General features: G+C 63.2%; 56 protein-coding genes and 1 tRNA gene (1 of these 57 running past the window's edge). 37 read left to right on the top strand and 20 right to left on the bottom strand.

All coding sequences use genetic code 11. From position 1 onward, the window contains the following. Window positions 1-125 carry the end of a GatB/YqeY domain-containing protein gene (locus V3587_RS24555; RefSeq protein ID WP_003943491.1) on the top strand. It extends 352 nt beyond the left edge of the window, so 125 of the gene's 477 nt are visible here — the last part of the coding sequence; its start codon lies beyond the left edge, outside the window; it ends in the stop codon at window positions 123-125. A gap of 95 nt (window positions 126-220) precedes the next feature. Here the strand turns inward: V3587_RS24555 and V3587_RS24550 are convergent, their stop codons facing one another. Next, on the bottom strand, window positions 221-2,581 hold the full coding sequence (locus V3587_RS24550; RefSeq protein WP_047270021.1) for a penicillin-binding protein: 2,361 nt from the start codon (window positions 2,579-2,581) through the stop codon (window positions 221-223). A 291-nt stretch (window positions 2,582-2,872) separates the two neighbouring features. Between V3587_RS24550 and V3587_RS24545 the strand changes: the two genes are divergently transcribed. Next, on the top strand, window positions 2,873-3,196 hold the full coding sequence (locus V3587_RS24545; RefSeq protein ID WP_007732375.1) for a WhiB family transcriptional regulator: 324 nt from the start codon (window positions 2,873-2,875) through the stop codon (window positions 3,194-3,196). Window positions 3,197-3,214: 18 nt separating this feature from the next. Here the strand turns inward: V3587_RS24545 and V3587_RS24540 are convergent, their stop codons facing one another. Then, window positions 3,215-4,393 (bottom strand): ArsA family ATPase, encoded by a 1,179-nt coding sequence (locus V3587_RS24540; RefSeq protein WP_007732380.1) that lies wholly within the window; start codon window positions 4,391-4,393, stop codon window positions 3,215-3,217. Continuing rightward, window positions 4,393-5,406 (bottom strand): ArsA family ATPase, encoded by a 1,014-nt coding sequence (locus tag V3587_RS24535; protein WP_037130910.1) that lies wholly within the window; start codon window positions 5,404-5,406, stop codon window positions 4,393-4,395. The genes V3587_RS24540 and V3587_RS24535 overlap by 1 nt, the downstream gene beginning before the upstream one ends. Before the next feature lie 53 nt (window positions 5,407-5,459). Between V3587_RS24535 and V3587_RS24530 the strand changes: the two genes are divergently transcribed. The 9 genes from V3587_RS24530 (at window position 5,460) to V3587_RS24490 (ending at window position 12,812) form a co-directional block, all read left to right on the top strand. After that, the gene (locus V3587_RS24530) at window positions 5,460-5,624 is read left to right on the top strand and encodes a hypothetical protein (protein WP_003943454.1); all 165 of its coding nucleotides are present in this window, start codon (window positions 5,460-5,462) and stop codon (window positions 5,622-5,624) included. 5 nt (window positions 5,625-5,629) lie between these two features. Beyond that, complete coding sequence (locus V3587_RS24525) at window positions 5,630-6,100, top strand: RidA family protein (protein WP_003943508.1); 471 nt, start codon at window positions 5,630-5,632, stop codon at window positions 6,098-6,100. After that, window positions 6,100-6,885: an MBL fold metallo-hydrolase gene (locus V3587_RS24520; protein ID WP_007732381.1), complete on the top strand. Its 786-nt coding sequence runs from the start codon at window positions 6,100-6,102 to the stop codon at window positions 6,883-6,885. Before V3587_RS24525 ends, V3587_RS24520 begins: the two co-directional genes overlap by 1 nt. A 126-nt stretch (window positions 6,886-7,011) precedes the next feature. Continuing rightward, a complete protein-coding gene (locus tag V3587_RS24515) occupies window positions 7,012-8,487 on the top strand; it encodes a 2-hydroxymuconic semialdehyde dehydrogenase (RefSeq protein WP_042446666.1) in 1,476 nt (491 codons plus the stop codon). Between the two features lie 42 nt (window positions 8,488-8,529). Further along, complete coding sequence (locus V3587_RS24510; RefSeq protein ID WP_003943526.1) at window positions 8,530-9,303, top strand: 2-keto-4-pentenoate hydratase; 774 nt, start codon at window positions 8,530-8,532, stop codon at window positions 9,301-9,303. Beyond that, a complete protein-coding gene (locus V3587_RS24505; RefSeq protein ID WP_007732394.1) occupies window positions 9,300-9,752 on the top strand; it encodes a RidA family protein in 453 nt (150 codons plus the stop codon). Before V3587_RS24510 ends, V3587_RS24505 begins: the two co-directional genes overlap by 4 nt. Further along, window positions 9,749-10,270 (top strand): 3-hydroxyanthranilate 3,4-dioxygenase, encoded by a 522-nt coding sequence (locus tag V3587_RS24500; RefSeq protein WP_003943511.1) that lies wholly within the window; start codon window positions 9,749-9,751, stop codon window positions 10,268-10,270. Before V3587_RS24505 ends, V3587_RS24500 begins: the two co-directional genes overlap by 4 nt. Before the next feature lie 3 nt (window positions 10,271-10,273). Continuing rightward, a complete protein-coding gene (locus V3587_RS24495) occupies window positions 10,274-11,269 on the top strand; it encodes an amidohydrolase family protein (protein WP_042922846.1) in 996 nt (331 codons plus the stop codon). Between the two features lie 184 nt (window positions 11,270-11,453). Continuing rightward, window positions 11,454-12,812 (top strand): MFS transporter, encoded by a 1,359-nt coding sequence (locus V3587_RS24490; protein WP_058227134.1) that lies wholly within the window; start codon window positions 11,454-11,456, stop codon window positions 12,810-12,812. A gap of 58 nt (window positions 12,813-12,870) precedes the next feature. Here V3587_RS24490 and V3587_RS24485 read toward each other — a convergent pair whose 3' ends face one another. From V3587_RS24485 to V3587_RS24460, 6 genes are all read right to left on the bottom strand, one after another. Next, window positions 12,871-13,797 carry a LysR substrate-binding domain-containing protein gene (locus V3587_RS24485; RefSeq protein WP_003943516.1) on the bottom strand — a complete coding sequence of 309 codons (927 nt, stop codon included), beginning with the start codon at window positions 13,795-13,797 and terminating at the stop codon, window positions 12,871-12,873. Between the two features lie 50 nt (window positions 13,798-13,847). Beyond that, window positions 13,848-15,140 carry a carboxylesterase family protein gene (locus V3587_RS24480; RefSeq protein ID WP_283377288.1) on the bottom strand — a complete coding sequence of 431 codons (1,293 nt, stop codon included), beginning with the start codon at window positions 15,138-15,140 and terminating at the stop codon, window positions 13,848-13,850. A gap of 85 nt (window positions 15,141-15,225) precedes the next feature. After that, window positions 15,226-15,786, bottom strand: coding sequence for a TetR/AcrR family transcriptional regulator (locus V3587_RS24475; protein ID WP_042446684.1), 561 nt, complete (start codon window positions 15,784-15,786; stop codon window positions 15,226-15,228). A 15-nt stretch (window positions 15,787-15,801) separates the two neighbouring features. Then, complete coding sequence (locus V3587_RS24470; RefSeq protein ID WP_007732407.1) at window positions 15,802-16,272, bottom strand: nuclear transport factor 2 family protein; 471 nt, start codon at window positions 16,270-16,272, stop codon at window positions 15,802-15,804. Between the two features lie 130 nt (window positions 16,273-16,402). Then, a complete protein-coding gene (locus V3587_RS24465) occupies window positions 16,403-17,077 on the bottom strand; it encodes a Crp/Fnr family transcriptional regulator (RefSeq protein ID WP_003943506.1) in 675 nt (224 codons plus the stop codon). A 255-nt stretch (window positions 17,078-17,332) separates the two neighbouring features. Further along, window positions 17,333-17,605 (bottom strand): hypothetical protein, encoded by a 273-nt coding sequence (locus tag V3587_RS24460; RefSeq protein ID WP_064112040.1) that lies wholly within the window; start codon window positions 17,603-17,605, stop codon window positions 17,333-17,335. Window positions 17,606-17,685: 80 nt separating this feature from the next. Here V3587_RS24460 and nth point away from each other — a divergent pair, with 80 nt between their 5' ends. The 4 genes from nth to V3587_RS24440 are packed head-to-tail and all read left to right on the top strand — an operon-like array spanning window position 17,686 to window position 21,034. Continuing rightward, complete coding sequence (gene nth, locus V3587_RS24455; RefSeq protein ID WP_003943471.1) at window positions 17,686-18,471, top strand: endonuclease III; 786 nt, start codon at window positions 17,686-17,688, stop codon at window positions 18,469-18,471. A gap of 6 nt (window positions 18,472-18,477) precedes the next feature. Then, entirely contained in the window at window positions 18,478-19,131 is a 654-nt protein-coding gene (locus V3587_RS24450) for a TlpA family protein disulfide reductase (RefSeq protein ID WP_116057385.1), read from the top strand. Beyond that, window positions 19,128-19,847 carry an NUDIX hydrolase gene (locus V3587_RS24445; protein ID WP_007732411.1) on the top strand — a complete coding sequence of 240 codons (720 nt, stop codon included), beginning with the start codon at window positions 19,128-19,130 and terminating at the stop codon, window positions 19,845-19,847. Before V3587_RS24450 ends, V3587_RS24445 begins: the two co-directional genes overlap by 4 nt. After that, a complete protein-coding gene (locus V3587_RS24440) occupies window positions 19,844-21,034 on the top strand; it encodes a MarP family serine protease (protein ID WP_003946095.1) in 1,191 nt (396 codons plus the stop codon). The genes V3587_RS24445 and V3587_RS24440 overlap by 4 nt, the downstream gene beginning before the upstream one ends. A gap of 3 nt (window positions 21,035-21,037) precedes the next feature. Here V3587_RS24440 and V3587_RS24435 read toward each other — a convergent pair whose 3' ends face one another. Genes V3587_RS24435 through nhaA form a run of 3 tightly spaced genes read right to left on the bottom strand, consistent with a single transcriptional unit; the run spans window position 21,038 to window position 23,826 of the window. Beyond that, a complete protein-coding gene (locus tag V3587_RS24435) occupies window positions 21,038-21,973 on the bottom strand; it encodes an alpha/beta fold hydrolase (protein ID WP_116057384.1) in 936 nt (311 codons plus the stop codon). 15 nt (window positions 21,974-21,988) lie between these two features. Beyond that, window positions 21,989-22,498 (bottom strand): phage holin family protein, encoded by a 510-nt coding sequence (locus V3587_RS24430; protein WP_007732413.1) that lies wholly within the window; start codon window positions 22,496-22,498, stop codon window positions 21,989-21,991. Then, window positions 22,495-23,826 (bottom strand): Na+/H+ antiporter NhaA, encoded by a 1,332-nt coding sequence (gene nhaA, locus V3587_RS24425; protein ID WP_371683642.1) that lies wholly within the window; start codon window positions 23,824-23,826, stop codon window positions 22,495-22,497. Before nhaA ends, V3587_RS24430 begins: the two co-directional genes overlap by 4 nt. A gap of 173 nt (window positions 23,827-23,999) precedes the next feature. On the opposite strand from nhaA, the gene V3587_RS24420 reads away from it, so the two are divergent. Continuing rightward, complete coding sequence (locus tag V3587_RS24420; protein ID WP_020968263.1) at window positions 24,000-25,391, top strand: MFS transporter; 1,392 nt, start codon at window positions 24,000-24,002, stop codon at window positions 25,389-25,391. Between the two features lie 55 nt (window positions 25,392-25,446). Here V3587_RS24420 and V3587_RS24415 read toward each other — a convergent pair whose 3' ends face one another. From V3587_RS24415 to V3587_RS24395, 5 genes are all read right to left on the bottom strand, one after another. Further along, window positions 25,447-27,132 (bottom strand): purine-cytosine permease family protein, encoded by a 1,686-nt coding sequence (locus tag V3587_RS24415; RefSeq protein ID WP_116057383.1) that lies wholly within the window; start codon window positions 27,130-27,132, stop codon window positions 25,447-25,449. A 135-nt stretch (window positions 27,133-27,267) separates the two neighbouring features. Continuing rightward, complete coding sequence (locus V3587_RS24410) at window positions 27,268-28,326, bottom strand: AAA family ATPase (protein WP_007732419.1); 1,059 nt, start codon at window positions 28,324-28,326, stop codon at window positions 27,268-27,270. A gap of 10 nt (window positions 28,327-28,336) precedes the next feature. Then, window positions 28,337-29,374: an aliphatic amidase gene (locus tag V3587_RS24405; protein ID WP_003946093.1), complete on the bottom strand. Its 1,038-nt coding sequence runs from the start codon at window positions 29,372-29,374 to the stop codon at window positions 28,337-28,339. Window positions 29,375-29,400: 26 nt separating this feature from the next. Further along, complete coding sequence (locus V3587_RS24400) at window positions 29,401-30,021, bottom strand: AmiS/UreI family transporter (protein ID WP_003946099.1); 621 nt, start codon at window positions 30,019-30,021, stop codon at window positions 29,401-29,403. Between the two features lie 109 nt (window positions 30,022-30,130). After that, on the bottom strand, window positions 30,131-31,210 hold the full coding sequence (locus V3587_RS24395) for a substrate-binding domain-containing protein (RefSeq protein WP_283377287.1): 1,080 nt from the start codon (window positions 31,208-31,210) through the stop codon (window positions 30,131-30,133). Between the two features lie 107 nt (window positions 31,211-31,317). On the opposite strand from V3587_RS24395, the gene V3587_RS24390 reads away from it, so the two are divergent. Continuing rightward, window positions 31,318-31,743 carry a MarR family transcriptional regulator gene (locus V3587_RS24390; protein WP_042446697.1) on the top strand — a complete coding sequence of 142 codons (426 nt, stop codon included), beginning with the start codon at window positions 31,318-31,320 and terminating at the stop codon, window positions 31,741-31,743. Between the two features lie 37 nt (window positions 31,744-31,780). Here V3587_RS24390 and acs read toward each other — a convergent pair whose 3' ends face one another. Next, window positions 31,781-33,712: an acetate--CoA ligase gene (acs, locus tag V3587_RS24385; RefSeq protein ID WP_065351837.1), complete on the bottom strand. Its 1,932-nt coding sequence runs from the start codon at window positions 33,710-33,712 to the stop codon at window positions 31,781-31,783. Between the two features lie 364 nt (window positions 33,713-34,076). On the opposite strand from acs, the gene V3587_RS24380 reads away from it, so the two are divergent. The 5 genes from V3587_RS24380 to V3587_RS24360 all read left to right on the top strand — a co-directional run bounded on the left by V3587_RS24380 (window position 34,077) and on the right by V3587_RS24360 (window position 40,230). After that, entirely contained in the window at window positions 34,077-35,693 is a 1,617-nt protein-coding gene (locus tag V3587_RS24380) for a peptide ABC transporter substrate-binding protein (RefSeq protein WP_007732431.1), read from the top strand. Between the two features lie 125 nt (window positions 35,694-35,818). Then, window positions 35,819-36,745 carry an ABC transporter permease gene (locus tag V3587_RS24375; RefSeq protein ID WP_019746637.1) on the top strand — a complete coding sequence of 309 codons (927 nt, stop codon included), beginning with the start codon at window positions 35,819-35,821 and terminating at the stop codon, window positions 36,743-36,745. Beyond that, window positions 36,738-37,694: an ABC transporter permease gene (locus V3587_RS24370; protein WP_019746638.1), complete on the top strand. Its 957-nt coding sequence runs from the start codon at window positions 36,738-36,740 to the stop codon at window positions 37,692-37,694. The genes V3587_RS24375 and V3587_RS24370 overlap by 8 nt, the downstream gene beginning before the upstream one ends. Before the next feature lie 5 nt (window positions 37,695-37,699). Further along, the gene (locus tag V3587_RS24365) at window positions 37,700-39,424 is read left to right on the top strand and encodes a dipeptide ABC transporter ATP-binding protein (RefSeq protein WP_283377286.1); all 1,725 of its coding nucleotides are present in this window, start codon (window positions 37,700-37,702) and stop codon (window positions 39,422-39,424) included. A gap of 56 nt (window positions 39,425-39,480) precedes the next feature. After that, on the top strand, window positions 39,481-40,230 hold the full coding sequence (locus tag V3587_RS24360; RefSeq protein ID WP_020905979.1) for a hypothetical protein: 750 nt from the start codon (window positions 39,481-39,483) through the stop codon (window positions 40,228-40,230). A gap of 391 nt (window positions 40,231-40,621) precedes the next feature. On the opposite strand, the gene V3587_RS24355 is transcribed toward V3587_RS24360, so the two are convergent. After that, window positions 40,622-41,440, bottom strand: a complete 819-nt coding sequence (locus V3587_RS24355) for an HAD-IB family hydrolase (RefSeq protein WP_003946123.1) — start codon at window positions 41,438-41,440, stop codon at window positions 40,622-40,624. A 312-nt stretch (window positions 41,441-41,752) separates the two neighbouring features. Here V3587_RS24355 and ssd point away from each other — a divergent pair, with 312 nt between their 5' ends. From ssd to V3587_RS24320, 7 genes are all read left to right on the top strand, one after another. After that, window positions 41,753-42,847 carry a septum site-determining protein Ssd gene (gene ssd, locus V3587_RS24350; protein ID WP_283377285.1) on the top strand — a complete coding sequence of 365 codons (1,095 nt, stop codon included), beginning with the start codon at window positions 41,753-41,755 and terminating at the stop codon, window positions 42,845-42,847. Beyond that, window positions 42,844-44,025, top strand: a complete 1,182-nt coding sequence (locus V3587_RS24345) for a TadA family conjugal transfer-associated ATPase (protein ID WP_003946116.1) — start codon at window positions 42,844-42,846, stop codon at window positions 44,023-44,025. Before ssd ends, V3587_RS24345 begins: the two co-directional genes overlap by 4 nt. After that, window positions 44,022-44,810: a type II secretion system F family protein gene (locus V3587_RS24340; RefSeq protein ID WP_230359455.1), complete on the top strand. Its 789-nt coding sequence runs from the start codon at window positions 44,022-44,024 to the stop codon at window positions 44,808-44,810. Before V3587_RS24345 ends, V3587_RS24340 begins: the two co-directional genes overlap by 4 nt. Further along, window positions 44,807-45,391, top strand: coding sequence for a type II secretion system F family protein (locus tag V3587_RS24335; RefSeq protein WP_230359456.1), 585 nt, complete (start codon window positions 44,807-44,809; stop codon window positions 45,389-45,391). Before V3587_RS24340 ends, V3587_RS24335 begins: the two co-directional genes overlap by 4 nt. A 65-nt stretch (window positions 45,392-45,456) precedes the next feature. Further along, a complete protein-coding gene (locus V3587_RS24330; RefSeq protein WP_007732448.1) occupies window positions 45,457-45,660 on the top strand; it encodes a DUF4244 domain-containing protein in 204 nt (67 codons plus the stop codon). Next, window positions 45,660-46,019, top strand: coding sequence for a TadE family type IV pilus minor pilin (locus tag V3587_RS24325; protein ID WP_047270007.1), 360 nt, complete (start codon window positions 45,660-45,662; stop codon window positions 46,017-46,019). Before V3587_RS24330 ends, V3587_RS24325 begins: the two co-directional genes overlap by 1 nt. Further along, window positions 46,016-46,366, top strand: coding sequence for an Rv3654c family TadE-like protein (locus V3587_RS24320; protein ID WP_283377284.1), 351 nt, complete (start codon window positions 46,016-46,018; stop codon window positions 46,364-46,366). Before V3587_RS24325 ends, V3587_RS24320 begins: the two co-directional genes overlap by 4 nt. On the opposite strand, the gene V3587_RS24315 is transcribed toward V3587_RS24320, so the two are convergent. Continuing rightward, window positions 46,359-48,647, bottom strand: coding sequence for a DEAD/DEAH box helicase (locus V3587_RS24315; protein WP_095973512.1), 2,289 nt, complete (start codon window positions 48,645-48,647; stop codon window positions 46,359-46,361). The genes V3587_RS24320 and V3587_RS24315 overlap by 8 nt on opposite strands. A 456-nt stretch (window positions 48,648-49,103) precedes the next feature. Between V3587_RS24315 and cspE the strand changes: the two genes are divergently transcribed. The 8 genes from cspE to V3587_RS24275 all read left to right on the top strand — a co-directional run bounded on the left by cspE (window position 49,104) and on the right by V3587_RS24275 (window position 56,076). After that, the gene (gene cspE / locus V3587_RS24310; RefSeq protein WP_003946117.1) at window positions 49,104-49,307 is read left to right on the top strand and encodes a transcription antiterminator/RNA stability regulator CspE; all 204 of its coding nucleotides are present in this window, start codon (window positions 49,104-49,106) and stop codon (window positions 49,305-49,307) included. A 195-nt stretch (window positions 49,308-49,502) separates the two neighbouring features. After that, window positions 49,503-50,087, top strand: a complete 585-nt coding sequence (locus tag V3587_RS24305) for a hypothetical protein (protein ID WP_003946106.1) — start codon at window positions 49,503-49,505, stop codon at window positions 50,085-50,087. Window positions 50,088-50,279: 192 nt separating this feature from the next. Further along, on the top strand, window positions 50,280-53,216 hold the full coding sequence (topA, locus tag V3587_RS24300) for a type I DNA topoisomerase (RefSeq protein ID WP_019746651.1): 2,937 nt from the start codon (window positions 50,280-50,282) through the stop codon (window positions 53,214-53,216). A gap of 33 nt (window positions 53,217-53,249) precedes the next feature. Then, entirely contained in the window at window positions 53,250-54,479 is a 1,230-nt protein-coding gene (locus V3587_RS24295) for a DNA polymerase III subunit delta' (protein ID WP_095973514.1), read from the top strand. A gap of 30 nt (window positions 54,480-54,509) precedes the next feature. Beyond that, window positions 54,510-54,582: transfer RNA gene (locus V3587_RS24290), tRNA-Thr, on the top strand. A 121-nt stretch (window positions 54,583-54,703) separates the two neighbouring features. Further along, window positions 54,704-55,273 (top strand): RDD family protein, encoded by a 570-nt coding sequence (locus V3587_RS24285; RefSeq protein ID WP_166813982.1) that lies wholly within the window; start codon window positions 54,704-54,706, stop codon window positions 55,271-55,273. A gap of 30 nt (window positions 55,274-55,303) precedes the next feature. Continuing rightward, window positions 55,304-55,726 carry a DUF2752 domain-containing protein gene (locus V3587_RS24280; protein WP_124566771.1) on the top strand — a complete coding sequence of 141 codons (423 nt, stop codon included), beginning with the start codon at window positions 55,304-55,306 and terminating at the stop codon, window positions 55,724-55,726. Between the two features lie 152 nt (window positions 55,727-55,878). Beyond that, window positions 55,879-56,076 (top strand): hypothetical protein, encoded by a 198-nt coding sequence (locus tag V3587_RS24275; protein WP_003946112.1) that lies wholly within the window; start codon window positions 55,879-55,881, stop codon window positions 56,074-56,076. Window positions 56,077-56,459: the final 383 nt, after the last annotated feature.

Below are 56,459 nucleotides of genomic sequence, written 5' to 3'. Positions count from 1 at the left end.
CCGAGGAGCTCGGTGAGCGTCCGGGTATGCGTCAGATGGGCCAGGTCATCAAGGCCGCCAGCGCGCTGGCCAAGGGCAAGGCCGATGGCGCACGTATCTCTGCAGCAGTGAAGTCCCGCCTGTAGAAGCGCGCCACCGGAAACCGAAAACGGCCGCGAACTCCGAGTCACTCGGAGATCGCGGCCGTTCTTGTTTTCAGAGCCGTCAGTTTTCAGGGCCGTCAGTTCGGTGGGGTCCCCGCAGGCGGTGCGGGTTCGCCTCCCGGCGGAGTCGCATCCGGGGGAGTCGCGCCCGGTGCCGGAGCCGCGGGGGATGCGGGTGCTGCCGGAGCCCTCACGGAGCCGTCACTGATGTAGATCGTGACGGTCGAACCCGGGATCGCGGACCCGGACGGCGAAACTCCGGTGACCGTTCCCGCCCGTGCTCCGGACGCCGTGGTCACGGAATTGACCGTGAAGCCGGACGCCTGCAACCTCGACGTCGCCGCCGACTGGCTCAGGCCGACAACCTCGGGAACCTGGCCGTTCTGCGATCCCCGTGCGTACTTCTCGTCGATCGGGGGCAGCGAAGTGGGCCCGAAGTTGTTGGCGACCGGGTTCATTGCCGCGAACCAGGATCTCGCCGGTTCGGTACCGCCGTACAGGTTGCCGCTGTAGCAGGGGCGTAGCGGGCTCGAGCAGATCTCGCCGGGCGTCGGGGAGTCGCCGAAGATGTAGACGGCCGCAGCGAGGTTGTTGGTGAAGCCGAGGAACGCCGAGGACTTGTGGGTCTCGGTGGTACCCGTCTTGCCCGACATCGGCAGGCTCCATCCGGCGCTGCTCGCGGCACCGGCAGACGTACCGGCGCCGACGTCGTCACGGCTCATGGCGTTGGCCAGTGTGTCTGCCAAGCCGGGCTCGACGACCTGCTCACAGCCCTGCTCGGTGACGGCCACCGGCTTGCCGTAGCGGTCGAAGACCGAATCGATGGGACTCGGCGGGCACCACTTGCCGTGCGAGGCGAGAGTGGCCGCGACGTTGGAGAGTTCGAGCGGGTTGATCCAGGTGGGGCCGAGGGTGAACGAACCGAGGTTTTGTTCCTTCTGGAAGTCGGCCATGCTGCGCTCGTCGAAGCCCGAGGTGTTGGGATCGGCGTACGAGCGCATGCCGAGACGGACAGCCATGTCGACGGTCGGCGTGACGCCGGTCGCCTCGATGAGCTTGACGAAAGCGGTGTTTGGGGACTGTGCCAGGGCGTCGGTCACGGACAGCGTCGGCGGATAGTTACCGGCGTTCTCCACGCAGTACGTCGAGACCGGGCAGCCTGCCGCACCACCGCTACCCATGCCCTTGGCTTCGAAGCGCTTGGGCACGTCGAGGGTCGCGTTGATGCCGAGGCCCTTCTCCATCGCCGCAGCGGTCGTGAAGATCTTGAAGACGGAACCCGCACCGTCACCGGCAAGGGAGTACGGCTGCGCCTGGACGGTTTCGTCGGCGTCGGCATTGAGTCCGTACGTGCGACTGCTGGCCATCGCGATGACCTTGTGTGAATCCTGGCCCGGCCTGATCACGTTCATCACGTTCGCGATGCCGTCGAGGTTGGCGCTCGCGTTCGCGTTCAGTCCGGCCTTGGTGGACGCCTGGACCTGCGGATCGAGAGTGGTCTTGATGAGGTAACCACCCTCGTTGATCTGGTCGCGGGTGATTCCGGCATCCGAGAGGTACTTCAGTGCGTAATCACAGAAGAATCCGCGATCGCCTGCAGCGATGCAGCCGCGCGGCAAGTTGTTGGGGGTTTCGAGGACGCCGAGGGGCTCTTCCTTGGCTGCACGGAACTCGTCGGCACGATCCGGAATGTTCGTGATCATGGTGTCGAGCACGGTGTTACGACGCTCGGTCACGCCCTCGACGTTCGTGTACGGGTTCAGCGCGGAGCTGGACTGAACCATGCCGGCCAGCATCGCGGACTGCGGAACGGTCAGATCTGCGGCGTCGACGCCAAAGTAGGTCTGAGCCGCGTCCTGAATGCCGAAGGATCCGTTGCCGAAAGGTACGAGGTTGAGGTACCGGGTGAGGATCTCGTCTTTCGTGAGTTCCTTGTCCAGCGTCAGCGCCATCCGGATCTCGCGGATCTTTCGGGCCGGGGTGGTCTCGATGGCAGCGCGGCGCTCGGCATCCGTCTTGGCCACGACCAACAGTTGGTAGTTCTTCACATACTGCTGATCGAGTGTCGACGCGCCCTGCTGCACTTCACCGGTCGTCGTGTTGGTGAGGAAGGCGCGCAGCGTTCCCTGCCAGTCGACGCCCTTGTGGTCGGGGAACCGGCGGTCCTCGATGGAGACGATCGCCAACTTCATGTTGTTGGAGATCTTCTCGCTCGGGACTTCGAAGCGTCGTTGGTCGTACAGCCAGGCAATGGGATTGCCTGCCGCATCGACCATGGTGGACACCGCGGGGACCGTGCCTTCGACCAGTTCGGCCGAGACGTTGTCGACGGTATCGGCAGCGCGATTGGACGCGAATCCGAATCCGCCGGCCACCGGGAACATCACCCCTGCGACCAGGACACCCGCCAATGCGGAGCTTCCGGCGAGCTTCGCCACTGTTTTTGCAATCGACACGATCTACAGAGTACGTGTGCCCACCCATTGGAACCGGTTTCAGTGTTTTGCGGGTGTTCAAAACCTCCTGAACACGCGCTTTGTACTGCCGTACCAAAAAATGCTCCCGACCGTCTTGCGTTAGGGGCGTTCTTTACCTAAATTGTGATCAGTGTGATCGACGTAACACTCGATCACGAATGTGTCTCAGCTTTCACGTGCTACCGCGAGACGGCTGAGATGGTGCGCTGCTCGCCTCATGGCGACGGTCAGACTTTGTAGAGGGGACCCAGAATGTACACAGCCACCCCGAGTAGCCGTTTGGACATCGAGCAGGCCGAGGCACGAATTGCCTGGGTAACTCAGGCGCGATGCCGCGAGGTCGATCCCGACCAACTTTTTGTTCGTGGCGCCGCACAGCGCAAGGCAGCCACCATCTGCCGTCACTGCCCGGTCCTCATGCAGTGCGGAGCAGATGCTCTCGACAACCGTGTCGAGTTCGGTGTGTGGGGCGGAATGACCGAACGTCAGCGCCGTGCACTGCTCAAGCAGCACCCCGACGTCGACTCCTGGTCCGAGTTCTTCGAAGACCAGCGCCAGCATCACTCAGCAGTCTGATCCAGGTCGATCGGGGGATCAGCCCTTACGAGTGAGCTGATCTCCCACCGCGCGCAGCGCCTCGAGGTCCGAGACCTCGAACGGTAGCGACGGAACACCGATCAGCGGCACCCTCGGGTGAGCTGCGGTGAATCGACTCAGCAAGGCGATTTCTCGCTTCGCGATCACTGCCCGATGGGCATGGATGCGGAGAACGGCTGCGGTGAGGGCCTCGGCCTCGGTCGCATTTTCCTTCGCTTCCAGTTTGTCGGCGGCGGTCACCGCATGATCGGCAGGCAGAGCCGTCAACGTCGGGTGAGTGCGGTTGAGAACCAGACCGGCCAACGGCATCGAGTCACCCGCAAGGCGATCGACGAAGAACGCCGCCTCACGGAGAGCGTCGGGCTCGGCCGCTGCGATCACCAGGAAATGAGTCCCCGGCTGACGCAGCAACTCGTAGGTCTTCGTGGCGCGTTCACGGAAACCGCCGAACATCGAGTCGAGCGACTGCACGAATGCCGATGCATCCGAAAGCATTTGGCTTCCCACGATGGTCGAGACACCCTTCAGGGCCAATCCCATCGCGCCGGCCACGAGCCTGGTCAGGCCACGGCCGGGTGCCGAGAGCAGCCGGATCATCCGTCCGTCGAGGAATGTTCCGAGCCTCTGTGGAGCGTCGAGGAAGTCGAGCGCATTGCGCGACGGCGGGGTATCGACGATCACCAGATCCCACGCGTCGTTCGACGCCAGCTGCCCCAACTTCTCCATCGCCATGTACTCCTGCGTTCCGGAGAACGATGTGGCAACGGTTTGGTAAAAGGGATTCGCCAGGATCTGCTCGGCCTTCTCAGGGCTCGAATGCTCGATGACCATCTCGTCGAAAGTCCGACGCATGTTCAGCATCATCGCGTGGAGTTCGCCCGTGGCCTCGGGACCCAGCTTCACCGGCTGCGGAGTGTTGTCGAGTTCGGCCACACCCAAGGCCTGTGCGAGGCGACGGGCCGGATCGATGGTGAGGACGACTACGCGTCGGCCCTCTTCGGCTGCCCGCAACGCCAGCGACGCAGCCGTCGTGGTCTTGCCGACGCCACCTGCGCCGCAACACACCACGATCCGGGCCGTCGGGTCCTTGATGATCGCCGAAATATCGAGGGCAGGAGCTGCGCGTCGGCCGGTCCTGGAACTGCCGACCGTCACGTTCTCGGTGGTCTCGGTCATCACACGCCCTGTTCCGTGAGGTATTCGGCCAGCTCGTAGAGCCCACCGAGATCGACGCCGTCGGCGAGTGCGGGAAGTTGCACCCGCGCGCCGTCGATCTCGCGGAGCTTCTCCGCACTGGATTCTTGAGCTTCGAGCACCGACGCGTGCTCGATCGTCTCGGTGAGCAGGCCGGCGAAGTCGTCGTCGGACAGATCGATGCCGACATCGGAGAGCGTCGACCGGATCGAAGCTGCATCGATGTTGCCGGCTGCAGCACCGGAGAGTTGGTCTTCGGGCAAGAACCTCGGGCTGGCGCGGTTGACGATGATGGCACCGAGGTTGAGGTCGTCACGCGCCAGTTCTGCGGCGGCGTCGGCGGTTTCCTGAACGGGCAGCGCTTCGAGAAGCGCAACAAGATGTACGACGGTCTCCGGCGAGTGCAGCAGCCGAACGACGCCTTCACTCTGCGAATGCACCGGGCCGCCCTTGGCGAGGTCGGCCATCGCCTTGGTGACGTCGAGGAAGCTGCCGATCCGCCCGGTCGGGGGAGCATCGACGACAACGGCGTCGTACACGCGTTTGCCGGTTCGATCGGTGCGGATGACGCACTCCTTGATCTTGCCGGTGAGCAGAACGTCGCGAAGGCCTGGAGCGATTGTGGTGGCGAATTCGATGGCGCCGAACTTACGCATCGCCCGGCCGGCGAAGCCGAGGTTGTAGAACATTTCGAGGTATTCGAGGAACGCGGTCTCGATGTCGACGGCCAGAGCCATCACTTCACCGCCACCTTCGGCGGCCGCGACCTTGGTCTCCTGCGGTGGAAGCGGTGGTACGTCGAAGAGCTGCGCGATTCCCTGGCGGCCCTCGACCTCCACGAGGAGAACGCGCTTGCCGCCTTCGGCCAACGCGAGCGCCAACGCGGCGGCAACCGTGGACTTACCGGTTCCGCCTTTACCTGACACAAAGTGCAGGCGGGCCTTCGTCGCAGACTCGGGCCAGGTCCTGCTCAGCTCATCTTGGGATGCAACCACACCGCGAGCCTATAAGTCTGGGGCCGAAGATGTACGCGGGATAGGCTCACCGCATGAGCGAAATAACTTCCTGGGAATACACCGTGACTCCGTTGCTGGTCCACAATCCGAAGGCAATTCTCGACAACTGGGGTGTCGACGGCTGGGAACTCGTCGCCGTCCTGCCGAGCGCGTCGGGCGAGCAGCACGTCGCGTACATGAAGCGTCCGAAGGGCTGAATCACATGGCAGAGGCAACACAGACCTGGTCGGAGCGTCTCGCCGAACTGGGCATTGCACTTCCCGCCGTCGCGGCACCCGTCGCTGCGTACGTTCCCGCGGTTCGCAGCGGCAACCACGTGTACACGTCGGGTCAGCTCCCGTTCGTCGACGGAAAACTGGCGCTGACCGGCAAGCTCGGCGCGGGCGTGTCGGATGAGGACGCCAAGGCCGCGGCTCGCACCTGCGCGCTCAACGCTCTCGCTGCCATCGACGCCCTGGTCGGCATCGACAACGTCGTTCGTGTCGTCAAGGTTGTCGGCTTCGTGGCATCCGCCGAAGGATTCACCGGTCAGCCCGGCGTGATCAACGGCGCATCCGAGTTCCTCGGTGAGGTGCTCGGCGACGCCGGTATCCACGCCCGTTCGGCAGTCGGCGTGGCAGAACTTCCCCTCGGCTCTCCGGTCGAGGTGGAACTGATCGTCGAAGTTCGCTGATGTCGACTGTCCATCCCGCCTACGCGCAGCTTCGCCGCGTCACCGACATCGCTTCGGTCTTGCTCGAGAACAACCCGGGCATGATGACGCTGGACGGTACGAACACTTGGATTCTGCATGCTCCGGGCAGCGTCGAGTGTGTTGTCGTCGATCCAGGCGACAACGACGAGGAACACCTGCAACGTGTCGCTGGTATCGGTCCGGTAGCGCTGACCTTGATCACGCACCGGCACTACGACCACACCGGCGGGGTGGACCGTTTCCACGAATTGACTTCGGCTCCAGTGCGTTCCGTCGACCCTACTTTTCTTCGCGGGGGCGCTTCGGCGCTTGTCGACGGTGAAGTGATCGAGGTAGCGGGCCTGAAGTTGCGGATCCTCGCGACGCCGGGCCATACCGCGGATTCGGTGTCGATAGTCATCGAGAACGATGCGAGCGTGCTGACGGGCGACACCATTCTCGGCCGCGGCACGGCAGTTCTCGACGACTCTGACGGCGATCTGGGGGACTACCTCACCTCGCTGCGATCGCTGGCCGCACTCGGCGAAGGACTGACGGTTCTTCCCGGGCACGGTCCGGACCTACCCGATCTGCAGGCGATTTCGCAGCAGTACCTCGCCCACCGCGAGGAGCGTCTGGATCAGGTGCGGGCCGCTCTGTCGACGTTGGGGGAGTCGGCCTCGGTGCGCGACGTAGTCGAACACGTCTACTCAGACGTGGACCCGAAGTTGTGGCCGGTCGCGGAGAAATCCGTCAACGTGCAGTTGGCGTATCTGCGACGCTGAGGCGCTCGGCGCCGACATGCAGAGCTGAGTTGTGTGGCCGAACTGCCGCCATCTATGCCGATCGAGGTATAGCTGGCGGCAGTTTTTGCATTTGTTTGATATGGGTCACGGGCCAATAGTTAGTCCATGACCTCACAATGCGACGGATGGATCCGCAATTACGTGGACGGCTCCTATGTCGAACCCGACGAGTCGTCGAGCTTCGATCAGGTCGACCCAGCAACGGGCCGTGTTCTCGCCCGGGTCCACGAGGCCGACAAGGCCCTGGTCGATCGGGCCGTGACCTCTGCCAGACGTGCTCTGGACAACGGTTGGGCCGATACGCCGGTTCGAGAGCGGACGGCTCTGCTGCGACGCGCCGCCGACCGGATCGAGGAGCGATTCGAAGAGTTCGTCGCCGCAGAGATGGCGGACACCGGCAAGCCGATCACGCAGGCACGCGAACTCGACGTCGCGCGCGCCCTGACGAACTTCCGCACCTTCGCCGACATCGTCGCCGCGGCGGGACAGGAATCGTTTGTCACGGATCTCGCGGGCGGCAAGCAGGCGCTGAACTACGCGATCCGCAAGCCGCTCGGCGTCGTCGCCGTGATCGTTCCGTGGAACCTGCCGCTGCTTCTCCTGACCTGGAAGGTCGCGCCCGCGCTCGCGTGCGGAAACTCCGTGGTGGTCAAACCTTCCGAGGAGACCCCGGCGACTGCGTCGTTGCTGGCCGAGGTGCTCGAAGAGGTCGGCCTGCCTGCCGGCGTCTACAACGTCGTCCATGGATTCGGTGCGAACTCGGCCGGCGAGTTCCTCACCACGCACCCCGGTATCGACGGGGTCACCTTCACCGGATCTTCGGCAACGGGTTCGCATGTCATGAAAACCGTTGCGCCGCGAGTCCGTCCGGTCTCGTTCGAGCTCGGCGGCAAGAACGCCGCGATCGTCTTCGACGACGTCGACATCGACGAAGCCCTGACGGGCCTGACCAAATCGGTGTTCACCAATACCGGCCAGGTCTGCCTGTGCACCGAGCGGGTGTACGTGCACCGCAGCATTTTCGACGACATCGCCGGTGGACTCGTCGAGCGGGCAGCAGGACTGCGTCTGGGCGACCCGACGCTCGATGCAACGACGACCGGACCGCTCATTTCGCAGGCACACCGGAAGAAGGTACTCGACTACTTCGAGATCGCCGAGCAGGAAGGCGCGAAAGTGCTGACCGGCGGCGGTATTCCGGACCTCGGACAGGAACTGTCGGGCGGATCCTGGATCGAACCCACCCTGTGGACAGGCTTGACCAACAAGGATCGCGCCGTGCGCGAGGAGATCTTCGGACCCGTCGCAGCACTCATTCCGTTCGAGACCGAAGCCGAGGCGATCGCCCTGGCAAACGACACCGAGTACGGCCTTGCTGCCTCCGTGTGGACCAACGACCTGCGCCGCGGGCACCGCGTCGCGCAGAAGATGAACGTCGGAATCTCCTGGGTCAACACGTGGTTCACCCGCGAACTGCGATCTCCCTTCGGCGGCATGGGCCTGTCCGGCATCGGACGTGAGGGCGGCGAGTCCTCGCTGCACTTCTACACCGAACCGACGAATGTATGTGTGCAACTGTGAACATCGAAACCGCAAAAGATTTCCAGAAATGAGCGAGGCGTGATGACAGCCCCCGAAGACACCGTATCCGCGCTCGCGCGTCGCCTCGACGACGCTGCGCAGACGCGCACCGACACGCCGAGCCTCGCCGACGAACACACCATCGACATCGACCAGGCCTACCGGATCCAGAACGAACTCCTCGAACGGCGCACCAGCCGTGGTGAATCGATTGTGGGCATCAAGCTCGGCTTCACGAGCAAAGCGAAGATGGCGCAGATGGGTGTCTCCGAAGTGATCGTCGGTCAGTTGACCGACGCGATGTGCGTGAGCAACGGCGGCGAAGTCGACCTGAGGACGTTCATTCATCCCAAGATCGAACCCGAAGTGGCATACCGCTTGTCGAAGGACGTCGATCTCGACGATCCGAACGTCGACATCGAAACCTGCGTCGACGCACTGGCTCCCGCAATGGAGATCATCGACTCGCGGTACCGCGACTTCCGCTTCACCTACACCGACGTCGTCGCTGACAACACCAGCGCTGCCGGGTACGTGATCGGGAGGTGGCTGCCGCTACAGAACGTCGAAGACCGTTCCGTACGTATGGAAGTCGGCGGCGAGACGGTAGTCGGTTCCACGTCGGCCATTCTCGGCGATCCGGTGCGAGCTCTGCATGCACTGCTCGACATCGCTCGTCGACGCCGAATCCCGTTGCGCGCCGGGCAGGTAATTCTGGCCGGTGCCGCCACAGCAGCTGTGCGACTCGACGAGGGCGTCGCACAGTGCACGATCGACGGACTCGGAACCGTCACGGTGAAAGGTGTGAAGCGATGAGTGGGGCGCAGGTCATCGAGAAGCTGGCGAAGCCGCGCGGAAAGTTCCCCCACGTCAAGGTGGTCGGCGATTTCGTCTATGTCTCCGGGACCAGTTCGCGTCGACCCGACAACACGTTTGTCGGCGTCGAGGTCGACGAGATGGGGACCACGGCGCTCGACATTCGGGCGCAGACGCGTGCCGTCATCGAGAACATCACGGCGATTCTCGCCGAAGTGGGCGGAGAACTGAGTGATCTGGTTCAGGTCACCTCCTACCTGGTGTCGATGAACGACTTCGGCGGATACAACGAGGTGTACGCCGAACTGTTCGACGAAAACGGTCCGACGAGAACGACTGTGGCTGTTCACCAGCTGCCCCACCCTCACCTGCTCATCGAAATTTCCGGCGTGGCGTACGTGCCCGCCTCCCGACGCTCGGCGTCCGAAGATACGGAGAATGCATCATGACCACGATTCCTCCCGTCATCGACTTCAAGAAGTGGATCGACGACAACCGCCACCTCCTGCAGCCGCCAGTCAACAATCAGACGATGGCGCTCGGAGACGATTTCATCGTGCAGGTCGTCGGCGGCCCCAACCAGCGGACCGACTACCACCTCGATCCGTACGAGGAGTGGTTCTACCAGCTCGAAGGCGACATCCACGTCAATGTCATGACCGAAGACGGTCCTCAGCGCGTCGACATTCGCGAGGGTGAAACTTGGTTGCTGCCAGGAGACATTCCGCATTCGCCGCAGCGTCCCACCGCGGGCTCGATCGGCCTGGTCATCGAACGCGTCCGCAAGGAAGGCACGCTCGAGAAGTTCCAGTGGTACTGCCTCGAATGCGATCACAAGATTCACGAGGTCGAACTTCAGGTGCGCGACATCGTGGCCGACCTTCCGCCGGTGTTCGTCAAGTTCTACGAGAGCGAAGAAGCCCGCACGTGTGACAAGTGCGGCACGCTCCATCCCGGCAAGGGCTGAGCTATGAGCAACCTGATCGACATCCACACCCACTACGTGCCCAACGGGTGGCCGGATCTGACCGAAGACGCGGGGCCGCAAGCGCCGTGGCTGAAGGTCGAGTCGGAAACCGAAGCAATGATCATGATGGGCACCAAGGAGTTCCGCCGCATCCAGTCCGATGCCTGGGACGCCGAGGTGCGGCTTCGGGACATGGATGCCGACGGCGTGCAGACGCAGGTCGTCTCACCTACTCCGGCGTTCTTCAACTATGGCCGGAGCGGTGAGCAGGCAAGTCGCATTGCACGGATCTTCAACGACCTCGCACTCGAGATCGTGGAGCCGGCGAAGGATCGTTTGATTCCGTTCTGCCAGGTGCCTCTGCAAGACACCGACGCAGCGTGCCGTGAGTTGGAGCGGTGCATCGCGAACGGGCACCGCGGTGTCGAGATCGGCAATCATGTCGGCGATCTGGACCTCGACAGCGAGGGGGTGGTGACGTTCCTGCAGCACTGCGCGTCGCTGGACGTGCCGGTATTCGTGCACCCGTGGGACATGGCCAACTCTCCGCGCCTCGATCGCTGGATGGCGCAGTGGCTCACTGCGATGCCGGCCGAAACGCACCTGTCGATACTCGCACTGATTCTCGGTGGGGTGTTCGACAAGATCGACGATCGTCTCAAGATCGGATTTGCGCACGGTGGTGGATCTTTCGCGTTCTGGTTGGGCCGGATGGAAAACGCCTGGCACGGCCGCAACGACATCATCGGTACGTCGCAGTTCCCGCCTTCGCACTACCTGGGAAGGTTCTACGTGGATTCCGTCGTCTTCGACGAGCGTGCGCTGCGACTGTTGGTGGACACGGTGGGGGTGGACCGTGTGATGGTGGGTAGTGATTACCCGTACCCCTTGGGGGAGCGTCCGGTCGGTGAGGTGGTTCGCAAGAGTGAGTTCTTGGACGATACTGCGCGCCAACTGATTTCGCGGGGGAATGCCGAACGCTTCCTGGGTCTCGTCTGAGGCCCCGGCTATACCTTTTCCGGTATGGCGGACGGTGAATTCGGCATTTGTGAGTCATGTCTCGAGCGAGCACAATTCCAAACACAACGATCGACGACGCTCGTGATACCGACAATCCCGAAGACGGGGTCGGTGACTACAGATTTCATCGTCCGCCTGCCCCATCCAATCGATAGGTTCCGCGATGTCAGACAAGATATCCAACAGCACTACGAGCGACGGAAAGCCGTTGCCGGAGAAAGCGGCCCGTAGCCGCGTTGCCATGGCAACCCTGGCCGGCACAACTCTCGAATGGTACGACTTCTTCCTCTACGGCACAGCTGCCGCGTTGATCTTCAACAAACAATTCTTCCCGAGCCTGAGCCCCACGGCCGGCACGCTGGCTGCCTTCAGCACCTTCGCCGTCGGGTTCATTGCACGGCCGGTGGGTGGACTCGTGTTCGGGCACTTCGGTGACCGGATCGGGCGCAAGGCCACGCTCGTGGTCTCATTGGTGATGATGGGCGTCGGTTCCACACTCATCGGCATCATCCCGAACTACGACTCCATCGGTTTCTGGGCGCCCGTCCTCCTGGTGGCAATGCGCGTCGTTCAGGGCATCGGTCTGGGCGGTGAAGGCGCCGGAGCGACGCTCATGTCGATGGAGCACGCGCCGGCGGGGCAGAAGAATCTCTATGCAGGTTTCCCGCAGATGGGCACACCCGCCGGACTGGTTCTCGCCAACGGCATCTTCCTGACGACCAACGCCGTGATGTCGGACTCGGCATTCGCTTCGTGGGGTTGGCGAATCCCGTTCCTGCTCAGCTTCGTTCTGGTGGCGATCGGTCTGGTGATTCGCCTGCGCGTCACCGAGTCGCCGTCATTCGCCGGGATCATGGAGAAGGGCGAAATAGTCCGCTTCCCGCTGCGTGAGTCGCTCAAGGTCGGCTTCCCCCGTTTGTCTCTCACGCTTGCCGCGTGCTTGGCGAACTCCGCCGTGGCGTACGCCTTCATGGTGTTCACCCTGTCGTACGGAACTCAACATCTGGGCTACGACAAGCAATTCCTGGTGCTCAGCGTGACCGCGGCAGCAGTCCTGTGGTTCCTTTCCATCCCGTTCTGGACAAAGATCGCCGACAAGTACGGGCGTCGGCACATGTTCATCGGCGGATCTGCCGCAATCCTGTTGTGGTGCATCGTGTTCTTCCCGCTCCTCAACACCGAGAACAAAATGGTCGCCGTCATCGCGTTCCTGGGCATGGGCCTGATCGTTCCGGTCACACATTGTGTCCAGGGCAGCATCATCGCCGATACCTTCCCGGCCAAGGTCCGCTATTCCGGCTCGTCTCTGATCCTCCAGAGCGGTGCGATTCTCGGCGGTGGACTGGCACCGATGATCGCCACGGCTCTGCTCGACGCCACCGGATCTTCGGTCGGTGTGACCTGGTATCTCGCCGGGGTGTGCACGATCAGCCTGGTCGGCGCCATCGCACTGTTCAAGATTGTCCCCGATTCGTCGCGGGGCTTGGAGCACGAGGAGATTCGCGTCTCCGAAAACGCCTGAGTCCTGGTCGATCCGACATCGGCCCGTTCCCTCCAGAGGGAACGGGCCGATCGGCGTTTCACGGTCGCATGAGCTCAGTTGCAAAGGACTCCAGCGTCGCGATCAGGGCCTGCGCGGACGGACTCGACGTGCGAGTCGCCGACGAGGTGATGCCGACGCTGTGCCCGATCGGATCGAGTGTGATGGACAGGGTGGTCAAGCGCGCGTCGTCGCGGGGGATGAGGCTCGGTAGTACCGCGATCATGTCGGTCTCGACCAGTAGCTGACGCACGGTGAGGAAAGAGGTTGCCTCGACCCGATTTTCGGGCAACGGCAAGCCGTTGCGGGCGAAGAACTCCTCGAGTTCGCGGCGGAGCACTGTCTCGACCCCGGGAAGGATCCAGGGGAAGCCGCGTAGTTCTTCGAGTTGGACGTCCTCGCGGTGAGCGAGCGGGTGATCTACGCGGGTGACGAGTTCGACGGATTCGGCGTAGAGGTTCCGTCTTGTCGCGGTGTCATCGGTAGGTGAGGTGAGCCGGCCGACGATCAGGTCGATTCGGCCCGCTTCCAGATCGGTGAGCAACTGCTCTGGCGTACCTTCGCGCACGACGACGGTGAGCAACGGGTGGTGAACCTTCAGGCGCGCGATAGCGCCGGGAAGCAGCACGTTGGATCCGGCGAGATGTGTTCCCACGATGACGGTTCCGCGATTGGCGTCGGCAAGTTCGACGACGTGTCGCCCGGCTTCGGTCAGCTGCGCGATCACGGCCCGTGCATGAGTTGTGAAGGCCTCGCCGAAAATGGTCGGGGTGATGCCGCGAGGGCCGCGGTCGAAGAGCGAGACGCCGAGAATGGACTCGATGTCGTGCAGACTCCGAGTCGCGACAGGTTGCGTGATGTGAAGTGCGGCAGCGGCGCCGACCACACTGCCCTGACGGCTCAATGCGTCGACGAGCAGGAGATGGCGGAGTTTGAGTCGCCCGTCGAGGAGCTTGGGCATGTCCATGGAGCAATCCTAGACGGGATTTCTCCGGGTGGGTAGGCGCCCGAAGTTGCTCAGGAGAAGGTGATTCCGATCGATTGGGACGAGGTGTACTTCTCCCAGGTTTCGCTGCTGTCCGGACTTCCCGTGTGCGCAAACGACGTCCAGTGCCGGCGTATCCGACGGCCCAGTGCGTCGATGCTCTGCCAGTCGCTGCTGCCCAGCATCGGTGAGCCCTGCCAGGACTGCTCGGTTCCCAACACGAAGGGTAGTTCTATGCAGTGAGTTGCCCCGAAGACGTCGTCCGTCGGTGCCCAGTCGAAGCGATACGTGTACACCGACGCGCCGGCCGCTGTGAAGGTCTCGGCCAGCTCCATTGCCGGTTCGGCAAACATGTTCTGTGTCAGTGCCTTTTCGGCGACGTGTTCGGGATCGGGTACTCCCGCTACGTCGCGCACGAAAGCAGATCCCTCGTCTCGGGTGTATCCCACGATGACGTCAAGCGCTGTTTCGAAAGTTCGGATCACCGGTTCCAGTTCGGAGATCGGCGCGAAGGGCGGTTGCACGACATTGGGGGACCGCCGGCTGAACTCGACAGCCGTGCCGCGGAATGTGTCGAGAATGTGGGAGAGCGGCGCGGTCCGAGGATCTCCGTCGAGCAGTCGGGCAAACGTCTCCCCGTTCTCGATCGCGGCAGCCTGCGTGAAGTTGAGGTCCGGCCGTGGGGTGCTCTGCAGAATTGCTCGATGGAACAGGGTTCGAGAGTTGTTACTGCTCAACAGATTCACAATGGAATGAGCGCCGGCCGACTGCCCGAATACGGTGACCGAGTCTGGGTCGCCGCCGAATGCCTGGATGTTCTCGCGCACCCACTCGAGCGCCGCGATCTGATCGTGTACCCCGAGATTGCCTTCGCTGACGCCGTCGAGGAGGAGGTATCCGAGCACGCCGACGCGATAGTTGACCGACACCACGACGACGTCGCCCTCGGCTGACAAAGCGCCGCCGTCGTACCAGGGGAGTGAGCCGCCGCCACTGGAGTACCCGCCACCGTGAAGCCACACCATCACCGGGCGATGACCGGTCAGCGACGGGGTTGTGACGGTGACGGTGAAGCTGTCCTCGCTGTGCTCCGGTTCGGGGAGCGGTGGCCCCATGATGCGTTCGAGTCGTGAAGGTGGTTGGGGGAAGACCGTTCCAAGCGCTGTGGCGTCGAAGACGTCGGAGAACGGTTCCACCGGTCGCGGCTTCTCGAAGCGCGGTGCGCTGGCGTAGGGGATCGCACCGAAGTAGTAGGAACCGTCACGCTTTCGGCCGCGGACCTTCCCCGAAGGGGTGGATGCGATCACCGTCTCGAACGAGGGCATGGGTTCCTTTCTTCTTGTGCATGCTTTTTCGAGCATGCCAGGTGGATGCCGCGGCACAAATGCCTTTGTGGTCGTGCGGTATGCGTTACGGCGTGAGTGCCTGTACCAGTCGATCTTCGAGTCGCGTCGTCACTCGGCTGTATACGGAACCGTCGTCCAGTGCCCGGGACATCACGATCGCCCCTTGGATCCCGGCCACGGCTTCTTCGGCGAGTCCGATGGAATCTTCGGCACCGACGAGTGCCGCCTCGAGAGCCGCTGTCCATTCGTCGAAGTATGTTCGGACCCTGGCGCCGAAGCGGTTTCGCTCTTCACCGAGTGCAAATGCGCCGAACAGGCAAATGCGTTGCCCTGACCGAAAGTAGTCGCCCGCGGTAGCGAACATGCTCTGGATGCGCTGCCTCGGTGGAACCGATTCTGCTCGAAGAGGTTCGAAGACTTCGGCGCGAAACCATCCGTCGACCTCGTCGAGCACCGCCTCGGCCATCTCTTCCTTCCCGCGCGGAAAGAAGTTGTAGAGACTGCCTTTGCCCAAACCGGTGTGTTCGGTGATCACGGCCAGGCTTGCTCCGTCGAACCCGTAGGTTCGAAACACGTTCGCGAGAGCGGGAATCGTGTCCGAGCGTTCAGCTACCTGTCTGGCCATGGATTCATCCTTTCATCACAGACCCAACTCGCTCAGGCCCGGATGATCGTGCGGGCGTGGTCCGGTCGGATCCCAGAAGAACTTTCGCTCGGACTCCTCGATGGGAACGTCGTTGATGCTGGCATGACGGTGGTGCATGAGTCCGTCGGCGTCGAATTCCCAGTTCTCGTTGCCGTAGGAGCGGAACCACTGCCCGTCGTGATCGTGCCACTCGTACGCGAATCGCACTGCGATGCGGTCGTCGCTGTGTGCCCACAACTCTTTGATCAACCGGTAGTCCAGTTCGCGGGTCCACTTCTCGGTCAGAAGTTCGACGATCTCGGATCGGCCCGTGACGAACGTCGACCGATTACGCCACCAACTGTCCGGCGTGTAGGCCAGCGACACCTTGTGCGGATCGCGTGAGTTCCATCCGTCCTCGGCGAGGCGGACCTTTTGGACGGCAGTTTCGTGAGTGAAGGGCGGAATCGGTGCTCGGACGGTCATTGCGGGGCCTCTCGATCAGATATGTACCTATCGGTACAGACTTTACCGATAGGTACAACAAGAGTCCAGTGAACGACTTCGGCCGCCCCCCACCGAAGCGGGAGCGGCCGAAAGAGTCGAACAGGAAGAGCTAGCGCGCGCGACGAGCGAGGCGCTCGGAATCCGAGATCAGGACGCTCTTGCCTTCGAGGCGAAGCCATCCGCGGTGTGCGAAATCAGCGAGCGCCTTGTTGACGGTCTCGCGGGAAGCGCCGACGAGCTGGGCGATCTCTTCCTGCGTGAGGTCGTGAGTGACGCGCAGGGCGCCACCTTCCTGAGTGCCGAAGCGCTGCGCGAGCTGCAGGAGCGCCTTGGCGACACGGCCGGGAACGTCCGTGAAGATCAGGTCGGCCAGGGTGTTGTTGGTACGACGCAGACGGCGGGCGAGAACGCGCAGAAGCTGCTCGGCGATCTCGGGGCGCTGCTGGATCCATGCCTTGAGAGCGTCGCGGTCCATGCTCACGGCGCGAACCTCGGTGACGGTCGTAGCCGTCGAGGTGCGGGGGCCGGGGTCGAAGATGGACAGTTCGCCGAACATGTCGGACGGGCCCATGATCGTCAGCAGGTTCTCGCGACCGTCGGGTGAGCGTCGACCGATCTTCACCTTGCCGGACACGATGATGTACAGGCGGTCACCGGGTTCACCTTCGTTGAAGATGACATGTCCACGGGGGAAGTCGACGGGCTGCAGCTGCTTTGTCAGCGCCGCTACCGCTGAGGGCTCGACTCCTTGGAAGATGCCGGCTCTTGCCAGGACGTCGTCCACGTGCGCTCCTTGTTGGGATTTGTTCGTTTGTGGTGTCATTTTTGCGCTATCTATCTTTGTACCCTCGCTGCGCACAAACCGTCGTACACAGGCTCAGCCCTCATGAGTGAGACACTGTGTCCAATGCAATCTGTGTTCAATGCAACAGGTACGGCATCGAAGTCTACGTCCCGTTAGCTCGCGACGAGTGATTGATGCCACGTAAGAGCCGAAAATTCTTCCGGAATCTGCTGCGGTGACTACTTTGTATGGCCGTCAACTTGCCCGTTGTGTCCGGATTTCGTCCAGGCTGGCGCTCTCGGGAGCCTCCGACTGACGGCCCTTACGCCTCCGGTGGAAGCGGGCGAACGCATGGGGAAACCCATCGCTTGCCAGGCGGGCGACGTCGTCGTGACTTGCCTGGTCGAGGAAGTCTTCTACTTCATGCTCTTGGACCGAGAGCCGACGCAATCGCCCTTCGACTCGTTCCATCGCCAGGGCAAAGAGCATAAGCAGTAGCGGAAAGAGAATTACTGCGAGTCCTTGCATAGGGGGAAGTAAACACGTCGAAGGTCTCAGAATCGACACGACGGAGTCTCCACTCATGTCGTATCCGTACAGTTGTCTGAGTGCAGACCACCCCGACAGGCAGTTCAGAGCAGCGGAAGAAACCGCGTTCGGGGGGTGCGCGGAAGGAAGAATCACACCTCGGATTGGTACGCCGGGCGCGTCGGATGAATCGTGAGCTCGCTGTGGCTTTCCCGCACGTGTACTGCGAACTCGACTTCACGACTCCGTTGGAACTGGCAGTGGCGACAATCCTGTCGGCGCAATGCACCGACGTCCGCGTCAACATGGTCACGCCGGCACTCTTCGCCCGTTATCCCGACGCAAAGGCATACGCGGAAGCCGATCGGACCGAACTCGAGGAGTACATCCGCTCCACCGGCTTCTACCGGAACAAGACGACGTCGCTGATCGGACTCGGTCAGGCGCTACTCGAACGCCACGACGGGCAGGTCCCGAACAAGCTCGAAGATCTGGTGAAACTCCCAGGCATCGGACGCAAGACCGCGAACGTCGTGCTGGGCAATGCCTTCGACATTCCGGGAATCACCGTCGACACCCACTTCGGTCGGCTCGTGCGTCGGTGGAAGTGGACCGAGGAAGAAGATGCCGTCAAGGTGGAACACGCCGTCGGGGCACTGATCGAACGTAAGGAATGGACTCTGCTCTCGCATCGCGTGATCTTTCACGGCCGACGGGTCTGCCACGCGCGCAAGCCCGCATGCGGTGTGTGTGTTCTGGCCAAGGACTGCCCGTCGTACGGTCTCGGCCCGACCGACAAAACCGAGGCCGCGGCCCTGGTGAAAGGCCCCGAGACCGATCATCTGCTCGCCCTGGCAGGGTTGTGATCGCCGATGACAAGTGCCGGAAGATGGTCTCTCGCTGCGCTCGTGGTCGTCGCGGCTCTCGTCGTGGCGATCTGGCCGCGCGGAGGAGACGACACGACGCCCACGTCGACGGGCCCGTCCTCGTCCGCGTATCAGCCGCCGACGTTCACTCCGTCGTCGGAATCGCTCGATCAACTCCGTAGCCAGGCGGCTCTGGCCTCCTGCCCGACTCCGACCGGCGAAGCGCCTGCCGGCTCGGCTCTCGCCGGAATCACCCTCGACTGCGTCGCCGACGGAGCGCCCGTCGACCTTGCCGCAGCGGTGGGCGGAAAGCCGACTCTGCTCAATCTGTGGGCGTACTGGTGCGCGCCATGCGCCGAAGAGCTTCCGTACCTTCAGGAATTCGCGGAGCGCGCCGACGGCAGCATCAACGTGCTGACCGTGCATTCGGATCCGAATCAGGAGAACGCTTTGACGCGACTCATCGACTACTCGGTGCGTTTGCCCGGCGTCCAGGACGGTGACGGCAAGGTACGGATCGCAGTGGGCGCACCGCCGGTGCTGCCGGTGTCGGTGCTCGTGCGCGCGGATGGAACAGTCGCCAAGGTCTTGCCCCAACCCTTCCGCAGTGCGGACGAGATCGCCGCCGCTGCGGCGCAATATCTGGGAGTCGTCGTATGAGTACACCGGTTCCCGAGTGGTTGCGCGCTGTCGCCAGCACCCAGCCCACCGATCCCCATCGGATCAACCCCGTCCTCGAGCGTCGCGCGCCGCGCGGCACCGTGACGCGTCCGGCCGCGGTGCTCGTGCTCTTCGGCGGACCGCGTGAGGCCGACCCTCTCGCCGTCGGCGGCTTGCCGGAGGGCGCAGACGTCCTGCTGACCCAACGGGCGTCGACGATGCGTCAGCACAGCGGACAGGTCGCATTCCCGGGCGGCGCCGCCGATCCGGGCGACGACGGCCCCGTCGGCACCGCGCTGCGTGAAGCGCAGGAGGAGACCGGGCTCGATCCGAGCGGAGTTCAGCCGCTCACCGTGCTGCCGGAGATCTTCATCCCGCCGTCGGGTTTCGACGTGACGCCGGTGCTCGGCTACTGGGAGCAGCCGACGACGGTGGGCATTCAGGACGAGGGCGAGGTCGGACGGGTGGCCCGGGTGCCGCTGCGCACGTTGCTCGACCCAGACAACCGGTTTCAGGTTCGACATCCCCTCGGATACCAGGGCCCGGCGTTCCGCGCCGACGGCATGCTGGTCTGGGGGTTCACAGCAGGAATCCTCGCGGCGCTGTTCACGGTGTCGGGCTGGGAGATTCCGTGGAACTACGAGGACGTGAGAGACCTGGACACAGCGCTGTCCGAGTTCGGTGAAGGTGTCGAGGATTCGGCGGTGCCGCGATGACAGGTTCTCGTTGGGTGGACATCGCCATCGTTCTGGTCGCCCTCATCGCGGCCACGTCCGGATGGCGTCAGGGCGCGGTGGCGTCGGCGCTGGCGTTCGTCGGCGTGATCCTCGGTGCCGTCGCCGGGATTCTGTTGGCGCCGCACCTGCTCGTGCACGTCACCGAAGGCAAGCTGCGCATCCTCGCGGGCATCTCGCTGATCGTCGTGTTGGTCATCATCGGCGAGGTCGCCGGTATGGTGCTCGGACGCGCGGCGCGCAGCGGAATGCACAGTCCGACGGCGCGATCCGTCGACAGCGTCATCGGTGCGGGTCTACAGGCGGTGGCTGTCGTGGTCGCGGCGTGGTTGCTCGCGATTCCGCTCACTTCCTCGTCGCAGCCGAACATTGCCGCCGCTGTTCGTGGTTCGGACGTTCTCGCCAGCGTGGACGAAGTGGCGCCGCAGTGGCTGCGCCGCATCCCGACCGAGTTCTCGGCGCTGCTCGACACCTCCGGCCTGCCGGACGTCATCGGCCCGTTCGGGCGCACGCCCATCACCGAGGTCGAAGCACCCGACGCGAGCGTTCTCGCCAGTCCGTTGGCGGCGCAGTTGCGTCCGAGTGTTCTCCGCATCAACGGCGTAGCACCGAGTTGCCAGCGCGCGCTCGAGGGATCCGGATTCATCGTCGCCCCCGAACGCGTCATGACCAACGCCCACGTGGTTGCCGGAACCGAGAGCATCACCGTGGACACCATGGAAGGCGCACTGCCCGCGCAGGTGGTTCTCTTCGACTCCGCCGTGGACATCGCGATTCTGGCGGTTCCCGGATTGGACGCGCCGGTGCTGCCGTTCGCTCCGGAGCAGGCTCGGACCGGTGACAACGCGTTGGTGCTCGGCTACCCCGGCGGTGGTCCGTACACGGCCAGCGCAGCCCGCGTTCGTGAGGTCCTCAACCTGAACGGGCCGGACATCTACAAGGCCGGAACCACCCAGCGTGAGGTCTACACCGTCCGCGGATCCATCCGGCAGGGCAACTCGGGTGGACCGATGGTCGATGATCAGGGGCGGGTCCTCGGCGTCGTGTTCGGTGCTGCCGTCGACGACAGCGACACCGGATTCGTCCTCACCGCCCAGGAAGTCTCGCGCCAGTTGAACGCGGCTGCCTCGGCGTCGACCCCGGTGCCGACAGGCGCCTGCATTCTGTAGCGGTCACTTCTCTGTAAGGAGGAAGTCCGCGAGTTCGCGGTTGACGCGCTCGGGGGCTTCCTGATGCGCGTAGTGACCAACTCCGGCAATGGTGCGCAGTTTCTCGCCGGGAGCCCAGTGCTTGTCGCGACGCACGGTACGGGTGAGCACGTACGGGTCGAGTTCGCCGTGAATCTGGACTATCGGAATGCGAAGAACCTGATCCATCAAGCGCATGAAACGTCGGCCCTCGGGGCGGAGCTGGCTGCGGAAGGCCCAACGCTGGTACTCCAAGGTGGAATGCGCGACGCCCGGGATCCGGATCGCGGACCGCATCTTGCTCATGACGTCTGCGAATTCGGGTTGCTGCGGCCAGGTGGGGCCCGACCGCGAGCGAACCAGACGCTCCACTTCGGCGCCGTTGTCGGCCGTCAACCGACGTTCCGGGCGTAGCGGTACCTGATAGGCCAGGAACGAGGGCAAAAGCGCGCGGCGCTGATAGGGGTCGCGGACGACTGCTTTCTTGAGCGCCATCGGGTGTGGAGACGAGATCAGCGCGATCGACCGCACCAGGCGTGGATGCAGGAGCGCGGTCGCCCAGCACACCAACCCGCCGTCGGCATGACCGATCAGCGTGGCCTTGCCGTAACCCATCGCACGAATGAGGCCGGCTACGTCACCGGCGAGCGTCCAACCGTCGTAGCCGCGAGGGGGCTTGTCGGAATCGCCGTACCCACGAAGATCCATGGCGACGACGCGGAATCCCTGCTCCGACAGTGCCGTCAACTGATGGCGCCAGGACCACCAGAAATCGGCGAATCCGTGCAACAGGACCACCAACGGAGCATCCGGCTCCGCGTCGCCTACCTCGACGACGTGAAACCGGATGCCGTTGGCGTGAATGTCCCGGTGAATCCAGGGGCCGTCGAACCTGACGGTAGATGGATCTGGGGCTGCCACTTTCGATCAGACTCGCTACCGGCGCGCGTTGAAATCGACCGACGGCTTTGCGTCGTCATGGCTGCCGGGGATGACGTTCTTGGCCTGCTTGAGCGATTCGATCGTCTTCTCCGGAGCCCTCAGCTTGCGCACGCGCAGATAACCGAGCAGCGCCAGAATCGCGGTGGTCACCACCATGATCAGGAAGACGATGAGGAACGCCAGCCAGCGCGGCACCCAGGTGTCGAGCATCTCGGCCAGGAAGAAAAAGAAGAAGAACGAGCTGAACAGCAGAACCGTGAAGGCCAGGATGAAGAAGACGCTGCCCTGCAGACCCTTCTTGACCTCGCCCGTCACCTCGGCCTTGGCAAGTTCGACCTCGGCGCGCACGAGGGTGGAGACCTGTGCGGTCGCGTCCTTGACGAGGGCCCCGATGGTGGCCTCGCCCGGCGTGCGGGCGTCCACATCGGTGAGAGGGATGGAAGAGACCGTGTTCGGTACTCCATCTCCGGTGAAGCGCTGGCTCTCTCCGTTGGTCAAGCTCACTTGTCGACCTCTCCAGGTAGTTCTCTCGCGTCCGTGGCAATGGCGGAAGCGTCGTCTCGAGCCGCATGAACTCGTCCACGTCGCCACAGCAGCGCTGATCCGATCAGCGATGCCACCAACGATGTCACGAGAACTGCGGCCTTCGCTATCTCGGCCTCGCTGCCATCGCCGACCCCGTCCAATGCGAGGTCTGCTACAAGCAGGCTAACGGTGAACCCGATGCCACCGAGAACTGAGAGGGCAAACATGTCTCTCAATTCCAGTGTCTTGGGTTTGGTTGCTATCCCCAATTTGATCGCGAGCAGGGAAATTCCGAAGATTCCGACGGTTTTGCCGACCAGAAGACCGACGACAACCGATTGCCCGACGGGGTCGGTGAAAATGTCGCCGAGTACCGCCGCGTTGATCGGAACACCGGAGGCGAACAGTGCGAAGACGGGGACACAGAAGCCTGCAGAGTAGGGCTGAATGCGGTGCTCGAGACGGCTACCGGGCGCGTACTCCTCGTCCGGATCGCGCCTCACCCGGGTCAGCAAGCCGAGCGCGACGCCCGCGAGTGTGGCGTGTATCCCCGCTTCGTGCATCGCGTACCAGGTCAGTAGTGCCAGCGGGACGTAGAGGAACGGCGTCGTGATGCGTTTGTGTTGGGCGTAGGCGTAGGCAGCCAGGGCTGCGGCCGCGGTCAGCAGCCACAACATCGCGAGGGAACCGGTGAACAGTACGGCGATGAGAATGATCGCGAGCAGATCGTCGACGACGGCCAGGCTGAGCAGGAAAACTCGGGCGCTCGCCGGGATCTTCGAGCCGGTCAGCGCGAGCACGCCGAGGGCAAAAGCGATGTCCGTCGCGACGGGAATGGCCCAGCCCTTGTCCATGCCGGGCGTACCGAAACCGATGGACGCCGCGATGATCGCGGGAACCAGGACGCCGCCGCACGCCGCGATGATCGGGAGCATCGCGGCTTTGCGGTCCGCGAGTTCGCCGACCACCAGTTCACGTTTGAGTTCGAGGCCGGCGACGAAGAAGAAGACGGCAAGCAGTCCGTCCTGCGCCCACGTGCCCAAGCTGAGGTCGAGATGGAGTGCGGACGGACCGATCTGGAAGTCACGTAGTGCGATGTAGCTCTCACCGAAAGGCGAGTTCACCCAGATCAGAGCGAGGGCGGCAGCGATCAGGAGGATCGATCCGCCCACCGTTTCGGTGCGGAGGTAGCGGGACAGTTCGGAACGCAGGGTGGAGATCACGCGTGGGGACGACCTTTGTTCGTGCAACCGAATTCGGATGCAACAGACATGAACGTGATCGACGTTGTGACGCATCGAATGCACGTGCCGACCAGACTTCCCGGCTCACCTTTACGGAATTTTATCGCGGATTGCCCGCTGAGCCGAATTCGCGAACCGAATTTGCGTCGGAAAACCCCGCGGGTGTTCAATTCCTACTGATTGGGACACTATCCCACCAATTGGGCATCTTTCGTATAACGGCGCAGGAGCATGTTTTGAGCACGTCAGTCAGTGAGAATCCACCCAAGCCGGAGGGCGGCGACGCAGATACCGTCGCCGGAGTGCCGCGCAGCCGAATCGTGGTCGCCAGCATGGTGGGTACATCCATCGAGTTCTACGACTTCTACATCTATGCAACAGCGGCAGTATCGGTGTTCCCGCACCTGTTCTTCCCGAAGGGCAACGACACCACCGCGCTTCTCGCGTCGTTGGCGACGTTCGGACTCGCGTTCGTCGCCCGTCCCCTCGGTTCGATTCTCTTCGGGCACTTCGGTGACCGCGTCGGACGCAAGGCAACTCTGGTCGGCTCGTTGCTGACGATGGGCATAGCGACCTTCCTCATCGGACTACTGCCGACCTATCACCAGATCGGACTGCTGGCCCCGGCGTTGTTGGCGCTCATGCGTTTCTGCCAGGGTCTCGGGCTCGGCGGCGAATGGTCGGGTGCGGCGCTGCTCGCGACCGAGACCGCCAAGGAAGGCAAGCGGGCCTGGGCGGCGATGTGGCCGCAACTCGGTGCGCCCATCGGCTTCTTCATGGCCAACGGACTGTTCCTGATCATCACGTTGTTCATGAACCACGACAATTCCAGCCCGGACCTCGAGGGTGCCTTCCTGAGTTGGGGATGGCGAATTCCGTTCCTGCTCAGCGCAATCATGGTGATGATCGGCCTGTACGTCCGGCTCAAGCTCGAGGAAACCCCGGTGTTCGCGCGTGCAGTCGAGCGCGGCGAGAAGGTCAAGACTCCGGTCGCCGAGGTATTCAAGACCAGCTGGCGTCAGCTGATCATCGGTACGTTCGTGATGCTCGCGACGTACACGCTGTTCTACATCATGACCACCTGGGTTCTCAGCCACGGAACCGGCAAGACGGCGGCCGACGGTGGAACCGGTGCGGGCTTCAAGTACACCGATTTCCTTGTCCTGCAGTTGATCGCAGTCGTGTTCTTCGCTGCTGCCGTGCCGGTCTCGGGTTGGCTCGCCGACCGTTACGGGCGTCGTATCACCTTGCTGATCATCACCGGTCTGATCATGGTGTTCGGCTTGACCTTCGGTGTCTTCCTCGAACCGGACGGAATGAACGACGGTCGTATGTTGGCGTTCCTCATCGTGGGCATGCTGCTCATGGGCCTGACCTTCGGACCGATGAGTGCCGTTCTCCCGGAACTCTTCCCGACCAACGTCCGCTACACGGGCTCGGGAATCGCGTACAACACCGCCAGCATTCTGGGCGCTGCGGTGGCGCCGTTCATCGCCGTCTACCTAGCGAAGAACTACGGCGTCGGCTGGGTCGGCATCTATCTTCTCGTAGCGGCGACGCTGACTTTTGTCGCGCTGCTGGTCATGCGTGAGACGAAGGGTGAGTCGCTCGACGATGTAGGGGCATAACCCTGCTGTGCGCCTTTATTAACCCCCGGCGGTTAATAAAGGCGCACAGCAGTTGTCAGGGAAGCTGAGCAGGCAGGACGTGCTCACCGGTCTTGTCGGTGCTCAAGGCCAGGGAGCTGATGTACTGCTTCTCGCCGTTCGGGCCGGGCACGTTCGACGCGAGCATGTCGGGACGCTCGAATTCGATTCCGCTGACGCAGCACAGAAGCGTTTCACCGGAAGGGTTCCCGTACTCGTCGAACATTGGCAGATCGATGCCGTCGTCGGTGCGTCGTAGGTAGTACTTTCCCTTGGTGGCGACGGCCAGGACCGGCGGCATCACCAGCGCGATGACGATTGCGACGATCGGGGAGAACGGCTTGATCGCCGAACCGAAAGCACCGAAGAACACCAGGATCGAAATGCCCGCGGCCAGCAGCATCGACACGAAGCCGACGGGGTTGACGTCGTAGAGCATCCCGCGTCGGAACTCGGGGACTTTCGGGGAGAGCTTCAACCAGTACTTGTTGATCGCGATGTCCGAGGCGACGACCACGACCCAGGCGATACCGCAGTTGGCGTAGAACCCGAGGATCGTGTTGAGGAAGTCGAACATGTTGGCTTCCATCAAGATCAGTGCGATCGCCAGGTTGACCAGAACGAAGACCATGCGTCCGGGGTAGGTCTTGGTGACGCGGGTATACGAGTTGGTCCAGGCCAGTGAGCCGGAGTACGCGTTGGTGACGTTGATCTTGATCTGGCTGATGACCACGAGGATCACGGCCAGCGTCATGGCCAGCCAGTGAGGCATCATGTCCTGGTAGATCTCGAGGAACTGGTGCACGGGCTGGTTGGCGATCGAGGATCCGTCGACGACGTTCGCGATGATGTACACGGCGAGGAACAGTCCGACGATCTGCTTGAACGCGCCGAAGATGACCCAGCCGGGCCCCGCGAGAATTACTGCAGCCCACCAACGACGGGTGTTCTCCGGCGTCTTGGGCGGCATGAAGCGTAGGTAGTCGATCTGCTCGGCGATCTGTGCGATCAGCGACAAGCAGACACCCGCGGCCAGCATCACCGATCCGAAGTTGACGCCCTTGCCGTTTGTGCCGTCCTCACCGCCGAAGGCGAAGAACGCGCTCACCGAATCAGGGTGCTTGAACAGCAGATACAGGAACGGCAGCACCATCATGACGAGCCACAGAGGCGTCGTCCACACTTGGAGCTTTGCCAGAGCCTTCATTCCGTAGATGACCAGTGGAATGACCATCAGGGTCGAGACCGCGTAGCCGATCGAGAGTGGGATCCCGAGCCCCAGTTTCAAACCCTGGGCCATGATGGAACCTTCGAGCGCGAAGAAGATGAAGGTGAACGTCGCGAAGATGACGTTGGTGACCACCGAGCCGTAGTAGCCGAAACCGCTTCCGCGAGTGATCAAATCGAGGTCGATATTGTATCGCGCGGCATAGTAGGCAAGTGGGAAGCCGGTCGCCATGATGACGACGGCAAACACGGCGATGCCCAGCAATGCGTTACCGGTGCCGTACGAGATGCCGATGTTGGCGCCGATCGAGAAGTCTGCGAGATACGCGATTCCGCCGAGCGCGGAGGTCGCGACGACGCCGGTTCCCCATTTGCGGTAGCTGCGTGGCGCAAATCGGAGGGTGTAGTCCTCCAGAGTCTCCTTCAGTGCGGCATTCTCACCGAGATCTGCCCTGTCCGGTGCGCCGGCGGACACCTGCTCGTTCACTGCTGTCATGACGTCACTTCCCCTGGGTGCCTGTGCATGTGCACTTTGTGGTGCAGGCACCCAACCTAGGGAGGTGGCGTTACGCGGACATGTTTGAAATGTGTCGCCCACGTTGCGGATTCGATCCGCAACGTGAGCGAGCACTCATGGGACTTTCTTTACCTGTATCTGATCACCAACTGCCCGCGCCTGCAAGGCGAGTGGTTGCGTCCCGACCGGCCGAAGGTCGAGAACGGCGGCGGCCACTGGGTCGGCCAAGACGTTCCGGATGGTCCGGCGCAGGCCACGTGCTCCGTACACCGGGTCGAACCCGCGCCGTTGCAACAGGGCGACGGCGCTGTCCTCCACCTCGACGTCGATGCCTCTCCTGGCCAACCGAGTCGTGATCAGTTCGATCTCGAGACGGGTCACTTGTTCCGCGGTCTGTTCGTCGAACTCGTCGAGGATCACGGTTTCGTCGATGCGGTTGAAGAATTCGGGGTCGAAGAACTTCTCCAACGCGCGTTGCACCAGATGATGACCATGGCGCGGTCGATCGATCCGGACGCGATCGGCGAGCTGCCGCAGGTGGGATCGCCGACGTTCTGCCACCGCAGCAGAGCCGAGATTCGAGGTCAGGAACACGTAGCTGTTGCGGAACGAGATCTTCTGCTGACCGTTCGCCAACCGGAGTTCGCCGTTGTCGAGGACCTGCAGGAGCGCACGCAGCACGGTGGGGTCGGCCTTCTCCACTTCGTCGAACAGGACGATTCCGGGGGTGTACGGATCGCCCTCGACGGTGTTCTTGTCGAACAGCGTGAAGGACTCCTTGCTACCGGCATATCCAGGTGGAGCCCCGGAGAATGACGCCGCATAATGCTCTTGCGCAAGAGCATTCATGTCGATGCGGCACAGATCATCGGGTCCTGACCGCAGTTCTGCGGCCACGCGCCGCACCAATTCCGTCTTGCCGACGCCGGTCGGGCCAACGAGAAGGATGTTGGCGAGCGGACGCGTCGGATCCGTGGCACCGACATGCGCGATCGAAATCGCACGAACCACTGCGTCGACGGCGGCCTGTTGTCCGACGATCTTGGAACTCAGGGCTTTCGAGAGCTTGCGAGCGTCGAAGGCCCCGACCGGTACGGGTTCGGTTCGTTCCTCGGCCGGCGGTGGTGCTGCTGCACTGTTCCGGTCATGGAGCATGTCGGTGATATAAGGCACAGTGAGATCCTTACGCTTCGATTGTCTTCTCGACCGGGAGATTTCCGACGCGACAATCCGCTACACCCACTGTGTCTCGGGTGATGGCCTCGACGCGTTCCTGAGCCTTCTGGGCGTCGGTGACCCACAGCTTGTAGAACTCGAACGGGCAGTCCGCGACGCCCTTGTCTCCGTCACCTGCTGCGTGGACACCGGAGTAGCCGCGATGGAGGAGTTTGAAGATGTGGTTCTGGGACTGGTCGTTCTCGCGTGCGTCGCGAATGGCTGAGACGGAAAGCTGCGCGTACTGGATTCCGTATTCTTCTTCGCCGGTTTCACCCAGCGTCCGGCCGTCGAATCCGATGATCGCGGAGTGTCCGAAGTAGGAGTAGACGCCGTCGAATCCGGCCGCATTGGCAACTGCCACATAACAATTGTTGGCCCAGGCCATTGCCTTGGACATCATCACCTGCTGGTCCTTGGCGGGGTACATGTATCCCTGGCAACGGACGATCAGTTCTGCACCCTTCATCGCGCAGTCGCGCCAGATCTCCGGGTAGTTGCCGTCGTCGCAGATGATGAGCGAGATCTTCAGCCCCTTCGGGCCTTCGGTGACATACGTCGTGTCTCCCGGGTACCACCCTTCGATGGGGCACCAGGGCAGGATCTTTCGGTACCTCTGAACGATCTCGCCCTTGTTGTCGATGAGGATCAACGTGTTGTACGGGGGCTTGTTCGGGTGGTCTTCGTGCTGTTCGCCGGTGATGGAGAAGATTCCCCACGTGTCGGCTTCGCGGCACGCTGCGGAGAAGATCGCGGTCTCGTCGCCCGGGATGGTGGCTGCTGTCGCGTACATCTCCTCCTCGTTGTACATGATTCCCTGCGTGGAGTATTCGGGGAAGACCACCAGATCCATTCCGGGGAGGCCGGTCTTCATGCCGATCATCATGTCGGCGATCTTGCGCGCGTTCTCGAGGACGCCGGCGCGATCGTGCAGGCGGGGCATCTTGTAGTTGACCACTGCTACGCCGACCGTGTCGTTGCTCGAGGAGATGTCACCGTGTCGCATTGTCTTTCACTCCTTGGTTGTGTCGATCAGTTGAAGACTGGACGGGATTGGGGTACTGCGGTTTTGGGTGCAGCGAGGATCTTGGCCAGGCCCAGGAGAACCAGAAGCGCTCCGGCCCAACCGGCCGCGACGGCGGGTGTGGTGTGGAAGTTGTCGGTCAGGATCAGAAATGCGGGGACCGTGCACGTGGGCTGGCTCAGAAGGACCGCTGCCCAGCCGGTGAAGCGACTGAGGTTTTCGCGGCCGAGGCCGAGTACCAGGAAGAACAGCGTCCACAGCGCTGCCCATGCGAGCCAGATGACCCCGAAGACGGGGTCGTTGCTCACTGTGAAAGAGAGGAAGGAGTACACGAGCGCGGCGCACGCGACGAACAGCGAGAACCACCCGATTCCTTCCGGCTCGAAGCCGGCGAGATTGCTGATGCCCACATAGAGATAGGTGAATCCGAACAGATAGAGCCCTGAGGCCGCCAGGACGGCACTCGAATCTCCCTGAGCCTGAATCAACATGACGGTGGGGACGACGCATTGAAGTGCGCCGACGAAGAGGTTGAGGACCGAGGCGGATCGAACGGGAACTGTGCCGAGCAGCATCAGTCCGTTGACGAAGAGGACGGCTCCCACGTAAAGCAAACCAACACTGCCCATCGGGCACCTCCGGTTACTTCGGGACGGGTTACTTTCAAATGAAATGATTCTAAATGAAACTAAGTGATGCGCGCCACAGAAGTCAAGAGGTGGATCTCGAGAGGAGATTTCAGAGCGTTGCGATGATCGAGAAGTCGAGTCCGTCGGCGACGGCGAGCTGAATCTTCTGTCGTGCAACACGATCGCGAAACTCGACGGTTCCGCGAGGCCCGTCGTATGCGGCGCCTTCGACGACGGCGTCGAGGTCGTGTGGATGTGTGCTGTCGGCGCGTCGAACCAGGGCCGAAAGGGTGTGTATCCCTTCGTAACACGACTCGGCGGCGTTGTTCAATGCTGGGGCGTGCGCGCCGTGCAGCGCCACGTAGCGCCCGAGTAGATCCATCGAGTTGCCGTCGATCATCGAGCGGAAGTAGGCGGCGGAGGAAAACAGGTTGCGGGTCGCTCTCGGCCCGCTCGCGAGCAGCATGTTCTCTTCCATCAACGGGCTGAACCGAATCATCGACTCGTCGAGGCCGCGGCGGGCGAAGGCGCGGTTGAAGTCGACGGCGTCCTGCCCGACGAGGAGCATGATCACGCCGTCGCAACCGGAGTTCGAGACGGTCTCGACCAACTGCTTCATGTTTCCGCGCCCCAGATCGACAAACGAACCGCCGACCAGGGTGAGATCGAGTTCGGTGGCGAATTGCCTCACGGCCCCGAGTGAGCTGTGCGGCCAGATGTAGTCGTCACCCACGACGAACCACTTGCGCGCTCCGACGTTGTCGCGCAGCCACTTCAGCGCCGGCGCGATCTGCTGCCGTGGTGTTTCGCCCGAACAGTAGATGCCGGACCTGACCTCGCCGCCCTCGTAGAGCGAGGTGTACGAGTACGGAATGCGGCCCGCGACCACTGGAGCGAGTGCGTGGCGGACCGAGGAGATGTGCCAACCGCTGACGGCGTCGATGTCGCCGGCGTCCAGTAGCTGTTGCACGCGGGCGGCGACGACGCTCGGCGAAGCGCCGCCGTCGATCACTTCGATCTGCACTTCGCGTCCCAGCACGCCACCGGAGTTGTTGAGGTCGCGGGCGGCCAACTCGCTGATTGCTTCGCAGGAGGGGCCGAACAGTCCGGCCGGCCCCTGAAGGGGAACCACCATGCCCAGGCGCCACACCGCGCTGCGCGCGCGTTCGAGCGCGCCGGTAGCGCTCATGCGTCGCCGCCGGAATCGGAAGTCAGCGGCCTGGCCTGGGTTACTATCATTTCATTTGAAAGTATTGCCCGAGAAGTGTGAACTGCGCAACAGCGGGGGAGCGATCAGTGGGAAAAAGTGACTCCGGAATTCTTGATGCGTCGCTGACGACTGCGCTGGTCCGAGCAGCCCGAATGGCCGCGGCAGCGGCGGAGAAGGCGCTGGCGGCAGAGAATCTCACTCTCGATCACTGGATGACGCTCGAAGCCCTGGCGTCGACCGAGGGGCTGACGATGGCTGAGCTGCGCGATCGAACGGGAACACCGGCTCCGACGCTGACGCGGGTCGCGGACAAGTTGGTCTCGCTCGCGCTCATCTACCGCGAAGTCGGGGAGGACGACCGTCGGAAGGTACGCGTGTTTCTCTCCTCGCGCGGAAAGTCCTTGCACAAGAGGGTTGCCGCAGACATCCGGGTAGCCGAGGAGTCCTGGCTGACGTCGAAAGAGGAAGTGAAGTTGCGAGAGGGGCTTCGCCCCTGTGTGCCTTTCCGGTAGTGGGGACTACCAAAAAGGCGCACAGGGGCCGAAGGCCCTACTTGCCGCGGATGGCGTCGAATACCTTGGGATCGACCAGGGTCGAGGTGTCTCCGAGGTCGCGGCCTTCGGCGACGTCGCGCAGGAGGCGGCGCATGATCTTGCCGGATCGGGTCTTCGGCAGTTCCGGCACGATCGTGATCTGACGCGGTTTGGCGATGGGGCTGATGTCGGTGGAGACCTGAGCCTTGAGTTCGGCGATGAGGACGTCGCCGGTGTTCTCGACGCCTTCACGGAGGATGACGAACGCGACGATGCCCTGTCCGGTGGTCTCGTCGGCGGCACCGACGACGGCGGCTTCGGCGACTCCGTGATGGTTCACCAGTGCTGATTCCACCTCGGAGGTGGAGATGCGGTGACCGGAGACGTTCATGACGTCGTCGACGCGGCCGAGGACCCAGAGTGCGCCGTCGTCGTCGTACTTGGCGCCGTCACCGGCGAAGTACCAGCCTTCTTCGGCGTAGCGGGACCAGTAGGTGTCGCGGTAGCGGTCCATGTCGCCCCAGATGCCGCGCAGCATCGCCGGCCACGGCTCGTCGAGGACGAGGTAGCCGTTGCCGCCGGGGCCGAGGGGCTTGGCGTCGTCGTCGACGATCTTGGCGGAGATGCCGGGCAGTGGTGCCATGGCGGATCCGGGTTTGGTGGCGGTGATACCGGGGAGTGGGGAGATCATGATCGCGCCGGTCTCGGTCTGCCACCAGGTGTCGACGATGGGGGCTTTGTTGCCGCCGATGACCTCTCGGAACCAGCGCCACGCTTCGGGGTTGATGGGCTCGCCCACAGATCCGAGGAGGCGGATCGAGGACAGGTCGTGGGCGTCGGGGATCTCGCGGCCCCACTTCATGAACGTGCGCACGAGGGTGGGTGCGGTGTAGTAGATGGAGACGCCGTACTTCTCGATGATGTCGAAGTGGCGGTGCTCGTTCGGGGAGTTGGGGGTGCCTTCGTAGACGACCTGGGTGACGCCGTTCGAGAGGGGTCCGTAGACGATGTAGGAGTGTCCGGTGACCCAGCCGATGTCGGCGGTGCACCAGTAGACGTCTTGTCCCGCTTTGTGATCGAAGACGTTGTGGTGGGTGTACGAGGCCTGGGTGAGGTAGCCGCCGGAGGTGTGGATGATGCCCTTGGGCTTTCCGGTGGTGCCGGAGGTGTAGAGAATGAACAGGGGATGCTCGGCGTCGAAGGCCTGCGCCTCGTGCTCGGGTGAGGCCTGTGCGACGGTTTCGTGCCACCACAGGTCGCGGCCGTCGGTCCACTCGACGTCGATGCCGGTCCGGTTGACCACCAACACGTTCTGGACGGATTCGGCTCCGGCGACGGATTCGTCGACCGCTGTTTTGATGGGTGCTGCTGCGCCGCGTCGCCACTGCCCGTCGACGGTGACGACGAGTTTGGCTTGGGCGTCGTCGATGCGTGAGCGTAGGGCGGTGGCGGAGAATCCGGCGAAGACGACCGAGTGAGTCAGGCCGAGGCGGGCGCAGGCGAGCATGGTGACGATCGCTTCGGGGATCATCGGCATGTAGATCGCGACGCGGTCACCGGCGACGAGGCCGAGGTCGGTGAAAGTGTTTGCGGCGCGGCTGACTTCGGCGAGGAGGTCGTTGTAGGTCAGGTCGCGGGAATCGCCTGGTTCGCCTTCGAAGTGGATGGCGACGCGGTCGCCGTTGCCGGCGAGGACGTGGCGGTCGACGCAGTTGTAGGCGACGTTGAGTTTTCCGCCGACGAACCACTTGGCGACGGGGGCGTCGGTCCAGTCGAGGACGTCGGTCCATTTCTCGTGCCAGTGAAGGCGCTCAGCCTGATTCGCCCAGAAAGCGAGGCGGTCGGTATCTGCGGCAGCCTGCAACTCCGGTCCCGCGTTGGCGGCCGCAGCGAACTCTGCGCTCGGCGGATATGCCTGGGGGACGTCTGTTTCGGCTGCGCTTGTCATGGCTGACGGCCTTCTTTCCACTTTGATCGACACTTTTCTGACTCCGTGTGAGGGTAGTCACAAGCTCGCGTAAACGCACCGTTGCATCACGTTGCAACCCGTTGTCCTGCGACGATCGGTCGAATTGATGCGACGGGTGGTCGCTTCCGCCGACGAGTGAATGGGCGCGGACAGATTTCCCTCGGAATTGCGGACAATGGGTGCGATGCGCGCCCCGCGTCGGATGTGTCTATTGTCAAACCATTATTCGACCACAACTCGAAGTCACGTTCACTTTCAGTTGTAGGCGACACGACGCCGGCAGTTACGGCTGTCGGCAGGCCGCGAGCATGCTCGGGGTCACTTAGATGTGGAAGGAATTCCTTTGCGTATCTCACGCATAGCGACGGGCGCGGTCGCGCTCGGAATGACGGCAGTGCTGATCACGGCATGTTCGTCCGGCGATTCGTCGGGCGGATCGTCCAGTGGCGTCGTCAACGCCTGGGCGGGCGAGCCTCAGAACCCGTTGATCCCCACGAACACGAGTGAGAACATGGGCGGCCGCGTCCTCGACTCGCTGTTCTCCGGTCTCGTTTCGTACACCGCAGACGGCGGTACGGAGAACGAGGTTGCCGAGTCCATCGAGAGCACCGACGGTCAGAACTTCACCGTCAAGCTCAAGGACGGTTGGACCTTCACGGACGGCACCCCCGTCACCGCGAAGTCGTTCGTCGACGCGTGGAACTACGGCGCCCTCTCCACCAACGCTCAGCTTCAGGCATCGTTCTTCGATCCGATCAAGGGCTACGACGAAGTTGCCGCCGAGGTTCCGACGGCACAGACCATGTCGGGTCTGAAGGTTGTGGACGACTCCACCTTCACCATCGAACTCAAGCAGCCCGAGTCGGCGTTCCCCGATCGCCTCGGCTTCACGGCGTACTACCCGCTGCCCGAGGTCGCGTTCAAGGACATGACCGCCTTCGGTGAGAACCCGATCGGCAACGGCCCGTACAAGCTCGACGGAACCGGCGCGTGGCAGCACAACGTCCGCATCGACACCGTCGTGAACCCGGACTACAACGGCAACCGTAAGCCGAAGAACGCCGGCGTCGACTTCATCATGTACAACAGCCTCGACACGGCGTACACCGATCTCCTGGCCAACAACGTCGACGTTCTCGACCAGGTTCCGCCGAGCGCCGTCACGACCTTCGAGTCGGACCTGCCCGGACGCACCGTCAACCAGCCGTCGGCAACCATCGAGACGTTCACGATCCCGGGTCGCCTGCCGCACTTCAGCGGCGAAGAGGGCATGCTCCGCCGTCAGGCGATCTCGATGGCGATCAACCGCGATCAGATCACCCAGCAGATCTTCAACAAGACCAGGACGCCTGCACTCGACTTCACCAGCCCCGCAATCAAGGGCTGGAACGACTCGCTGACCGGTAACAGCAACGTGAAGTTCGATCCCGAGGCGGCCAAGGCTGCTTGGGCCAAGGCCGACGCCATCGCACCGTGGTCCGGCAGCTTCGAGATCGCCTACAACTCCGACGGCGGACACCAGGAATGGGTCGATGCCACGGCGAACAGCATCCGCAACACCCTCGGTATCGACGCAAAGGGCAAGCAGTACGCCACCTTCGCTCAGATCCGCACCGAAGCCACCGACCGCACCATCCAGAGCTCTTTCCGCTCCGGTTGGCAGGGCGACTACCCGCAGCAGTACGGCTTCCTGGCGCAGAACTACCAGACCGGCGGCAGCTCCAACGACGGTGAGTACTCCAACCCCGAGTTCGACCGCCTCCTGCGCGAATCGGCCGGCCAGACCGATCAGGCGAAGGCTCAGGAACTGCTCGATCAGGCCCAGGAAGTCCTGCTCAAGGACCTGCCCGCAGTTCCGACGTGGTACCGCAACGCTGCCAGTGGATGGTCGGAGAACGTTTCCAACGTGACCATCAGCTGGAACGGTGTTCCGGTCTACGAAGACATCGAAAAGAACTGACGCGTAGAACGATCCGCATCTGAAACGTGAGTTCGGGGCGGCAGGCGCCCTGCCTGCCGTCCCGAACTCGTGTTCACACCGGACTGTCCGCTGACGTACACGATCATCGACAAGGAGGTGATCCGATGCTCTGGTACATCGGTCGCCGAGTGCTTCAAATGATCCCGGTTTTTCTCGGGGCCACTCTTCTGATCTACGCCATGGTCTTCCTGCTTCCCGGTGATCCGATTGCCGCGTTGGCGGGCGACAAGGCGCTCAGTCCGGCTGTGGCAGCACAGCTTCGGGAGCGCTACCACCTCGATCTCCCCTTCTATCAGCAGTACCTGCTGTACCTGAAGGGCATCTTCACGCTGGACTTCGGCACGTCGTTCTCCGGACGACCTGTCAGTGAAGTTCTGGCACAGGCATTTCCGATCACGATGAAACTTGCCTTCATGGCACTGATCGTCGAGACCGTCTTCGGTGTCGGCTTCGGCCTCATTGCCGGCCTGCGTAAGGGCGGATTCTTCGACAGCACCGTCCTGCTGTTCAGCCTCGTTCTCATCGCCATCCCGATCTTCGTGATCGGCTTCCTGGCTCAGTTCTTCATCGGCGTCAAATGGGGCATCGTCCCGCCGACGGTCGGTGGCAACACCAGCTTCACCAATCTCCTGCTCCCTGCCCTGGTTCTGGGTTCGGTCTCGTTCGCGTACGTACTGCGACTGACCCGAACGTCCGTGGCGGAGAATCTGACTGCCGATTACGTCCGCACCGCTACCGCCAAGGGACTTTCCCGTGGACGAGTGGTTCGCGTGCACGTGTTGCGCAACTCGCTGATCCCCGTGGTCACGTTCCTGGGCGCCGACCTCGCAACGTTGATGGGCGGCGCCATCGTCACCGAGGGCATCTTCAACATCAACGGCGTCGGCGGCACGATCTACCAGGCCGTGACCAGAGGTGAAGCGCCGACGGTGGTTTCGTTCGTCACCATTCTCATCGTGATCTACCTGATCGCAAATCTGCTCGTCGACCTCTTGTACGCCGCGCTCGATCCGAGGATCCGCTATGTCTGAGACCGTGAAGACCGGACGCGCCGTCCGGCAAAGTCATTTCGTGGCACCGCCCGAAGTTGCGGCACCGGGGGAGACGGACGCCGTCAAACTCGATCAGGCGCCGACGAGCATGTGGACCGACGCGTGGCGCGACCTACGCAAGCGCCCCCTGTTCATCATCTCGACGATCATCATCCTCGCGGTCATCGTCATCGCAGCGTTTCCGAGCTTGTTCACGAGCACCGATCCGCGGTTCTGCGACCTGACCTACAGCATGCAGGGGCCGACCTCAGGGCACTGGTTCGGTTTCGACCGCCAGGGCTGTGACGTGTACTCGCGCACCATCTACGGTGCTCGCGCATCCGTACTCGTGGGCGTCGGTGTCACTGCGTCGGTGCTGGTGATCGGCGTGATCTTCGGTGCGCTGTCCGGTTTCTACGGCGGATGGACCGATTCGATCCTCTCCCGTGTCGCCGACATCTTCTTCGGCATCCCGCTGATCCTGGCTGCCATCGTCCTGATGCAGCTGTTCACCGATCGCACCATCTGGACCGTCGTCGGTGTGCTGGCGCTCTTCGGCTGGCCGCAGATGGCAAGAATCGCTCGAGGCGCGGTGATCTCGGCGAAGAACAACGATTACGTCATGGCCTCGGAAGCGTTGGGTGTCTCGAAGCTCAAGACACTGATCCGCCACGTCATCCCGAACTCGTTGGCGCCCATCATCGTGGTCGCCACCATCTCGCTCGGTACGTACATCGTTGCCGAGGCGACGCTGTCCTTCCTCGGTATCGGTCTTCCGTCCACCGAGGTTTCGTGGGGCGGCGACATCAGCAACGCTCAGGTGACGCTGCGTCAGGGTTCGACCATTCTGTTCTACCCGGCAACGGCTTTGGCGATCACCGTTCTCGGATTCATCATGATGGGTGACGCTCTGCGCGACGCCCTCGATCCCAAGTCGCGGAAGCGGTGAGCACGATGACCACCAAGGAAACTCTCACCTCGGAGGAAACTCCGTTGCTCGAGATTCGTGATCTCGAGGTGTCTTTCCAGTCCAATTCCGGTCCGGTTCCGGCAGTTCGAGGCGTCAGCCTGACCGTCTACCCGGGTCAGACGGTCGCGATCGTCGGCGAATCGGGTTCGGGTAAGTCCACCACCGCCCACTCGATCATCAATCTGCTTCCCGGCACCGGCAAGGTGACGGCAGGCGAGATCATCTTCGACGGCAAGGACATCTCGAAGGTCTCGGAGAAGGACTTCGTCCACATCCGGGGAAGCCAGATCGGTTTGGTTCCGCAGGACCCGATGTCGAATCTGAATCCCGTGTGGAAAGTGGGCTTCCAGATCGAGGAAGCACTGGCCGCCAACGGGATCGCCAAGGGCAAGGCAGCCAAGGTTCGGGCCGCCGAACTGCTCGAGGAGGCAGGACTCGCCGAAGCCGAGAGCCGGTTGGGGCAGTACCCGCACGAGTTCTCGGGCGGTATGCGTCAGCGCGCACTCATCGCGATCGGGTTGTCCGCTCGTCCGAAACTCCTGATCGCGGACGAGCCGACGTCGGCGCTCGACGTCACCGTCCAGCGTCAGATCCTCGACCACCTCGACGGTCTGACTACGGAACTCGGCACCGCCGTTCTGCTCATCACTCACGATCTTGGCCTGGCCGCCGAGCGCGCCGAGCATCTGATCGTGATGAGCAAGGGTCGTATCGTCGAATCCGGTCCGGCACTGGAGATTCTGAAGCGCCCGCAGCATCCGTACACGCAGAAGCTGGTCGCCGCTGCGCCGTCGTTGGCGTCGAAGCGGCTCAGCTCGTCGGTGGCGCGCGCCGAGATTCGAGAACAGGCGGAAGAGGTCGCCGAAGCAGTCAAGGCCGAGGAAACTGCGGCAGAGTCCTTCGGCAAGGCGACCGACGACGTTCTTGTCGTCGATCATCTGACCAAGGTGTTCAAGCTGCGCAAGGGTTTCCGCAAGACCACCGACTTCACAGCCGTGAACGACGTGTCCTTCAAGGTCCGCCGCGGAACCACGACGGCGATCGTCGGTGAATCGGGTTCCGGTAAGTCGACGGTCGCGCAGATGGTCCTCGGTCTGCTCGAGCCCACTGCAGGCAACGTGGTCTTCGACGGTCAGGACGTGTCGAAACTCGGTGCGAAGGAAACATTTGCGTTCCGTCGTCGAGTGCAGCCGATCTTCCAGAACCCTTACGGCACGCTCGACCCGATGTACTCGATCTACCGCACGATCGAAGAGCCGCTGCGTACCCACAAGGTCGGGACCAAAGCCGAACGGGAGGCTCGCGTCCGCGAACTTCTCGACAAGGTCGGTCTGCCCCAGTCGGTCATGCGACGGTTCCCGAACGAGCTCTCCGGCGGACAGCGTCAGCGCGTCGCAATTGCGCGAGCGTTGGCACTGCAACCGGAGGTCGTGATCTGCGACGAGGCGGTCTCCGCTCTCGACGTGCTCGTGCAGGATCAGATCTTGACCCTGCTCAACGACCTGCAGGCAGAGTTCGGGTTGACGTACCTCTTCATCACGCACGACCTGGCCGTGGTTCGTCAGATCGCGGACAACGTGTTGGTGATGTCGCGTGGCTCGATCGTCGAATCGGCACCGATCGACGACGTGTTCGGTAATCCGCAACAGGACTACACCCGCAAGTTGCTCGACGCGATTCCCGGTGGGTCCATCACGCTGGGAAGCTGACGCAACAGGTAGGTAGGCAAGTCCGCAGAGGGGCTGCAAGGGTACCGTCGTTGATCGTGACGGACCCCTTGCAGCCCCTCGTCGATCTTCCAGGCGTACGCGCCGCCGCCGATCATGCGCGCGATGCTCTGGGTGAGGTTCATCGGCACAAGACCAACCGTCGCGGTTGGCCCACCACTGCCGCCGAAGCCGCGGTTCGTGCCGCGCGCGCTTCCGCATCGCTCGCCGGTGGCACCACCGAATTGCCGGCCGAGGGCATGGCCGGTGATCCGATTCTCGCGGGTGCTCTGCGCGTGGCTCAGGCTCTCGACGGCGACAGCCTTCCGCTCATGGAGTCGACGTGGAAGCGCGCCCCACTTCAGGCTCTGGCCCGGCTGCACCTGTTGGCCGCGGCGGATCTCGTCGAGGACGCAGATCAACTGGGGCGGCCACGGTCGGATCGCGGAGTGGGGGAGCGGTTGGACGCTCTCGCCCAACTCGTTACAGGCGGAACCAGTGCACCGGCACCTGTTCTGGCGGCCGTCGTACACGGAGAACTCTTGGCGCTGAGCCCGTTCGGCACCGCTGACGGCATCGTCGCCCGCGCGGCCTCGCGTCTGGTTGCGGTCTCGTCGGGGCTGGATCCGCACAATCTCGGGGTCCCCGAGGTCAGTTGGCTTCGGCGACCACAGGCGTACACGGACGGCGCGGCAGGATTCGCTTCGGGAAATCCGGCGGGCGTCGGCAGTTGGGTGATTCTGTGCTGTGGTGCTCTCGAAGCCGGTGCGCGAGAGGCGACTTCGATTGCCGACGCCGCTACCGGATAGTCCGGCAAATTGCCCCTGCCGGAACATAACGAACGGGCGGCGCTGCCGATAAATCGACTTCGCCGCCCGTCAGCACGGACTACTCGTTACCAAGCGTGCTCGGTGGGTTGTGTGGGTGGCCTCGGCGAGGGATCGCACTTTCTGAGGTCGTCCCCGCAACCTGTGCGGGGTCCTCGCTCAAATTGAACGAATCTCGCAGGCCCACAACGCTTCTGCCCTTATAGTGGCTTGTGCTCCGCGTGGGTGCCCTAGTGCCCGTGCTAGGAATTTCGGTTGGGGAAACGGTCCTTCTCTTCCGAGCCGTTCCTGGCCTTCCGTTCTTCCGTAACTCCTTTGTACCCTGTGTCCGGGCTCACAGCAAGTACCAATTTTTGTTTGTGGGCCTTGGATTTCAGCGTTTCCGGCGCAGTAGCCCGAAGGTCATGGCGCCGGCCACCAGAGCTGCGATTCCCACCGCAGCGGTAGTAGCCACCGTGGTCGTGGACTGGGCCGACAATCGGGCACGAAGTGAGACCGGATTCGAGAAAGTCAGTATGGGCCAACCGTTTACGGCCGCTTCCTTGCGCAACGCTCGATCGGGGTTGACTGCGGTCGGATGTCCGACAGCCTCGAGCATGGGTAAATCCGTCACCGAGTCGGAGTAGGCGTAACTGGCGGCGAGGTCGTAACCGTACTCCGCGGCGAGTTTTTCCATGGCTTCGACCTTGCCGGGGCCGTAGCAGTAGAAGTCCACCTCGCCGGTGTAGTGGCCGTCTTCCTCCCTCATCGACGTCGCGACGGAATGGGTGGCGCCGAGGGCGCGGGCGATCGGTGCGACGATCTCTTCACCCGAAGCAGACACGACGATGACGTCGTGTCCACGCAGCTTGTGATCTGCGATCAGATCGGCCGCCTCGGCGAAGACGAGTGGATCGACGATGTCGTGCAGAGTCTCCGCGACGACGGCCTTCACCTGTTCCACGTCCCAGCCCGCACACATCGCCGTCAGATGCTCGCGCATGCGCTCCATCTGATCGTGATCGGCGCCGGACAGTAGAAACAGGAATTGCGCATAGCTGCTCTTGAGAACCGAGCGTCGATTGATCAGACCCTGTGCGAAGAATGGCTTGCTGAACGCCAGGGTGCTCGACTTCGCGATGATCGTTTTGTCCAAATCGAAGAAAGCGGCTGTCCGCCCGGTATTCAGTCCGTTCGCAGGCTTGTCGGTCACAGGATTGAGGATAGTCCGACAGGCGGTTCGTGTGCTCTTCGGCAAGCGTCCTCTTTCGGCGAAAAACAGCAGTTCAGTGCAGCTCAGGCTTGCATTTCTCGCCGATGGCGGGTGTAAGATCGTTGCTGTTCGATTCGTTCGAACTAGTTCAGCCCGACCCCCCGGGGCTGAACTCAGACGGCCCCCGCCTCCTCCCCCCATTGGCGGGGGCCGTCCTCTGTCTCAGGCCTGTTTCTCCCCAACCTCCCAGTTGTCCACAGGGTTGTTCGGCCCACTGTTTTCGCTGCCGGTGCTCGTTCAGGCTCTGCAGTCATGAACACGACGATCAGCTCTCAGGAAACCGGGGCTCCCATTCTGGTTCTCGTCGACGACGCGAAAATCCTCGCGAGCGTGCGACGCGTCGCCGCCGCGGTGGACCGCCGGCTGGACGAGGCCGAACATCCCGTGTCCCGGCAACAGTGGAACCGGGCCTCGGCGGTGGTACTGGACGCGTCGGCGGCGCGAGATGCTCTGGCTCGTTCCCCCAAGCGAACGCGAGTGTTCCTCGTATGCGACGGCACACCGACCGTCGACGACTGGAAGAGCGCCACCGCGATCGGAGCCGACAGCGTTCTGTCCTTGCCCGAGGAAGAGAACGCGCTGGTCGCAGTTCTGGCCGATCACGTAGACGTCAGTGGTGACGGCACCGTCGTGAGCGTGGTGGGTGGTTGTGGCGGCGGCGGAGCCTCGGCAACTGCTGCGGCTGTCGCGTTGACGTCGGCGGCACGTCACGTCCCGACGCTGTTGGTGGACGTCGACGCACTCGGTTCCGGCGCCGACGTGCTGTTGGGTATCGAGACTGCTCCCGGATTACGTTGGGGTGCACTGACCGTCGAGGGCGGGCGGTTGTCCCCGGAGGCGCTGCGCGATGCACTGCCGGCAAAGGGAAAGTTTCTGAGGGTTCTGGTGAGCAGTCGCCGGGAGATCGACGGTCCGACAGTGACCGCCGTTCGCGCCGTGCTTGACGCAGGTCGCAGTTCCGGCGGGCTGGTGGTGTGCGACGTGCCACGTCATCCCAGCGAGGTAGGTCAGGCCGTGTTGGAGATGTCGGATTCGGTGCTCGTGGTGGTTCCGGCCACCGTGGCCGCATGCGTCGCGGCCGAGAAGGTCGGAGCCTGGGTGGTGCGACACAACTCCAACGTCGGGCTCGTCGTGCGTGGGCCGGCACCGGGGGGCCTACGCGGCGCCGATGTGGCAGACATGCTCGGCCTGCCCCTGACGGCCGTGATGCGCGGCCACCGATCGCTGGCGCCGATGCTCGAGCGTGGTGGCCTCGAATTGACCCGCGGTTGTCCGTTGAGTGTGGCGGCAACAGCGGTACTCGACGCCGTCGAATCCGGCGCACGCCCGCGCAGGGCTGCGGCATGAGTGCGTTGGTCACGGCCGAACTGCTCGACCGAGTTCGCGAGCGATTGACGGCGTCGTCGGTCGCCGAGCCGACGGCGGCCACCGTTGCCGATGCCGTGCGAGCTGAGTCCTCGGGCGTTCTGGCGGACACGGATCTGTTGGAGGTCGTCAGGGTGCTCCAGACGGAACTGACAGGCGCGGGGCCGCTCGAACCTCTGCTGCACGAACCCGGGGTCGCCGACGTACTGGTGACCGCGCCGGATCAGGTCTGGGTGGACCGCGGGGTCGGCCTCGAAAGGTCAGGGGTGCGGTTCACCGACGAGGCAGCTGTGCGTCGATTGGCGCAGCGGTTGGCACTGTCGGCAGGTCGACGCCTCGACGACGCCCAACCGTGGGTCGACGGCCGCCTGCGGGGCGTCGGCGACGGGCACTTCGGGGTACGACTTCATGCCGTACTCGCACCCGTGGCCCAGGGTGGAACCTGCGTGTCACTGCGAGTGTTGCGGCCCGCGACCCAGGGTCTCGACGCGCTGTCCGCCCACGGCGCCGTGGAACCGGACGCGCGGGAGCTCCTCAATCGCATCATTTCTTGTCGCTTGGCTTTTCTGGTGATCGGCGGGACCGGTGCGGGAAAGACCACGTTGTTGTCCGCCATGCTCGGCGCGGTCGACCCGCGCGAGCGAATCGTCTGTGTCGAGGACGCGGCCGAACTGGCGCCGCCGCATCCACACGTCGTCCGCCTCGTCGCCAGAGCTCCCAACGTCGAGGGCGTCGGAGAGGTGACGGTGCGCGATCTGGTTCGGCAGGCACTACGAATGCGTCCCGATCGCATCGTCGTCGGTGAGGTCCGCGGCGCAGAGGTGACTGATCTGCTCACGGCGATGAACACCGGCCACGACGGCGGCGCCGGCACCGTTCACGCCAATTCGCCCGAAGAGGTGCCGGCCAGACTCGAGGCGTTGGCGGCGCTCGGCGGTATGGATCGCCACGCGTTGCACAGTCAACTTGCCGCGGCAGTTCAAGTGATCCTGCACGTGCACAGATTGGCTGACGGATCGAGGCGTCTCGAACAGATCGGTGTCATCGACCGCGGTGCGGACGGGTATGTACGAATCATGCAGGCGTGGCCGGACGGCGGTTCGGGTCGTGAGCGGCTCGAGCGGATGTTCCGGCTTCGCAATCGAGAGGTCGGGACGTGACGGTTTCCTTCCTGGTCCTCGCGTTGGCGGTCTCGATTGCGCCGGTGCGGGATTCACGTGCTCGGCTCGCTGCGTACGCCCCGAGCATCCGCAAGCCCGACCGGCAGATTCCGTGGCAGTTGGTCGCCGCATTTTTCGCGGTGTCGGCTGCATGGGTTCTCGGAGGCTTGTCGGCAGGATGCGCAGCGGTTGTCCTCGCCGGAACCTTGATCTTTCGTGGGCGCCGCGCGAAGGCGGCCGAAAACCGGGACCTCTCACAGAAGATGCTGCTCTCCGGTCTGGAGGTGCTGATCGCCGAGCTGAGCGTCGGCGCGCATCCTGCAGCGGCCAGTTCTGTTGCAGGCGAGGAATGTACCGGAGAAGTGAGTGCCGTATTCCGGTCCGCTGGGGCCAGGGCGCGTCTCGGTGGTTCTGCCGCAGCGGCCTTCGCGGTACCGGATTCGTGCATCGAGCGTGAGTTCTCCCGCATCGGATCCGTCTGGCGGGTCGCCGACCAACACGGGCTGGCACTGGCGGAACTACTCGGCGCCGTCCGGACGGACATGTTGGGACGTAGACGCTTTCGTCAGCGTACCGAGGCCGGGTTGGCGGGCGCTCGGGCGACCGCGGCGGTGTTGGCCTTTCTCCCGCTGTTGGGGATCGGTCTCGGGCAATTGATGGGTGCGTCGCCGCTGCGCGTGCTGTTCGGAGGTGGGCTCGGCGGCGTGCTCCTGGTGATCGGAACCGCTTGTGTCTCAGCGGGTCTGCTCTGGACCGACCGGATAACTGCGAAGGTCACGTCGTGAGTTGGGCATCCGTGGCGATGATGGCGTTGGCGTTCGCGATCATTCCCGCTCGGCGCGGTGCTTCGGCCAGGGCGGCAGAAATTCTCTTCGCGGACACAACAACAGAAAATTCGGTTCCAGTCCCGGACAAGCCGGATCCACTCGCAGTTGCCGCAAGTCTCGACCTTCTCGGGGCCTGCCTACGAGCGGGGCTTCCCGTCTCCGCCGCGATCACATCGATGGCGTCGACGGCACCGAAACCGATGGCCGACTCGCTTCGTCGCGTCGCCGACCTTCTGGCGCTCGGTGCCGATCCCGACGCCGCGTGGAGCGAAGCCGCTCTCGATCCCGATACCGAGGCGCTCGCCAGAATGGCTCGGCGTTCCGCCCGTTCGGGTTCGTCGCTGTCCTCATCCATGGCCGAACTCGCCGAGCGCAGTCGAGGTGACGCCGAGGATCTTGCTGCTGCCGCAGCCGAACGCGCGGGAGTGCTGATCAGCGGTCCACTCGGGCTGTGTTTCCTGCCGGCGTTCATCGCCTTGGGCATCGTCCCGGTGGTGATCGGGCTTGCCACGACTGTGCTCGGTAACGGCCTGCTGTGAGCCGGATCCGAGTGAAAGCTCCTGCGGCAGAAGTGCTGCCACAGGTTTCGATTGAAGGGGGAGAAATGATTTCGAAGACGCTCAGGACGGTGTCGGCCAGATTTGCGCTGTTGGTTGCCGAGGACGACGGCATGTCCACCGCGGAGTACGCGATCGGCACGATTGCGGCTGCCGCATTCGGTGCCGTCCTGTACACGGTTGTCACTGGCGACTCCATTGTCTCGGCGCTGACAGGCATCATCGACAAGGCGCTCAAGACAGCTGTGTGATGTTGTCCACGAGAGGTATTCGGCAAGCCGACGACGGCGCCGTGACGGTGGAGGCCGCGATTGCTCTGGCTTCGATCGTCACGGTGGTCGTGCTGTGTGTCGGTGGAGTCCTGGCGGTGTCGATGCAGGTTCGGTGTGTCGACGCCGCTCGTGAGGCCGCGCGGTTGGTGGCACGTGGTGATCGTGAGTCTGCGGTCGCCACGGCCCGCCGGATCGCACCCGAAGATGCGTCGATCTCGGTGGAGATCGTGGACGGTTTTGCCGTTGCCGTTGTCAGCGCCGAGAGTGCGTTGCTGCCGTTGGTCGACATTTCTTCCGAGGCGGTGGCAGCTGTGGAGTCGGGAGTGGAGGAGGGGTGAACCTACGTGACGACGAAGGTGTTGCCACGGTTCTGGCGTGCTGCGTTCTGGCAGCGATCGTGATGGTGACCGGTGGGATGCTGCATGTCGGTTCCGCAGTGGTGGCTCGGCACACGGCTCAGTCGGCCGCTGATCTTTCGGCTCTCGGCGGTGCGGGCGCCTTGGACGGCGGCGACGAGTCGGCGTGTGAGATGTCCGCGGCGATCGCGGAGCGTATGCGTACGGTGCTCGCGGAGTGTGAGGTGCAGGGGTGGGATGTAGTGGTCGAGATACGCGCACCGGTGTTGTTGTCGGGCTTCGGGATCAGTGATGCGCAGGCTTACGCCCGTGCGGGTCCGGTCAGCTGATCGTGTCGATGACGGCGGTCAGAACCTTGACCGCGCCGTCCTTGTCCAGCGGATCGTTTCCGTTGCCGCACTTGGGTGAATAGACGCAGGACGGGCATCCGTGAGCGCACTCGCAGGACAGTATTGCGTCGCGCGTCGCGGTGAGCCATCGTGACAGTTCGCTGTGCCCCCGGTCGGCGAACCCGGCGCCGCCGGCATGACCGTCGTAGACGAAGACCGTCGGGAGTCCGGTGTCCGCGTGCATCGCCGTCGATACTCCGCCGATGTCTCCGCGGTCGCAGATCGCCACCAGCGGCAGCAGACCGATCGCGGCATGTTCGGCGGCATGCAGTGATCCGGGGAACCGCTCGGGCGGCACCCCGATGGATTCGAGTAGTTCCGGTGTGACCGTGTACATCACTGCCCTGGTGGGCAAAGTGTGTGCGGGCATGTCGAGTTCGATCGAGTCGAGGACTTCACCCGAAGTCAACCGTCGTAGGTACCCGACGACTTGATGTGTCACCTCGACCTGAACGAGAGCGACGGCGATGTCGCCGTAGTTCTTGTGCTCGAGTTGTTCGGTGATCGTGATTTCGGTGGTCTCGCGAGCCGAGGTGGTCCAGTCCGGATTCTCGGTGTGTACCAATGCGAGTCCGACGTCGAGGTCCAGTTCGTCGACGACGTAGGTCTCGCCTTGATGGATGTGCACGGCGCCGGGATGGACTGTTGCCGGTGCGCGGCCCGCGTCGACAGTGCCCAGCATCCGGCCGGATTCACCGTCGACAATGGCCACTTGAGTTCCGATACCGCCGCGAATGTCCAGAGAGCCGTGGGGGTTCGAATCGGCGGTGACGAACCATCCGTGCTTTCGGCGCCGGATCTTGCCTTCCTCCGACAGTCTGGTGAGAACCTCGAGAGCACCGAATGCGTCCACCTCGGCATCGGAGAGTGGGAGTTCCATTGCAGCACAGAGCAGTTGTGGGCCCAGGACGTACGGATTTCCGGGATCTGTCACCGTCGCCTCGACGGGTTTGTCCAGTACCGCCGACGGATGGTGAACGAGGTAGGTGTCGAGTGGATCGTCGCGTGCGATCAACACGACCAGTGAACCCTCGCCGCGTCGCCCCGAGCGACCGGCTTGCTGCCAGAACGAGGCGACGGTGCCCGGGAAGCCCGCCACGACAACGGCGTCGAGGCCTGCGATGTCGACACCGAGTTCGAGTGCGTTGGTGGTGGCTGCGCCCAGCAGTGTGCCGTCGGCGAGTGCAGCTTCCAGTTCGCGACGGTCCTCGGCCAGATATCCGGCGCGATACGACGCGACTCGCTCGGCGAGGTCCGGGTCCACCTCGGCGAGTAGACGTTTCGTGGCCATCGCGGTCAGTTCGGCGCCGCGGCGGGAGCGGACGAAGGTGAGAGTACGAGCGCCTTCGATCATGAGGTCCGCCATGATCCGGGCTGCTTCCGCGCCCGCGGGACGTCGTACCGGGCTACCGTTTTCGCCGGTCAATGCCTCGAGTAGCGGCGGCTCCCACAGTGCGACGGTGCGTGGGCCGTGCGGCGATCCGTCTTCCGTGACCTCGGTGCAGTGTGCGCCTATGAGCCGCGAGGCCGCCGCGCCGGGATCTGCTGTGGTCGCGCTGGCCAGGATGAAGGTAGGTTCGGCGCCGTAACGGGCTGCAATTCTGCGTAGTCGCCGGATCACGAGCGCGACGTTGGAACCGAAGACTCCCCTGTAGGAGTGGCATTCGTCGATGATCACGTATTTCAGGTTGCGGAAGAAGTGCGCCCATCGCTGATGGGTGCGGAGCAGCGAAATGTGGATCATGTCGGGGTTGGTGAAGAGCCAGCGTGAGTTCTCGCGTGCCCAGGTGCGGAGTTCCTGCGAGGTGTCGCCGTCGTACGCACTGGCGTTCGTGCTGCGAAGTTCGACGTCGAAGTCGGTGAGGGACAGCACTGCTCGCAGTTGATCCGAGCCCAGCGCTTTGGTGGGGGAGAGGTACAGGGCAGTTGCGAGCGGATCGGTCGCCATGGCCGTCAGCACCGGGAGTTGGTATGCCAGTGACTTACCCGACGCCGTTCCGGTGGCCACGACCACGTGTTTTCCCTCGTACGCGAGGTCGGCGGCCTCACTCTGGTGGATCCACGGGGACCGCACGCTGTGCTCGGCGAGCGCGCGGACGACGCTGGGGTGCACCCAATCCGGCCATTCGGTGAACTCGGCTACGCGAGCAGGTAACTGCGCGGTGAACATCAGTGGTTTTTCGCTTCCACTGACCCCGGCGACGACGCGATCGAGCAGCATCTGCCCGTAGGTCTCGCCAGGCTTCCCTCCCGGGGCGGGGATCGGGGAAGGTGCGTTCACGTGACTCTCCGGGCTCGGCGTTGGGGTGTGGCGGCAATCGGAAACTGTCGCTACCTGCAGTTTTGATGATACGCAACGGCCGATGGTCTTGGTGGAACCGGGTGGTCGGCGCGCAAGCGGGAAACCACGATCGTGGGCTGTTTTTCTCGTAGCGAACTTTTAACGTTTTTAGTTCCCTTTTCGACTGTTGTGCACGCGGAGAACATGGTTGACTGACAATCGGTCGCAGCTTCTGTGTTCGTAGGCTTGAGAAAGTGCACGCTCGCAGGATCGTTGTTGCGGGCGCGGTGCTCTGCCTTTCCTGAGGGGGAAATAAAGACGTACAGCGGTCGGAACCGGCCCGGTGGACTGTAAGGGCTGTTCACCGAATCCGGTGTTAGAAAGAGAAGGAAAAGCATGGCACAGGGCACTGTGAAGTGGTTCAACGCTGAAAAGGGCTTCGGCTTCATCGCTCCCGAAGACGGTTCCGCAGACGTCTTCGTTCACTACTCCGAAATTCAGGGCAACGGCTTCCGTACCCTCGAGGAGAACCAGCGTGTGGAGTTCGAGGTCGGCCAGGGCACCAAGGGTCCCCAGGCTACCGGCGTTCGCGCGGTCTGATTTTTCCGCTCACTCGCTGAGCGATTAGTTCGGACAGTATTTGTCCCCCATCGCACCCGTGCGGTGGGGGACAAATCTTTTCGGGCTGATTCAGTACTTTCTCTGTCCGATGTAATACACGCAGCGGTTCGACCACGGCCGGTCGTCGGCCGGTCGTCTATGCCGTCACTGCCTTCGTGGCTTACGTTTCACTCTGTGAGCCAACTGTCCTTTTTCTCTGCCGAGTCGATTCCACCTGCCGTGACGGACCTCGCCGGAATGCTGGCCGGACCAGGTCAGGTCGTGACCTCAGAGGACCGCGCCCGGATCTCGATCGTCGTGGATCGGGACTGGAGGGCGCAGGCCGTTGCGGAGTTGATCGCGCAGTGCGGACTCGGGGCCGAGGTGACGCGCAGCGAAGAAGGCAGCCCACTCGTCCGAACTCAGTCGACCCCCGCGCTCCTTCCGCTGTCCGTGCAGTGGACCAAGGGAGCAGTGAAGGCGGTGCCGGTCGGTTGGGTACCGAACTCCCGCCAACTCCGGGTGTGGGCCGTCGCGGCCGGTCGGCTCGAAGAAGGGGGCGAGCGATTCGTGTTCGGCCTCGACCCCCATGCCAAGGAGACGCACGCACCGCTCGCTCAGGCCTTGATGCGAGTGGGTATCGCGCCGACCCAACTGGGTAACCGGACACCGGGCCCGGGGCTCCGTGTGTCGGGAAAGAAGAGACTGACAAAGCTCGTCGAATACCTCGGTGAGGCGCCGAAACACGTCGACACTTCGGTCGCCTGGCCACACGTCTGACGGTGCTCATGCCGCGTGTCCGACGGTGATCATGCCGCGTGTCCGACGGAGCCCATACTGTACTGATCTGCACGAATGTCTTGCGGGTATGTCACTCTGTAAAGAGAGACACGGGGTATAACTTGCTCCACACGTCTAGTTCTGAAGATCTGCCGACGGCAGTGAACGTCCAAAGGAAGGCTCGGGCAGCAGGTGGCTAAAGCGGACAACGGCAGCGGTCAGGGAGCGTCCGGTAACCCTCGTCGCCTCGTGATCGTCGAGTCACCGACCAAGGCGCGCAAAATCGCTCCCTACCTCGGTAAGGACTACGTCGTCGAGGCATCGGTCGGTCACATTCGCGACCTGCCGCGCGGCGCAGCGGATGTTCCGGCCAAGTACAAGGGCGAGTCGTGGGCCCGTCTGGGCGTCAACGTCGATCACGACTTCGAGCCGCTCTATGTCGTGAGCCCGGAAAAGAAGGGCAAGGTCGCCGAACTCAAGTCTCTGTTGAAGGACGCCGACGAGCTCTTCCTCGCAACTGACCCCGACCGCGAGGGCGAGGCAATCGCCTGGCATCTCCTCGAGACTCTCAAGCCCAAGATTCCGGTTCGTCGAATGGTCTTCCACGAGATCACCGAGCCGGCAATCCGTGCTGCTGCCGAAGACACCCGCGAACTCGACACCGACCTCGTCGACGCTCAGGAAACCCGCCGCATCCTCGACCGTCTCTACGGTTACGAGGTCAGCCCGGTTCTCTGGAAGAAGGTCATGCCGAAGCTCTCGGCCGGCCGCGTCCAGTCGGTGGCCACTCGCGTCATCGTCCAGCGTGAACGCGAGCGCATGGCGTTCAAGTCGGCGTCGTACTGGGACATTTCCGCGACGCTCGACGCCGGTGCAGAGGCCAGCCCGCGTAGTTTCGGTGCTCGCCTGGTCTCCGTCGACGGTTCGCGTGTCGCCTCCGGCCGTGATTTCGGAGCTGACGGAAAGCTCAAGGGCAGCGCGGTCACCGTGCTCGACGAGGCGTACGCCCGTCGTCTCGCGGAGGCGTTGCAGGGCGTCGACCTCACGGTTTCCTCTGCCGAGGACAAGCCGTACACCCGCAAGCCGTACCCGCCGTTCATGACGTCGACGCTCCAGCAGGAAGCCGGACGCAAACTTCGTTTCACGTCCGAGCGCGCCATGCGCATCGCACAGCGTCTGTACGAAAACGGCTACATCACCTACATGCGTACCGACTCGACGACGCTGTCGGAGTCGGCGATCGCAGCCGCTCGTGCGCAGGCCACCGAGTTGTACGGTCCGGAATACGTGCATCCGACGCCGCGTCAGTACACCCGCAAGGTCAAGAACGCGCAGGAAGCGCACGAGGCGATCCGCCCCGCCGGCGACGTGTTCCAGACCCCGGGTCAGCTGCACTCAAAGCTCGATTCCGACGAGTTCAAGCTGTACGAACTGATCTGGCAGCGGACCGTCGCTTCGCAGATGGCCGACGCCCGCGGTACGACGCTGACGCTCCGCATCTCCGGCACGGCAGGTACCGGCGAGGACTGCACGTTCTCCGCTTCGGGTCGCACCATCGTGTTCGCCGGCTTCCTCAAGGCTTACGTCGAAAGTGTCGACGAAGAGGCCGGCGGTCAGTCCGACGATGCCGAATCCAGGCTTCCGGTACTGGTCAAGGGCCAGGAAGTCACGGCCACCAAGCTCGATCCGGACGGGCACAGCACCAACCCGCCCGCCCGCTACACAGAAGCCAGCCTGATCAAGACGCTCGAAGAACTCGGCATCGGCCGTCCTTCGACGTACTCGTCGATCATCAAGACCATCCTCGATCGCGGATACGTCTACAAACGTGGCAGCGCGCTGGTTCCGTCCTGGGTGGCGTTTGCCGTCATCGGACTGCTCGAGGTGCACTTCGGCCGGCTGGTCGACTTCGACTTCACCGCCGGAATGGAAGACGACCTCGACGCGATCGCCGGCGGCCGTGAGCAGCGTGGCAACTGGCTGAGCAGCTTCTACTTCGGTGGCGAGACAGGCGCTGAAGGTTCGGTTGCCCGCGAGGGCGGGCTGAAGAAGATGGTCGGCGTCAACCTCGAGGAGATCGACGCTCGCGAGGTCAACTCCATCCGTCTCTTCGACGACGCCGAGGGCCGCGAGGTTCACGTGCGTGTCGGCCGGTTCGGCCCGTATCTCGAGCGCATGGTTCAGAATCCGGACGATCCCGAAGGCGATCTGATCTCGCAGCGGGCAAATCTTCCCGACGACCTGCCGCCGGACGAGCTCACTCCCGAGTACGCCGAGAAGTTGTTCTCGACGCCTCAAGAGGGTCGCAAGCTGGGCGTCGACCCCCTGACGGGCCACGAGATCGTCGCGAAGGAAGGCCGCTTCGGCCCCTACGTGACCGAAATCCTGCCCGAACCGCCGGCCGAGCCGGAACCGGACATCGTTCCCGTCTCCGCTCCCGAGCCGGAGGAAATCAGTTCGGGCAGCACCAAGACTGCGGTGAAGAAGGCCGCCGCCAAGAAAGCGCCGGCGAAGAAGGCTGCCAAGAAGGTCGCGGGTCCCAAGCCGCGGACCGGATCGCTGCTCAAGTCCATGGACTTGGCGACGATCACCTTGGAAGATGCGCTTCGTTTGCTCTCGCTTCCTCGCGTCGTCGGTGTCGACCCCGAATCGAAGGAAGAGATCACGGCGCAGAACGGCCGATACGGTCCGTACCTGAAGAAGGGCACGGACTCGCGCTCGCTCGCCAACGAAGAGCAGATGTTCACCGTCACGCTCGACGAGGCACTCAAGATCTACGCCGAGCCGAAGCGTCGTGGACGTCAGGCGTCGGCAACGCCTCCGCTGCGTGAGCTGGGTGTCGATCCGGTCAGCGAGAAGCCGATGGTGATCAAGGACGGCCGTTTCGGTCCGTACGTCACCGACGGCGAGACCAATGCCAGCCTTCGTAAGGACGACGACGTCGAATCCATTTCCGATGCTCGTGCGTCGGAGTTGCTGGCTGATCGTCGTGCTCGCGGCCCGGTCAAGAAGAAGGCAGCGGCCAAGAAGGCCCCGGCAAAGAAGGCCGCTGCCAAGAAGACTGCAGCCAAGAAGGCTCCGGCAAAGAAGGCAGCAGCCAAGAAGGCTCCGGCGAAGAAGGACTCGTAAGGCTTCGTCGGTGCCGACGGTTAGGGTTTTTGCATGAGTACTGAAGTGGCCGAACGAGGTGTGTTCGGTCGGCTGGTGGGTCAGCACGACGTCGAGCAGAGCCTGCGCGATGCCGCACTGTCGGCTCGTGGCGATTCCAGCGGCTCGGAGATGACTCACGCGTGGCTCTTCACCGGGCCACCCGGCTCAGGTCGTTCGGTGGCCGCTCTCTGCTTCGCCGCGGCCCTGCAGTGCACCTCCGACGGTGCACCAGGGTGCGGCGAGTGCCATGCGTGTACGACCACGATGGGCGGCACCCACGGTGACGTACGACGGATCATCCCCGACGGCCTGAGCATCAGCGTCAAGGGCATGCGCGAGATAGTCAACATCGCTTCGCGGCGGCCGACGACAGGGCGATGGCAGGTCATCGTGGTCGAGGATGCCGATCGTTTGACCGAAGGCGCGGCCAACGCCCTCCTGAAGGTTGTCGAGGAGCCGCCGGACCGCACGGTCATCCTGCTCTGCGCGCCCACGACCGATCCCGAAGACATGTCTGTCACCTTGCGCTCGCGGTGCCGGCACATGCCGTTGGTGACGCCGTCCGTCGAATCGATCGCTCAGGTATTGATCGACCGCGACGGGCTGGATCCCGAGCGGGCGAGAATCGCCGCATCGATCAGCGGCGGACATGTCGGGCGGGCTCGGCGTCTCGCCACTGACGAGAGCGCACGGGACGAGCGTCAGCGTTCGCTGCGGCTAGCTGCCGACGCCATCGGGGCGTCGACGGCGTACAAGGCCGCAGAGAATTTGGTGAAGTCGATCGAGGCCGACACCAAGGCGTTCTACGCCGAGCTCAAGGAACAGGAACTCGAAGAACTCAAGGTCGCGTTGGGCGGCGGTGGTACCGGCAAGGGAACGGCAGGGACTCTGCGCGGATCTGCTGGTCTGATCAAGGACCTCGAAGCGCGTCAAAAATCGCGCGACACCCGGGCCCGCCGTGATCTTCTCGACCGGACGCTGATCGATCTGGCCGGCATGTACAGGGATGCACTTTCGTACTCACTGGGTTCGACGTCGACGGCGACTCATCCCGACATGGCCCGTCAGGCCGCCGAGCTCGCTGCCCGAACGTCCCCGGAGGGGTTGCTCAAGTGCATCGAAGCAGTGCTCGAATGCCGCGAAGCTGTCGACTTCAACGTCAAGTTGCAGTGGGCGCTCGATGCGATGGTTGCCTCCATCGGAGCCGCTTTCCGACCCCCGTTTTCGCGATCCGGGGGTTGACCAGATAGACTCGCCACCGCCGAAAGGCACGCTGCCTTAGCTCAGTCGGTAGAGCATTTCACTCGTAATGAAAAGGTCGAGAGTTCGATTCTCTCAGGCAGCTCGGCCAAGAGCCCCACACCCGGAAATCCGGATGTGGGGCTCTTGTCGTTAGTTCTCAATTCTTGCGTATGTGCGGTTTATCCTGAGTTCGGCGAACACGTGCCTGAACAGGGGAGACCTCGATGTCGGATCAGAACTGGGGACCGGGCCAACCATCGCAGAATCAGCCACCGTACGGGCAGATGCCGCCGATGCCGCCGCAGGGTTATCAGCCGCCGACGCCCGCCTATCCGTACGCAACCTGGATCTCTCGCGTGCTCGCGTCAATCCTCGACGGCTTTGTCGTTCCGCTCCCGGGTGTCATCCTCGCGATCATCGGGGCGGTGATCGCGTTCTCCGGATCCGAAGTGACCACATACGACGACGGCAGCGTGAGCGCGGAAGGCGGCAATCCGGTCGGCGTGATCGTCATGGTCGTCGGAATACTGGCGATCTTCTTGATCGAGGTGTGGAATCTCGTCTTCAGGCAAGGGAACACCGGACAGACGCTCGGCAAGAAGTGGCTGGGAATTTCGGTGATTCGGGAGTCCGACGGTGTACCTCTCGGCCCGGTGATGGCGCTGCTTCGTTGGATCATGATGGCGATCCTGGGTGGCGCCTGCTTCCTCAACTACCTCTGGCCGCTCTGGGACTCGAAGCACCAGTGCTGGCACGACATGGTGGTCCGGTCGGTAGTCGTTCGCGCGCGCTAGTCGCTGCCGAGGTCTCATACAGTGGGTGTCATGGAGTTGGAAGCGGTCGCACGTCGACGACGCGCGTTGGCCGCACCCGTCGGAGTTGCTGCAGTGGCGGTGACGGCCGCCGCGGTACTCCACTTCCGTGATCCCCACAGCGCGGGTAGTTACGGCGTTTGTCCGATGTACGCGTTGACGGGATTGTGGTGCCCGGCGTGTGGTGGCCTTCGTGCGGTCAACGACCTGACTAATCTGGATCTTGGCGCCGCAGTGTCCAGCAATGTCTTGATCGTGCCGTTTATCGCGGTCTTGGTGATCGCGTGGATCGGTTGGACAGTGCGCCGTTGGAAAGGCACGCGGGATCGCATGATCGTGCTTCGGCCGACTGTGACGATCGTGGTGCTCGGAGTTCTCGTTGCATTTACGGTTGTTCGAAACACCCCGTGGGGGAGCTGGCTCGCGCCGGCGTGACGGTAAGAGGTCGACATGGCACTGCAGGTTTTTTCGCTCATCGTTCTGCTCGGCGCGCTGATCATCCTGATTCCGACGGCACGACGTGTCTTCGGCAAGAAGGACGACGAGTAGGTCTCGACAACTGGGCACGAGCGGCACATGCTGACGGTATGGCTGATTCGTTGAAAGCCCGCGTCAAGGAAAAGCTGCTGAGGCAACTCGCCGAGGACGGTCGGCACCCGATCCAGGAAGCTGAGGGTGACGATCCCCGGTTGGTGTCGATCAACGACGACCTCGAAGCGTTGGAACAGGCCGAGGAAGGCGATCCGATCGTCGAAGAACTGGCCGAGAGGTACTGGGTTCCGTGAAGTTTACCGACCGCAGTGCTCTGACCTGGCGATTTGGTGTTGTGTTGATCTTCGCGTAACTTTGTCCAGGTCAGAGCGACACGGACACCGACTCCCACCTGCGAGGGTGAGTGACACGAGGTTGTACGAAGTGCCTGGCGAACACAATCCAGTTTTTCTTCACGGGGTTCCGGTTTGCGCCGGTGACTTGGTTGGGATAGGCTGGAAAAGTTGCCCCGGAGCGGCGGCCATAGGGTCGTGGTGATGGTGTGCGCGTGTTCTTTGAGAACTCAACAGTGTGTCGATGAATGTCAGTGCCAAAATTGATTTGGTACTTCACATCCGCGAATGATCAACCGCCTCTTGGGGTTTGGTTGGTTTGTGTGTGGTGTGAGTATTTTTCG

It is taken from the genome of Rhodococcus sp. IEGM 1306, assembly GCF_036541985.1.
In the GTDB taxonomy this organism is placed as follows: domain Bacteria; phylum Actinomycetota; class Actinomycetes; order Mycobacteriales; family Mycobacteriaceae; genus Rhodococcus_F; species Rhodococcus_F qingshengii.
Note: the sequence above shows the minus strand (reverse complement) of the source record. Positions and strands in the feature narration are given on the sequence as shown.

Excerpts from the sequence above, each read along its gene's own strand:
- V3587_RS24545 (WP_007732375.1), top strand. The coding sequence starts at position 2,873 with ATGTACACAGCCACCCCGAGTAGCCGTTTGGACATCGAGCAGGCCGAG.
- V3587_RS24540 (WP_007732380.1), bottom strand. The coding sequence starts at position 4,393 with ATGACCGAGACCACCGAGAACGTGACGGTCGGCAGTTCCAGGACCGGC.
- V3587_RS24530 (WP_003943454.1), top strand. The coding sequence starts at position 5,460 with ATGAGCGAAATAACTTCCTGGGAATACACCGTGACTCCGTTGCTGGTC.
- V3587_RS24525 (WP_003943508.1), top strand. The coding sequence starts at position 5,630 with ATGGCAGAGGCAACACAGACCTGGTCGGAGCGTCTCGCCGAACTGGGC.
- V3587_RS24520 (WP_007732381.1), top strand. The coding sequence starts at position 6,100 with ATGTCGACTGTCCATCCCGCCTACGCGCAGCTTCGCCGCGTCACCGAC.
- V3587_RS24515 (WP_042446666.1), top strand. The coding sequence starts at position 7,012 with ATGACCTCACAATGCGACGGATGGATCCGCAATTACGTGGACGGCTCC.
- V3587_RS24510 (WP_003943526.1), top strand. The coding sequence starts at position 8,530 with ATGACAGCCCCCGAAGACACCGTATCCGCGCTCGCGCGTCGCCTCGAC.
- V3587_RS24505 (WP_007732394.1), top strand. The coding sequence starts at position 9,300 with ATGAGTGGGGCGCAGGTCATCGAGAAGCTGGCGAAGCCGCGCGGAAAG.
- V3587_RS24500 (WP_003943511.1), top strand. The coding sequence starts at position 9,749 with ATGACCACGATTCCTCCCGTCATCGACTTCAAGAAGTGGATCGACGAC.
- V3587_RS24495 (WP_042922846.1), top strand. The coding sequence starts at position 10,274 with ATGAGCAACCTGATCGACATCCACACCCACTACGTGCCCAACGGGTGG.
- V3587_RS24490 (WP_058227134.1), top strand. The coding sequence starts at position 11,454 with ATGTCAGACAAGATATCCAACAGCACTACGAGCGACGGAAAGCCGTTG.
- V3587_RS24485 (WP_003943516.1), bottom strand. The coding sequence starts at position 13,797 with ATGGACATGCCCAAGCTCCTCGACGGGCGACTCAAACTCCGCCATCTC.
- V3587_RS24480 (WP_283377288.1), bottom strand. The coding sequence starts at position 15,140 with ATGCCCTCGTTCGAGACGGTGATCGCATCCACCCCTTCGGGGAAGGTC.
- V3587_RS24475 (WP_042446684.1), bottom strand. The coding sequence starts at position 15,786 with ATGGCCAGACAGGTAGCTGAACGCTCGGACACGATTCCCGCTCTCGCG.
- V3587_RS24470 (WP_007732407.1), bottom strand. The coding sequence starts at position 16,272 with ATGACCGTCCGAGCACCGATTCCGCCCTTCACTCACGAAACTGCCGTC.
- V3587_RS24460 (WP_064112040.1), bottom strand. The coding sequence starts at position 17,605 with ATGCAAGGACTCGCAGTAATTCTCTTTCCGCTACTGCTTATGCTCTTT.
- V3587_RS24450 (WP_116057385.1), top strand. The coding sequence starts at position 18,478 with ATGACAAGTGCCGGAAGATGGTCTCTCGCTGCGCTCGTGGTCGTCGCG.
- V3587_RS24445 (WP_007732411.1), top strand. The coding sequence starts at position 19,128 with ATGAGTACACCGGTTCCCGAGTGGTTGCGCGCTGTCGCCAGCACCCAG.
- V3587_RS24440 (WP_003946095.1), top strand. The coding sequence starts at position 19,844 with ATGACAGGTTCTCGTTGGGTGGACATCGCCATCGTTCTGGTCGCCCTC.
- V3587_RS24415 (WP_116057383.1), bottom strand. The coding sequence starts at position 27,132 with ATGACAGCAGTGAACGAGCAGGTGTCCGCCGGCGCACCGGACAGGGCA.
- V3587_RS24405 (WP_003946093.1), bottom strand. The coding sequence starts at position 29,374 with ATGCGACACGGTGACATCTCCTCGAGCAACGACACGGTCGGCGTAGCA.
- V3587_RS24400 (WP_003946099.1), bottom strand. The coding sequence starts at position 30,021 with ATGGGCAGTGTTGGTTTGCTTTACGTGGGAGCCGTCCTCTTCGTCAAC.
- V3587_RS24395 (WP_283377287.1), bottom strand. The coding sequence starts at position 31,210 with ATGAGCGCTACCGGCGCGCTCGAACGCGCGCGCAGCGCGGTGTGGCGC.
- acs (WP_065351837.1), bottom strand. The coding sequence starts at position 33,712 with ATGACAAGCGCAGCCGAAACAGACGTCCCCCAGGCATATCCGCCGAGC.
- V3587_RS24375 (WP_019746637.1), top strand. The coding sequence starts at position 35,819 with ATGCTCTGGTACATCGGTCGCCGAGTGCTTCAAATGATCCCGGTTTTT.
- V3587_RS24370 (WP_019746638.1), top strand. The coding sequence starts at position 36,738 with ATGTCTGAGACCGTGAAGACCGGACGCGCCGTCCGGCAAAGTCATTTC.
- V3587_RS24365 (WP_283377286.1), top strand. The coding sequence starts at position 37,700 with ATGACCACCAAGGAAACTCTCACCTCGGAGGAAACTCCGTTGCTCGAG.
- ssd (WP_283377285.1), top strand. The coding sequence starts at position 41,753 with ATGAACACGACGATCAGCTCTCAGGAAACCGGGGCTCCCATTCTGGTT.
- V3587_RS24345 (WP_003946116.1), top strand. The coding sequence starts at position 42,844 with ATGAGTGCGTTGGTCACGGCCGAACTGCTCGACCGAGTTCGCGAGCGA.
- V3587_RS24330 (WP_007732448.1), top strand. The coding sequence starts at position 45,457 with ATGATTTCGAAGACGCTCAGGACGGTGTCGGCCAGATTTGCGCTGTTG.
- V3587_RS24325 (WP_047270007.1), top strand. The coding sequence starts at position 45,660 with ATGTTGTCCACGAGAGGTATTCGGCAAGCCGACGACGGCGCCGTGACG.
- V3587_RS24315 (WP_095973512.1), bottom strand. The coding sequence starts at position 48,647 with ATGCTGCTCGATCGCGTCGTCGCCGGGGTCAGTGGAAGCGAAAAACCA.
- cspE (WP_003946117.1), top strand. The coding sequence starts at position 49,104 with ATGGCACAGGGCACTGTGAAGTGGTTCAACGCTGAAAAGGGCTTCGGC.
- V3587_RS24295 (WP_095973514.1), top strand. The coding sequence starts at position 53,250 with ATGAGTACTGAAGTGGCCGAACGAGGTGTGTTCGGTCGGCTGGTGGGT.
- V3587_RS24285 (WP_166813982.1), top strand. The coding sequence starts at position 54,704 with ATGTCGGATCAGAACTGGGGACCGGGCCAACCATCGCAGAATCAGCCA.
- V3587_RS24280 (WP_124566771.1), top strand. The coding sequence starts at position 55,304 with ATGGAGTTGGAAGCGGTCGCACGTCGACGACGCGCGTTGGCCGCACCC.
- V3587_RS24275 (WP_003946112.1), top strand. The coding sequence starts at position 55,879 with ATGGCTGATTCGTTGAAAGCCCGCGTCAAGGAAAAGCTGCTGAGGCAA.